Origin of the sequence: Rikenella microfusus DSM 15922, from assembly GCF_000427365.1 — a bacterium.
GTDB classification, from domain to species: Bacteria; Bacteroidota; Bacteroidia; order Bacteroidales; family Rikenellaceae; genus Rikenella; species Rikenella microfusus.
In genome coordinates this window covers 1,972,267-2,029,937 of the sequence record NZ_KE386488.1, presented here as the reverse complement: position 1 = coordinate 2,029,937, position 57,671 = coordinate 1,972,267, and the positions used below count along the sequence as shown (strand labels likewise).

General features: G+C 59.4%; 36 protein-coding genes and 2 tRNA genes (2 of these 38 only partly in view). 18 read left to right on the top strand and 20 right to left on the bottom strand.

Annotation, left to right across the window (positions count from 1 at the left end):
• The 4 genes from RIKMI_RS0109445 to RIKMI_RS13710 form a co-directional block, all read left to right on the top strand.
• Positions 1-239, top strand: the 3' portion of a protein-coding gene (locus RIKMI_RS0109445; RefSeq protein ID WP_027291407.1) for a methyltransferase domain-containing protein. 574 nt of this gene lie to the left of the window's left edge; the window shows 239 of its 813 coding nt (coding positions 575-813); its start codon lies off the left edge, out of view; it ends in the stop codon at positions 237-239.
• The gene (gene bioD, locus RIKMI_RS0109440) at positions 236-910 is read left to right on the top strand and encodes a dethiobiotin synthase (protein WP_027291406.1); all 675 of its coding nucleotides are present in this window, start codon (positions 236-238) and stop codon (positions 908-910) included. The genes RIKMI_RS0109445 and bioD overlap by 4 nt, the downstream gene beginning before the upstream one ends.
• A 102-nt stretch (positions 911-1,012) precedes the next feature.
• Complete coding sequence (locus tag RIKMI_RS0109435; protein ID WP_027291405.1) at positions 1,013-1,981, top strand: metallophosphoesterase family protein; 969 nt, start codon at positions 1,013-1,015, stop codon at positions 1,979-1,981.
• 169 nt (positions 1,982-2,150) lie between these two features.
• Positions 2,151-3,479: a serine hydrolase domain-containing protein gene (locus RIKMI_RS13710; protein WP_172465355.1), complete on the top strand. Its 1,329-nt coding sequence runs from the start codon at positions 2,151-2,153 to the stop codon at positions 3,477-3,479.
• 469 nt (positions 3,480-3,948) lie between these two features.
• Here the strand turns inward: RIKMI_RS13710 and RIKMI_RS0109425 are convergent, their stop codons facing one another.
• The 4 genes from RIKMI_RS0109425 to alaS form a co-directional block, all read right to left on the bottom strand.
• Positions 3,949-4,578: an NUDIX hydrolase N-terminal domain-containing protein gene (locus RIKMI_RS0109425; RefSeq protein ID WP_027291404.1), complete on the bottom strand. Its 630-nt coding sequence runs from the start codon at positions 4,576-4,578 to the stop codon at positions 3,949-3,951.
• A 246-nt stretch (positions 4,579-4,824) separates the two neighbouring features.
• Positions 4,825-6,342, bottom strand: coding sequence for a 2,3-bisphosphoglycerate-independent phosphoglycerate mutase (gene gpmI, locus RIKMI_RS0109420; RefSeq protein ID WP_027291403.1), 1,518 nt, complete (start codon positions 6,340-6,342; stop codon positions 4,825-4,827).
• Between the two features lie 696 nt (positions 6,343-7,038).
• Positions 7,039-7,971 (bottom strand): substrate-binding domain-containing protein, encoded by a 933-nt coding sequence (locus tag RIKMI_RS0109415; RefSeq protein WP_027291402.1) that lies wholly within the window; start codon positions 7,969-7,971, stop codon positions 7,039-7,041.
• Positions 7,972-7,975: 4 nt separating this feature from the next.
• On the bottom strand, positions 7,976-10,603 hold the full coding sequence (alaS, locus tag RIKMI_RS0109410; protein WP_027291401.1) for an alanine--tRNA ligase: 2,628 nt from the start codon (positions 10,601-10,603) through the stop codon (positions 7,976-7,978).
• A gap of 406 nt (positions 10,604-11,009) precedes the next feature.
• Here alaS and RIKMI_RS13705 point away from each other — a divergent pair, with 406 nt between their 5' ends.
• Both RIKMI_RS13705 and RIKMI_RS13700 read left to right on the top strand, forming a co-directional pair.
• A complete protein-coding gene (locus tag RIKMI_RS13705) occupies positions 11,010-11,984 on the top strand; it encodes a M23 family metallopeptidase (RefSeq protein WP_037291793.1) in 975 nt (324 codons plus the stop codon).
• Entirely contained in the window at positions 11,977-12,921 is a 945-nt protein-coding gene (locus RIKMI_RS13700; RefSeq protein ID WP_051214475.1) for a M23 family metallopeptidase, read from the top strand. Before RIKMI_RS13705 ends, RIKMI_RS13700 begins: the two co-directional genes overlap by 8 nt.
• Positions 12,922-13,382: 461 nt before the next feature.
• On the opposite strand, the gene RIKMI_RS0109395 is transcribed toward RIKMI_RS13700, so the two are convergent.
• Positions 13,383-16,547, bottom strand: coding sequence for a UvrD-helicase domain-containing protein (locus RIKMI_RS0109395; protein WP_027291400.1), 3,165 nt, complete (start codon positions 16,545-16,547; stop codon positions 13,383-13,385).
• Between the two features lie 295 nt (positions 16,548-16,842).
• Between RIKMI_RS0109395 and RIKMI_RS0109390 the strand changes: the two genes are divergently transcribed.
• Complete coding sequence (locus tag RIKMI_RS0109390; protein ID WP_027291399.1) at positions 16,843-19,338, top strand: TonB-dependent receptor; 2,496 nt, start codon at positions 16,843-16,845, stop codon at positions 19,336-19,338.
• Positions 19,339-19,998: 660 nt separating this feature from the next.
• Positions 19,999-22,152: a glycosyl hydrolase family 95 catalytic domain-containing protein gene (locus RIKMI_RS0109385; protein WP_027291398.1), complete on the top strand. Its 2,154-nt coding sequence runs from the start codon at positions 19,999-20,001 to the stop codon at positions 22,150-22,152.
• A gap of 347 nt (positions 22,153-22,499) precedes the next feature.
• Here the strand turns inward: RIKMI_RS0109385 and RIKMI_RS0109380 are convergent, their stop codons facing one another.
• The 12 genes from RIKMI_RS0109380 to RIKMI_RS0109320 form a co-directional block, all read right to left on the bottom strand.
• On the bottom strand, positions 22,500-24,116 hold the full coding sequence (locus RIKMI_RS0109380; RefSeq protein WP_169715516.1) for a S41 family peptidase: 1,617 nt from the start codon (positions 24,114-24,116) through the stop codon (positions 22,500-22,502).
• 385 nt (positions 24,117-24,501) lie between these two features.
• Positions 24,502-24,575 (bottom strand) — tRNA-Met (locus tag RIKMI_RS0109375).
• 118 nt (positions 24,576-24,693) lie between these two features.
• On the bottom strand, positions 24,694-25,638 hold the full coding sequence (locus RIKMI_RS0109370) for a M28 family metallopeptidase (RefSeq protein ID WP_084135250.1): 945 nt from the start codon (positions 25,636-25,638) through the stop codon (positions 24,694-24,696).
• A 194-nt stretch (positions 25,639-25,832) separates the two neighbouring features.
• Positions 25,833-28,139 (bottom strand): OstA-like protein, encoded by a 2,307-nt coding sequence (locus RIKMI_RS14375; RefSeq protein ID WP_051214473.1) that lies wholly within the window; start codon positions 28,137-28,139, stop codon positions 25,833-25,835.
• Positions 28,140-28,248: 109 nt separating this feature from the next.
• Complete coding sequence (locus RIKMI_RS13690; protein ID WP_051214472.1) at positions 28,249-29,682, bottom strand: peptidylprolyl isomerase; 1,434 nt, start codon at positions 29,680-29,682, stop codon at positions 28,249-28,251.
• 27 nt (positions 29,683-29,709) lie between these two features.
• The gene (locus tag RIKMI_RS0109355; RefSeq protein WP_147288484.1) at positions 29,710-30,582 is read right to left on the bottom strand and encodes a hypothetical protein; all 873 of its coding nucleotides are present in this window, start codon (positions 30,580-30,582) and stop codon (positions 29,710-29,712) included.
• A gap of 62 nt (positions 30,583-30,644) precedes the next feature.
• Positions 30,645-31,466: a CPBP family intramembrane glutamic endopeptidase gene (locus RIKMI_RS14370; protein ID WP_051214471.1), complete on the bottom strand. Its 822-nt coding sequence runs from the start codon at positions 31,464-31,466 to the stop codon at positions 30,645-30,647.
• Positions 31,467-32,223: 757 nt separating this feature from the next.
• Positions 32,224-35,661, bottom strand: coding sequence for an endo-alpha-N-acetylgalactosaminidase family protein (locus RIKMI_RS0109340; RefSeq protein WP_027291392.1), 3,438 nt, complete (start codon positions 35,659-35,661; stop codon positions 32,224-32,226).
• Positions 35,662-35,827: 166 nt separating this feature from the next.
• Positions 35,828-37,321, bottom strand: coding sequence for a Gfo/Idh/MocA family protein (locus tag RIKMI_RS13680; protein WP_051214470.1), 1,494 nt, complete (start codon positions 37,319-37,321; stop codon positions 35,828-35,830).
• A 46-nt stretch (positions 37,322-37,367) separates the two neighbouring features.
• A complete protein-coding gene (locus RIKMI_RS0109330) occupies positions 37,368-37,667 on the bottom strand; it encodes a hypothetical protein (RefSeq protein ID WP_027291391.1) in 300 nt (99 codons plus the stop codon).
• A gap of 443 nt (positions 37,668-38,110) precedes the next feature.
• Entirely contained in the window at positions 38,111-39,130 is a 1,020-nt protein-coding gene (locus RIKMI_RS13675) for an acyl-CoA reductase (protein WP_051214469.1), read from the bottom strand.
• A 126-nt stretch (positions 39,131-39,256) separates the two neighbouring features.
• The gene (locus RIKMI_RS0109320; protein ID WP_027291390.1) at positions 39,257-39,973 is read right to left on the bottom strand and encodes a TrmH family RNA methyltransferase; all 717 of its coding nucleotides are present in this window, start codon (positions 39,971-39,973) and stop codon (positions 39,257-39,259) included.
• Between the two features lie 114 nt (positions 39,974-40,087).
• Here RIKMI_RS0109320 and carA point away from each other — a divergent pair, with 114 nt between their 5' ends.
• From carA to RIKMI_RS0109285, 7 genes are all read left to right on the top strand, one after another.
• The gene (gene carA, locus RIKMI_RS0109315; RefSeq protein ID WP_027291389.1) at positions 40,088-41,197 is read left to right on the top strand and encodes a glutamine-hydrolyzing carbamoyl-phosphate synthase small subunit; all 1,110 of its coding nucleotides are present in this window, start codon (positions 40,088-40,090) and stop codon (positions 41,195-41,197) included.
• A gap of 1 nt (position 41,198) precedes the next feature.
• Positions 41,199-44,444 carry a carbamoyl-phosphate synthase (glutamine-hydrolyzing) large subunit gene (gene carB, locus RIKMI_RS0109310; protein ID WP_027291388.1) on the top strand — a complete coding sequence of 1,082 codons (3,246 nt, stop codon included), beginning with the start codon at positions 41,199-41,201 and terminating at the stop codon, positions 44,442-44,444.
• A 113-nt stretch (positions 44,445-44,557) separates the two neighbouring features.
• Entirely contained in the window at positions 44,558-45,019 is a 462-nt protein-coding gene (locus RIKMI_RS0109305; RefSeq protein ID WP_027291387.1) for a hypothetical protein, read from the top strand.
• Positions 45,020-45,130: 111 nt separating this feature from the next.
• On the top strand, positions 45,131-46,450 hold the full coding sequence (gene murA, locus RIKMI_RS0109300) for a UDP-N-acetylglucosamine 1-carboxyvinyltransferase (RefSeq protein WP_027291386.1): 1,320 nt from the start codon (positions 45,131-45,133) through the stop codon (positions 46,448-46,450).
• Between the two features lie 702 nt (positions 46,451-47,152).
• Positions 47,153-47,947, top strand: a complete 795-nt coding sequence (locus RIKMI_RS0109295) for a tRNA1(Val) (adenine(37)-N6)-methyltransferase (protein ID WP_027291385.1) — start codon at positions 47,153-47,155, stop codon at positions 47,945-47,947.
• A 138-nt stretch (positions 47,948-48,085) separates the two neighbouring features.
• Positions 48,086-49,156 (top strand): DUF4831 family protein, encoded by a 1,071-nt coding sequence (locus RIKMI_RS0109290; protein WP_051214468.1) that lies wholly within the window; start codon positions 48,086-48,088, stop codon positions 49,154-49,156.
• A gap of 121 nt (positions 49,157-49,277) precedes the next feature.
• Positions 49,278-49,547: a type B 50S ribosomal protein L31 gene (locus RIKMI_RS0109285; RefSeq protein WP_027291383.1), complete on the top strand. Its 270-nt coding sequence runs from the start codon at positions 49,278-49,280 to the stop codon at positions 49,545-49,547.
• Positions 49,548-49,784: 237 nt separating this feature from the next.
• Here RIKMI_RS0109285 and RIKMI_RS15115 read toward each other — a convergent pair whose 3' ends face one another.
• Positions 49,785-50,027 carry a hypothetical protein gene (locus tag RIKMI_RS15115; RefSeq protein WP_027291382.1) on the bottom strand — a complete coding sequence of 81 codons (243 nt, stop codon included), beginning with the start codon at positions 50,025-50,027 and terminating at the stop codon, positions 49,785-49,787.
• An 18-nt stretch (positions 50,028-50,045) separates the two neighbouring features.
• On the opposite strand from RIKMI_RS15115, the gene RIKMI_RS0109275 reads away from it, so the two are divergent.
• Positions 50,046-50,345 (top strand): hypothetical protein, encoded by a 300-nt coding sequence (locus tag RIKMI_RS0109275; protein ID WP_027291381.1) that lies wholly within the window; start codon positions 50,046-50,048, stop codon positions 50,343-50,345.
• A 70-nt stretch (positions 50,346-50,415) separates the two neighbouring features.
• Here the strand turns inward: RIKMI_RS0109275 and RIKMI_RS0109270 are convergent.
• Positions 50,416-50,489 (bottom strand) — tRNA-Arg (locus tag RIKMI_RS0109270).
• An 88-nt stretch (positions 50,490-50,577) separates the two neighbouring features.
• On the opposite strand from RIKMI_RS0109270, the gene bioB reads away from it, so the two are divergent.
• Positions 50,578-51,552 (top strand): biotin synthase BioB, encoded by a 975-nt coding sequence (gene bioB, locus RIKMI_RS0109265; protein ID WP_027291380.1) that lies wholly within the window; start codon positions 50,578-50,580, stop codon positions 51,550-51,552.
• A 42-nt stretch (positions 51,553-51,594) separates the two neighbouring features.
• On the opposite strand, the gene RIKMI_RS0109260 is transcribed toward bioB, so the two are convergent.
• Complete coding sequence (locus RIKMI_RS0109260; protein ID WP_027291379.1) at positions 51,595-52,206, bottom strand: DNA-3-methyladenine glycosylase family protein; 612 nt, start codon at positions 52,204-52,206, stop codon at positions 51,595-51,597.
• 665 nt (positions 52,207-52,871) lie between these two features.
• Here RIKMI_RS0109260 and RIKMI_RS13670 point away from each other — a divergent pair.
• Positions 52,872-57,671 carry the 5' portion of a translocation/assembly module TamB domain-containing protein gene (locus RIKMI_RS13670; RefSeq protein ID WP_051214467.1) on the top strand. 39 nt of this gene lie beyond the right edge of the window, so only the first 4,800 of its 4,839 coding nucleotides appear in the window; it begins with the start codon at positions 52,872-52,874; its stop codon lies beyond the right edge, outside the window.

Below are 57,671 nucleotides of genomic sequence, written 5' to 3'. Positions count from 1 at the left end.
AACCGCAGTATTATCCCGCTCCGACCGACGTCCTGCGCCACCTGCGGCTGACCGGCGTCAATGCCGTGACCGCGCAGCGGTGGACGCACAGCCGCCTCAGCCGGTTCGAGGCGGATTACCGTTCGGCCTACACCGTCGCCGTACCGGACGATTCCGGGTTGGAGCGGGAGCGGAAAAAAGGCGGAGAATGCGTAACTTTGACTTTCCATCCGATCATCATCGTCGCGCAGAAACCATGACCTTACTCCCACACGGCGTCTATTTCGTCAGCGGCATCGACACCGATGCCGGCAAAAGTTACGCCACCGGCATACTGGCCCGCATGCTCGCCGAGCAGGGCGAACGAGTCATTACCCAGAAATTTATCCAAACAGGAAATACCGACGCTTCGGAAGACATCGCCCTGCACCGGCGGCTGATGGGGATTCCCCTTCAACCGGCCGATCTCGACCGTACGACCTGCCCGGTCGTCTACCGATTTCCGGCTTCGCCGCACCTGGCCGCCGCGCTGGAGGAAACTCGGGTGGACACTTCGGTGATCGCGGCCGCCACGCAGAAACTGGCGGAACGATACGATATCGTACTGGTCGAAGGGGCAGGCGGACTGCTGGTTCCTCTCGCGCCGTTCGCCCCGGCCGGGGAACCGCACCAATACCTGACCGCCGATTATGTGGCGGAACACGACCTGCCGCTGCTGTTCGTCACTTCGGCCCGCCTGGGCAGCCTGAACCATACGTTGCTCAGTTTCGAAGCCTGCCGCGCCCGGAATATCCGGATCGCCGCCGTGCTCTGGAAGCTCTACCCGGAGGGCGATCCCGTCATTGCGGCGGACACGAGGGCCTACATTGCCGACTACCTGCGGGTCTATTATCCGCAGGCGCGGATCGTCGATATTCCGAAGGGGGCGTAGGGATGTCCGTTCCCTGAAGCCTCCTTTTGCCGGCCGGCGGCGGAAACGGCGACCTTCCCCTGCCGTGCGGCGATTTTACGAGACTTAACCCGAATCCATAATATGAAAAAGATACTTCTTGCTGTCGGTCTGCTGCTATCGACGCTGACCCTGCCGGCGCAAGCCGCCGAACGCGTGCGTTTCGTACTCTTCACCGACCTGCACCAGGATCTGATTCCCGGCCGGCCGGATGCCTTGCGAAAAATCGTCTCCGTCGCGGAAAAGAACGACGCCGATTTCCTGATCGACCTCGGCGACCTCGCCTTTCCGATACCGCAGAACCGCGTGATCCGCGACATCCTCGATTCGTCCTCCATGCCTGTCTACCATGTGCTGGGCAACCACGATATGGATCGTTCCGACAAGCGGACCTATATGGACTTTTTCGGTATCGAAGCGCCTTACTACCGCTTCGATCGCGGAAAATTCCGTTTTATCGTGCTGGATACCAACTTTTTTCTCGACAGCGAAGGGAACGAGCACCCCTATGCGAACGGGAACTATTACGGCGCCCCGGTACGCGAACACGTGGGCGACGGCCAGGCCGAATGGCTTCGGGAACAGCTAGCCGACCGGTCGAAAATCGTCGTCATCTTCACCCACGCTCCGCTCAACGATCGCTTCGATCGGGTAGAACAATATGCCCCGCTCCACCGGATCATTACCGAGGCGCGGGACAACGGCACGCGTATCGCAGCCGTCATAGGAGGACATAACCACAGCGACAGCCATTTCACGATCGACGGCATCCACTATTTACAGATGAACAGCGCGAGTTATATCTGGGGCGGGGAGGCGTTCGAAAACCGGGCGCATTACCCCGACTCCGTCTACCGGGCGTATCCCAGCCTGTCGTACTGCATTCCGTACGCGGTGCCGCTCTATGCGGTCTTTACGATTGACACGCGGGGCCGGCTGACCGTCGAAGGTGTCGAAGGGAGCTACCTGCCTCCGGCGCCCGATCCGCGGAAACTGGCGACGAAACCGTACCGCTGTTCGCCGTCGCAGCAGAGCCGCAAACTGAAATTCTGACCGACCGAAATAGACGACATTGGCGCCGATGACCGACCGCAGACCCGTATATACTCCTTATCCTCCCCGCGTGCCGCATATTCCGCACGGCGCCGTTCCCGTCAGGGAACCGGCGGGTCCCGGGGCGGGGCCTCGCCGTCCCCGCCCTCCGAAGCGGAAACGGCGGAGATTGAAGAAAAGCGTCAAACGTTTTTTCTGGATCGTCGGGACGTTGATTTTCCTGTCGGTCGCCCGGCCCTGGCACTGGTTCGCCGGTCCCTCCTGCCGGACGGCGGTCGCTGCGGGCGATACGCTGCCGGCTGCGCCGAAACCGCTGAACCAGATACTGAGCAATGCGGACAGCGAACTGCCCGAAGCCGTGAAGTTCGACCGGGCGGTGCTGGCTTTCATGCGGAAATGGGAGCTGACCGGCGCTTCGCTGGCCATTATGAAGGACGGCAACCTGATTTATGCCAAGGGCTACGGCTGGGCCGACCGGGAGGACGGCGAACCGATGGAGGTGCGCCATATCCTGCGGATCGCGTCGTTGTCGAAACTCATCACGGCCACGGCGGTGATGAAGCTGTGGGAGGAGGGTAAACTGAGGCTGGAAGACCGGGTATTCGGTCGAAAAGGTCTTCTCGGCGACGACCGTTTCTGCCGTTACACGGACAAGCGGCTGGAGCAGGTGACCGTCGAACAGCTCCTGCGGCATCGGGGCGGTTTCACCGTGCGGGCAGGCGATCCGATGTTCGACTGGCAGATCGTGGAACGGGTATTGCAACGGCAGCCGCCGTACAGTACGGACGATTACGTGGAATACGCCGTGCGCAGCGGGCTGGGATACCGGCCGGGGACGAGGACATACTATTCGAATCTGGGGTATGTGGTACTGTCGAAAGTGATCGAGAAGGTTTCCGGTCTGCCGTACGAGCGGTATGTGCAGGACAATATCCTGGCTCCGGCGGGATGTTTCGACATGCATATCGGACGGAGCCGCCATGCGGACAAGTTCCCGAACGAGGTGCGTTATTACGAGACGAAGGAGGCGGAGGCGGTTCCGGCCTGCGACGGTACGGGCGCAATGGTGCCCAAGAGCGACGGCGGCAACGATATTCAGGGGTTGAGCGGCGCGGGGGGCTGGGTGGCTTCACCGACGGAGCTTTTGAAGTTCGTGGCGGCGATCGACGGCGATCCGTCGCGGATGGATATCCTGCATCGTTCGACCGTGCGTCGGATGACGCAGGAGGTCAAGGGCGAACTGCCGATCGGCTGGATGCACGCTTATGCGGACGGGACGTGGTCGCGCACCGGGACGATGGCGGGCACGAACGCGTTGCTGCGCAAGCAGAGCAACGGCTATGTGTGGGTGTTCGTCACCAATACGAGCAGTTGGAAGGGTTCGCGCTTCCACACGCATATCGGCGCGATGCTGCGGCAGGCGTTCGGCAAGGTGACGGAGTGGCCGGAAAAGGACATGTTCGAAGCGGACAGCCTGATGGGAGAGGTCGGGAATTGATCGTCGGGTTGTTTGTCGAGGTAATTACGGCCCGTCATTCGGTAGGTTTCGGAGCGGTTACGGTCCCCCGTGAAGCGCCTGAGGTACCGCCCCTGCCCGGCATAAGGGCCGTTCGGTACTGTCTGCGAAGGGCTGGCTCTTACGATGATTTACCTCCCTTGCTCGGAGGAAATTGCACATGCGGCGATCTTCGTTTGTTCTGCGGCGAGCGTAGCGAGTTATGCGGGCCGGAGGTTTTCCCACGGGAAGCGCGGTGCCGCTCGGCACTCGATCCGGGCTGTAACTTTCCGAAGATTCCCGTGCGCCCGACTCGAATGAAATATTAACCGTACAATTAAACCTTACGACTTAAAATCTTTCCGGATACGCACCCCGCTACCACAGACAGCGCAAATTCCGGCAATAAACTGAAACTCCCGGACGAGCCGAAAACGAAAAGCCGCGTAAAGCCGCACAAGACTATGCGGATTCAGTCGAACAAAACCTGCCAATCGGGATCGGCAGCCGCCGCGAAACACATCTCGATCTGCGCCCTCGAAACTTTCTCTTCCGCCAACGGCGCGGGCAGTTCGTCCAGACCGAAATAGCCGCTCGCCACCGTCTCCGCATTGGGACGGAACCCGCCGTCCTTCGGTTCGCAAAAGACGAACACCTTGCACACGTTGTAGGCATAAGGCGGCCGGTTGTGCAGGTTCCGGTCCTGCACGGCGATGAGCCGCACAGCCTCGACCTCCAGTCCCGCCTCCTCCCTCACCTCCTTTTCGGTATTCGACCGGACGCTCTGGTCGATGTCCACCCATCCTCCGGGCAGTGCCCAGGTCCCGTTACGCTCCTGCACCAGCAAAATCCGGCCGTCCCGGAAAACAGCAGCCCGGCTGTCGAGTTTCGGAGTCTGGAAACCCTCCTCGTTGCAAAACAAGCCTTTCACTGTTTCCAAAGACAGGCCGCTCCGCAGGCTGAGTATTTCAGCCGCTATTTCCCGGATACGTCCGAAGCGTTCCCGGTCGAACGGATCCCGCGAATAGGTCAGCCCCGCCTGGGCGATGAATTGCAGTTCTTTGGCCCATGCGAGCCACTCCGGTTGGGTGTTTTTTTCCATAAGAATCGTTTACCGTCGTTCCGATTTTCGAAGATAAACATTTATCGGCACCCGGCCGCACCGGACAGCGGAAATCCGCTCCGCCCGGCGACCCATCGACCGCCGGCGGACAGACGATACGTCCCGAAGGGAATACCCCGGCGGCAATCGACGGCAATCCGCCGATTCGTTCAAATAAGACCGTCCCGGAATACAAGGGATAACGCTTGTATTCCGGGACGGCCCTAATAACCCTCGCAGGCGCCTTTAGACCAGCGCGTGTCCGGTCATCTCAGCGGGTTGTTCGATGCCCATGATCTTGAGCACCGTCGGCGCCAGGTCGGCCAGAACGCCGTTATGCACCTCCTTGATCGTGTCGGAAACAACGATCAACGGCACCGGATTCAGCGAGTGGGCCGTATTCGGCGTACCGTCGGGATTAATCGCATTGTCCGCATTCCCGTGGTCGGCACAGATCAGGATCGTATAGCCCGCTTCCCGTGCGGCGGTCACCACCTCCCTGACGCAGGCATCCACAGCCTTGACCGCTTTTTCGATCGCTTCGTACACCCCGGTATGCCCCACCATGTCGCCGTTGGCGAAATTCAGGCAGATGAAGTCCGGAGCCTCGGCCTTGATGTCTTTCACCAACGCTTCGGCCACCAGATAGGCGCTCATTTCGGGCTGCAAATCGTAGGTGGCTACCTTCGGCGAGTTGATCAGGATCCGTTTTTCGCCTTCGAAAGGCTGTTCGCGGCCACCGTTGAAAAAGAAGGTCACGTGGGCGAATTTTTCGGTTTCGGCAATGCGCAGCTGCGTGAGGCCCTGTTTCGAGATCCATTCGCCGAGCGTGTTCTCCACGTTTTCTTTGTCGAACAGGATATGAAGCCCTTTGAACGACGAGTCGTAGGGGGTCATGGTGCAATAATAGAGCGGAATGGTGTGCATTCCCTGGTCGGGCATGTCGCACTGCGTCAACACCTGCGTCAGCTCTTTGGCGCGGTCGTTGCGGTAGTTGAAGAAGATCACCATGTCGCCCTCCCGGATGAGACCGACCGGCTGCCCGGCCGCGTCGGTGATGGCGATCGGTTTGATGAATTCGTCGGTGACCCCTTCGGCATAGGATTCTTCGACGGCTTTGACAGCATCGGTCGCCTTTTTGCCCGTCCCTTCGACGATCAGGTCGTAAGCCTTCTTAACGCGCTCCCAGCGTTTGTCGCGGTCCATCGCATAATAACGGCCGATGACCGATGCGATTTTACCGGTCGATTGGGCCATATGCGCTTCGAGTTCGCGGAGGTAGCCCGCACCGCTCTTTGGGTCGGTGTCGCGGCCGTCCATAAAGGCGTGCACGTAGGTGTCGGCGATGCCGTAGTGTTTCGCGATGTCGCACAGGGTGAACAGGTGATCGAGCGAGCTGTGTACACCGCCGGCCGAAACGAGCCCCATGAAATGCACGGCTTTGCCGTTCTTTTGGGCATATTCGAATGCGGCCACGATCTCCGGATTTTTCATAATCGAGCCGTCTTTCGACGCACGGTTGATTTTTACCAGGTCCTGGTAGATGATCCGTCCGGCGCCGATATTCTGGTGCCCCACTTCGGAGTTGCCCATCTGTCCGTCCGGCAGTCCGACGTTCTCGCCGCTGGTCAGCAGTTCGGCGTTGGGGTATTTCGCCATCAGCGAATCGATAAATTCGGGATGGGCCGAATAGATCGCGTCTCGTTTGGTGTGGTCGCCTTTGCCCCACCCATCGAGAATCATCAGCAATACTTTGTTTTTCATGGTCTTATCGTGGTTAAAATAAAAATCGCTTGTCAGTTTGCGGTCTTTCGCCGTACAGACTCGCAAGGAGAGTTTATCTCTGCAAAAACCGTGCATCGTCTTCCGTTGTCAGGTACGGGGCTGTGTCGGGACCTGTAGGTTGTTCGGTAACGTTTCCTTCTCCGTCGGGCGGTTCCCGCCCCGCGTGGAGACGCGCCGCCGCCCGGCACTCGCACCGGGCTGTAGTTGTCCCGAATCGTTGCGTTTACACAGCCACAGCCTTTTCACATAAACTTACGGTTTATTTCGATATTTTCCCTTAGTCAGGCCGGAGCCACCCCCGGCGTAGGCCTGCAAGCAGTCCACGCTGGCTCCGGCCTTGAATCCGCAAATTAAAAGTAGGGTTAAAAATAAGTTTCCGCGTCAGTAGGCGGGCCGGACTTCGCTGCGAGAAGCTGCGACCTGCGCGACCTGAAGGTCGCAAATTATGTCCGGGCCATTTAACCGTACGGTTAATTTTTCATTCGGGTCGGACGCCTGGGAGCGGTCGCAACTTCCGACGCGTAGAGCGGCGAATTGCGGGTCTCCCGCAGCGGAGGCCCGGCGCCGCTCGGCACTCGAACCGGGCTGTAAGTACCCCAACCCCACAGCCTGCGTCCCTTTTTAATAACCGCACTTTTAACTCGCAAATAATCGCAGTAATAAGCCGGAGGGTGGTTACCTGACCGCTTCGACAGGCGTAAAGGTAATCGTCTCGCCGACCGGTTCATTCCGTATGGCTTTCAGCAGGCGGTCGATGCCGCCTGACACCATCGCTCCGAAATCCTGTCGGATCGCGGCGCAGTGGGGCATGCTTCCGACGAATTCCAACAGTTCGTCCGACGTATCGAAAAAGACCGCAGCCGCGGCAGCCCCTTCGTCGGCCGTCGGACGGCACAGGCTGTCGAGCCGCTGAACGGCCCCAGGCCCTTCGATCACCGCCGTGCTCGACAGGAACAGGACCCCATTGACCGGCAATTGCGCGTTTTCGGTCAGGAAATCCGTTACCTGAGTCCGTCCCGTCGAAGCGGCGTCGCCCGACCAGAGCAATGCGGCCGTGTCGGGTACCGCCGCGAGGAAGGCTTTCAGCCGCGCTCCCATCGCCGTATCCCCGGCCGCGCCGCCGAATACGCCGATTCCCGTCGCCGGTCGTCCCGCTTCGGCGCAAAGCGCTTGCAGGGTCGAGGCCGCCAGCGCCCCCGCCGCCGCATTATCCGAACCGATATGGAAACTGCGACTGCTTTCCGGGCAATCCGAGTCGAAAGTCCCCACTTTCACCCCCGCTTTCACGGCGTCGTCGATCGCCTCTTTGACCCCTTCCGCATCGATGCAGCTGATCAGGATACCGTCCACGCCGGCCTCTACCAGCTTGCCGATCAGTTCGGTCTGCGATTCGGCCGTCGGGCTGCGCGACACGTCCCAGCGTACCCGGATGTCGTAAAGATCCCTGGCGGCCAGGGCCGCCGCTTTCGCCGCGGCCACCGAAGCGTCGTCCACTTTCGGCACGACGGCGATGGTCGTCTTTCGCTCCGGGCTGCGGTCGCAGGAGACGATGCCGGCCAATACCCCGGCGAGGGCCAGACCGATGGACAAGAGGCGGAAATGCTTCATCGCGTCAGGCTTGCAGTTTAGCTTTGATGATCTCTACCGCCGCATTCATCGCCGCTTCGAGACCAGCGCTGTTCTTGCCGCCGGCCGTGGCGTAATGGGGCTGTCCGCCGCCGCCGCCCTGGATGTGGCGGGCCGCTTCGCGCACGATGACCCCCGCGTTGAGGCCCAAAGCGACGGCCGAATCGCTCAGCGCCACGGTCAGGGTCGGTTTCCCGCCGAAATTGCTGCCGAATACGATGGCCGTATTTTCGATGCGGCTCCGCAGGTCGAACGCAACGCTTTTGACCGAATCGGGAACGATGTCCAGCAGGCGCGAAATCAGGCGGTAGTCGCCGACGGGTTCGGCGAAATCCATCAGTTTTTCAGCCAGGAAACCGTCGCGGGCCTGGCGGATCTGGGCCATCTGTTTAGCCATTTCGGCATTCTCTTCCGTCATTTTGCGGATCGCCGTTATCACCTGTTTCGTCCCCAGGGTTTTGCCCAGCTCCCTGAAGGCGTCGTCCTGCATATAGCTGAGTTCTTCGGCCGCGCCGGCCGTTACGGCCTCGATCCGGCGGATGCCGGCCGCGCTCGATCCTTCGGAGGTGATACGGAACAGGCCGATATTTCCCGTAGCGGGGACATGCAGCCCTCCGCAAAGCTCCACGGAATTTCCGTATTTCACCACGCGCACCGTGTCGCCGTATTTTTCGCCGAAGAGCATCATGGCGCCCATCTCGCGGGCCTGATCCATCGTGCAGCGGCGGTTTTCCTCGAGCACGAAATTGGCCCGGATCGCCGCATTGACCTTGCGTTCTACCTGCCGAAGCTCCTCGTCGGTCACTTTCTGGAAATGCGAGAAGTCGAAGCGCAGGTAGTCCGGCGTCACGAGCGAACCTTTCTGTTCCACATGCGTGCCCAGCACTTCGCGCAGGGCATGGTGCATCAGGTGGGTCGCCGTGTGGTTGGCCGCCGACGCCATGCGCCGTTCGGTGTTCACCACGGCTTCGAATCCGGCCCGCACGTCCGACGGGAGCGAAGAGGCGATGTGTATCGTGAGATTGTTCTCCTTTTGGGTGTCGGTGATGACGGTTTTTTCGCCGTCCGGTGCGATCAGATAGCCGGTATCGCCGACCTGTCCGCCCATGTTTCCGTAGAAGGGGGTCTTGTCCAGCACGATCTGATAGTGCGTCTTCCCTTTCGAAGTCACACGGCGGTAGCGGGCGATGCGGACGTCCGGGTAGGAGGAGTGGTCGTACCCCACGAATTCCGACTGTTCGACGGGGAGCACTTCCACCCAGTCGTCGGTCTCTACGGCCGAGGCGTTGCGCGAGCGGTTTTTCTGCGCTTCCAGTTCTTTTTCGAAACCGGCGATATCGACTTCCACGCCCTGTTCCGAAGCGATCAGCTGCGTCAGGTCGATCGGGAAACCGAAGGTGTCGTACAGGGTGAAGGCGTCGCTTCCGCCGATGATTTTACGCCCTTCGGGGAGTTTCCGAATGATGCTGTCGAGCAGGTTGATCCCCGTAGCGAGCGTTCGCAGGAACGAACTTTCTTCTTCGGCGATCACTTTTTCGATGAGTTGCTGCTGGGCTTTGATCTCGGGGAACTGGCCGCCCATCTGTTCCACGAGCGTCGGCACCAGGCGGCAGATGAACGGTTCGATGAAGCCGAGGTAGGTATAGCCGTACCGAACGGCGCGGCGCAGAATACGGCGGATGACGTAGCCCGCTTTCACGTTGCCGGGCAGCTGGCCGTCGGCTATGGAGAAGGCGATGGCCCGCAGGTGGTCGGCGATGACGCGCATGGCGATATCCTTTTTCGGATCGGTTCCGTAAGCGACGGAGGCCATCCCCGCGATTTTCTGCAAAAGCGGCTGGAACACGTCGGTGTCGTAATTCGATTTTTTGCCCTGGATCACCATACAGAGGCGTTCGAAACCCATCCCGGTATCGACGTGCCGGGCGGGCAGCGGCTCTAACGAACCGTTGGCCCGGCGGTTGAACTGCATGAAGACGAGGTTCCAGATTTCGATCACCTGCGGGTGGTCTTTATTGACGAGGCTCGCGCCGTCCGTCGCAGCGCGTTCGGCGTCGTCGCGCAGGTCGAAATGGATCTCCGAGCAGGGACCGCAGGGGCCGGTGTCGCCCATCTCCCAAAAATTGTCTTTTTTATTGCCTTTCAGGATATGGCTCTCGGGCAGCCTCTCGGCCCAGAAATCGTATGCCTCCTGATCGAACGGCACCCCTTCGTCCGGCGCCCCTTCGAAGACGGTGGCGTAGAGGCGGTCGGTCGGCAGCTTGTACCGCTCGGTCAGCAGCTCCCACGCCCAGGCGATGGCCTCTTTTTTGAAATAATCTCCGAAGCTCCAGTTGCCGAGCATCTCGAACATCGTATGGTGGTAAGTGTCGTGCCCCACCTCTTCGAGGTCGTTGTGCTTGCCGCTCACGCGCAGGCATTTCTGCGTGTCGGCCGCCCGGGGCCACCGAGCGGGCTGATTGCCCAGGAAAATATCTTTGAACTGGTTCATCCCGGCGTTGGTGAACATCAGCGTGGGGTCGTTTTTGACGACCATCGGCGCCGAGGGGACGATCTGGTGCTGTTTCTCGCGGAAAAAATCGAGGAAAATCTGTCGGATTTCGTTGGAGTTCATATAGGGTTTTGCCTTTATTTACGTTCGTTATGTGAAGTTGCAAAATTACGATATTTTTCGGGTAAGTATATACGACTTTTGCCCAAAGCCGGACAATGAACTCCCCGAACGCCCCGCATCCGGGCGGCAGAGCCGCTCCGGGGAGTGAGGCCGGCCCGGAATAAACCGGAAATCAATCGCGTATGTAAAACCGCAATAGAGTGAAGACACATATGTTTTGTCTTTCCCGATTCGAATACATGGATATGCCGGATGTATTCAGACGCGCACCTTTCCCGGCCGGCTCCGCTGTGCCGCCGGACGCCCCGGTCGTCATTCTCTCTGGAACAGGGGGGCGAAGCGAGTCGAAAAAGAATCGCCGAAAATTGTTAATTTTGTCGGATTGAAACACCCTGCACCGACGCGTATGGATTCGCCGCAGTCATCGTCATACTACACGCTTTACCACTTCTTCCGGGAGCGGTTCGTGCTGCCCATGCGCCAGTGGCTTTTCCGGTTCGTGCGGATGGTGCTGGCGGTTTTCATCGCCGCGTCGGTAGTCAATTTCGTTTTTTCCTATTTTTTCTATACGCCCAAGATGCACCGCCTGCGGGAACAGAACGAGGCGATCGTGCGCGATTACCAGTTGCTCGAACAGCGTGTCGATGCGTCGCTCGCCCGGCTGGCCGAACTGCGCGAACGCGACCATGCGGTCTACCGGGCGATATTTTCGGCCGATACGCTCGACGTGCCGGGCGTTTACACGCCTTATTCGCCGGAGAAATACGCTTCGGTCGGGTACGGGCGTTATGCGCCGCTGATGACGCAGGTGTGGGAAAAAATGGACGCTTTCGCGCGGCAGCTTTACCTGCAGTCGCTCTCTTATGACGAAATCGAAAAACTGGCGGTGGACAAGGACCTGATGGCGGAAGTGGTTCCGGCGATCATGCCGCTCGACCGGAAAAAACTGCGCGGGAATATCGGGGCGTTCGGCATGCGGCTGCATCCGATCCTGAAACGGTATATCGGTCATGAGGGAATCGACCTCGGCGCCCCGACCGGCACGCCGGTATATGCGACGGGCACGGGGCTGGTGGCCGACCAGAAACCGCAGTCCGGATACGGAATACAGATCGTGATCGACCACGGCTTCGGCTACCGTACGCGGTATGCCCACCTGAGCAAAAGCCTGGTCAGGCCGGGACAGCTGGTCAAACGGGGCGAACTGATCGGCGAAGTGGGAAGCACGGGTCGTTCCACGGGGCCGCACCTGCATTACGAGGTGATTTACCGGGGCCGGCCGGTCAATCCGATCAATTATATCAGCCGCGATATGAGCGAAGAGGAATTCAGGGCCATTACCGAATCGGCGAAGGCCACTACATACGAAATGGATGAATAAGCGCGGGGAACATACGGACGGGGGCGTACGCCGTTATCCGAGGCTGGTGAAGTGGACGTTCCGCTTTTTCAGCGGGATAGCGGTGGCGGTGCTTTATTTCGCCGTTTTTTCGGTCTTTTTCGACACGCCGATCGAGTACGAGCTGAAAAAAAGCACCGACCGGATCGAGGCGGAATACCGCGAACTGGAACGTCGTTACGATACGTTGCAACAGGTGCTCGACAATGTGTCGGAACGCGACAGGAGCGTTTACAAAATGCTTTTCGAGGCGGAACCGGCGGTGGCGGGCGACGAAGACCGTCAGCGGCGGCTGGCGGTGCGGAGCCGTCTGGAGGAGATGACCAACCTGGAACTGGGTACCTGGTTCGACGAACATTTGGGGCTGTTGTACCAGCAGGTGTCGAACTATGGGGCGATGAGCGGGCGGATGCAGGAGCGCGTGGCGAAAGATGTCCGCGCAGTGCTGTCCATTCCGGCGATACAGCCGGTGGACAACCGGCAGCTGACGCTGCTGACGGCTTCGTTCGGGGAGCGGGTGCATCCGTTTTTCAAAACCATGACGCAACACGACGGGGTGGATTATTCGGTGCCGACGGGCACGGCGGTGTTCGCTACGGCGGACGGTACGGTGCGCAGTTTGCAGACGCGGGGCCAGACGTCGGGACTGAGTCTGGTGATCGATCATGGGAACGGTTATGAAACGGTCTATTCCCATCTGGATAAGGTGGTGGCGCAGCCGGGGCGGCGGGTGAGCCGGGGCGACATCATCGCCTTTTCTGGAAATTCGGGCCTTTCGTTCGCGCCGCATCTGCACTATGAGGTGCGTTACCGGGGCAAAGCGGTCGATCCGACCGGTTATTTCTTCATGGAGCTGGATATGCCGCGTATGAGGAAACTGAAGGAGATCTCGCGGATGGGAATGCAGTCGTTCGATTGACGGGATTCGTGGACGGAGCTTGCGGGAAGAGTAAGCAACGGTTCTTTGTTCAGGGTATCGCCTCCGTTGCCGGTAGTCGCTGGGGCAGAGGATTATTTTCAGGCGGGCGGCGGCGCGTCTCCATTGCGCAGAAACATACTGTGAACCGTACAGTTTATTGCGATATTCTCCCTCGGTCAGGCCGGAGCCACCCCCGGCGAAGGGCTGACATCGGGAGAACTTTACATAAAATCGTACGTTTCTTTGAATGGGGCGCAGCCTGCGGAAACCGTGAACGAGCTTTGCGAGCGAGCGGGCCTCCGCTGCGGGAGGCTGCGGCCCGCGCGACCTGAAGGTCGCAAGTAACCTTCTTGTTCTTGCCGGTTAATCATACGGTTAAATACCGTAATGATCGGCTTTGCACTTCCCGACGCGACACCTTGGAACGTTTTGCCGCTGCGGCCGTCCCGTTCGATCCGCCCCTACGGAAACGCCACCCGTTCCACCTCGCCCAGCTCTACGAACCAGAGATACCCCTCCACCCGCTCGTAGCCCATCTCCCGGAGCAACTCCATATATTCGCACACCTGCGCCTGATAGCCCGCCCGGCGCAAAGCCCCGAACTTGTAATCCACCACCACCGCCCGCTTCTTTCCGTCGGTCATCACCCGGTCGGGACGCCGCACCCCGCCGCCCGCGATAATGTCCCGTTCGCTGTGCACCACCTCCCATTCCGGCGAGAACCACCGGGCCACCACCGGATCGCTCCAGGCCTCCGCCGCCCGCCGCCTGAGCAGCGCCTCCTCCGCATCGGAGGTCACGTCCCCCGCCGCCCGCATCTTCGCCAGCGTGCCGTCCAGTTCGTCCGGCGACCCGGCCAATTCGAACAACCGGTGCATCAGCACCCCGTAACGGCGAGGCGAAACCGCCTCCCGGTCCTGACCGAAATACCGGTCGGACAACCAACGCGCCCGCACCCGCTGCGCAGCGTCGTGCGAAGGAAAGTTTTTCAATACGATCTGCCACTCCGTCCCCTCCGCCGCCCGCCGCGCTTCCCGCCCCGGAGCCTCGCTTTTCGCACCGAAAGCATAATATTTTCCCGTACCGCCGTCCGCCGACGCATATTCGTACTCCTCCAGCCCGCCGAAATCCGGCAGTACCGCGTCGATCAGTTTCGAGACCCGCACCCCGCTGCGCGTGGTGTCGTACATCACGTACAACTCCCGCTCGGCCCGCGTCAGCGCCACATAGAGCAGATTCAGGTTGTCCACATGGGCATAGACGCTCTCCCGGTAGTAATCCGCCGCGAAATGCGAATCCGCCATCAACTTCTTATACCCCACCGGCACCGGTCCCAGCTCCGGGAACCTTCCCGCCCCGTCGCCCCGCGCCTCGGCCCAGAGAGTCGTTCCCCCTCCGGTCGATTTGGGCAGCAGCTCCCAGTCGCAAAACGGGATCAGCACGCACGGGAACTCCAACCCTTTGGCCTTGTGTACCGTCATGATCGTGACGGCGTCCTGTTCCGACGGCAGATAGACGGTCTTCTTTCCGCCGTTTTCGCGCCACCATTCCAACAGCAGCGGAATGTCCGAAACCGCCTGCCTGCTGTACGAAATAATGACCTGATAAAGCGCCTGGAGATACGAGACCGCGTCCTGCCGCCCGTTCAGCCCGTAACGCGCCAGAATCCGTTCGAAACTCTCGGCCAGCGCGCTGCGCAGCAATCCGGCTATGAAGTCCCGTTCCGAAGCCGGCAACTCCCGACCGTAGGGACGCCCCAGAAAAGCATTGTACTGCGCCCGCGCCACCGAATCCTGCGGCGAATCGGCCAGCGAGAAAACCGCCATCACGAAGCCCACCACCGGCGAACCGGCGAGCAACAGGGCCTCCTGACTGACAATCGCGTATCCCGCCTCCAGCAAGGCGTCCGCCGCCCGCCGCGCTTCGCCGTTCGACCGTACCAGCACCGCTATGTCGCGCAAAGCGTACCCCCGCGCCAACAAATCCGCCACCCGCTGCGTCATGAGACCCTCGATCTGCTCCCGCAGAGCGGGAATCACCTCCACATACCCTTCGGCCTCGCGCTTCATCTTGCCCGGAGCGGCTTTCTGTTCGAATCCTTCGTAAGAGTGCCGCAGGATCTCCGCCAGCGGCCGCAGGGCCGCAGGAGCCGGTTCCAGAAAAACGGCCAGTTCGTCCGCATCGCGCTCCACCGCCCGCCGCATCAGGGCATTGTTGAAGTCGATGACATTCCGTTCGCTCCGCCAGTTGGTATCCATCGGCGCGGCCTCGGCCAACGCCCCGGCGAAATGCTCCTCCGCCTCGTAACCCAAGATACGCCAGTTCCCGCCCCGCCAGCGGTAGATCGACTGTTTCACGTCGCCGATCAGCATCACCGGCTCGCCGTCGTTCTCCGCCAGCGCATTGTCCAGCAGCGGCACGAAATTCTGCCATTGCTTTTCCGAAGTGTCCTGAAATTCATCGATCATATACCGCGAATAGGCATTCCCCACCTTCTCGTAAATGAACGGCGCGTCGTTGCCGGTCACCAGCCGGTGGATCAGGGCCGCCGTCTCGTGGATCATCACCAGATTTCGCTCCGCCGACACGGCTTTCACCTCCCTGTCCAACCAGGCCAGCAGCAGGCTCCGCCCCAGATTCTCACCGACCAGCCCACAGGAATTGTAATCCTTCACCAGCGCGTCGATGCCTTCCCGCACTTCGCGCAGCAGGGGCATCAACTCCGGTTCCAGGGCAAGGATACGGTCGCGCACCGGCGACTTCCCGGTCGTCCACGCCTCCGCGCTTTCGGTCGCCTGGAGGAACCGCGCCCCGTACGCTTTCGGGGCCTCCGCCTCCGCCAGACCAGCGAGGTATCCCGCGAAACTCTGTTTTTTATACGGAAAATCGTCGAGCGACAGCCCCGCCGCCGCAATCACCTCCATCCCCCGCTGTGCAGCCCGTTTCACTCCTGCGAACCGGGCCGAAAGGTCCCGTACGATCCCGTCGAAAATTTCCGATATCCGCTCCGCTCCGTTCGGGTTCGGCACATAGCTCTCCCTGAACAGCTCCCCGCCGATGCGGACGATGTCCGGACGTATATCCCAGCCCTTGCCCTGCCCGGCACGCTCCTCCAGCAAACGGTCCACCGCACCGCGCAGCGCCTGGTCCGACGCCGTCAGCTCCAGCAGCCGGTCCACGGCCGCCCCCAGCACCCAGTCGCGGTCGATCTCCACCGTATAATCGAAATCCAGCCCCAGTTCGCGGAAAAAGGCCCTCGCCACCCGCTGGAAAAATTTGTCGATCGTCGATACCGCGAACCGCGAATAGTCGTGCAGGATCAATGTCCGGGCCTGTCCCGCATGGCGCACGATCAGGCTCCGGGAAAGTCCCGTCTCGCGGATCAGGTCGTCCAGATAGGTTACGTTGTCGCCGCCTTCCGGTTCCGTCTCGGGAGCCGAGGCCAGGGCATGCAGGCTGCCGACGATGCGCCGTTTCATCTGTTCGGTCGCCTTGTTGGTGAAAGTGACCGCCAGCGTCTCCCGGTACAACGACGGGTCGCGCACCACCCCCTTGATGTATTCGTAAGCCAGCCGGTAAGTCTTTCCCGACCCGGCCGACGCCTTCAGTATCTTGACCCTGCCCATGTTTTTACGACTAATGCAGCCAAAGATAACAAAAAAGAGCAACCCTTAATAAAACTAAAAAAATAGTCCCTATATTTACTTACGTTATGTTCCACAAATCGGACGAATCGCGTCTTTTGCGGCAGACGCGCAGGGTACCGCAGAACCGGACACGGATACGATACCGGGCGAAACCGGATACAGTTGCCCGATCCTATGCGCCCGAACCGGCAACGTTTGCAAATCCGGAATAATGGTTTACATTTGCAGTGTAATAGTAATGTAATACACATAAAACCCAAACCCGAACCACCCTATGAAACAAGCAGTAACGATCGTAACGGCGCTATGGTTCCTGGCAGGCGTCCCGCAGACCGGTACGGCCCAGACCGTGCAGCCCCGGACGCAGACCGCCGCCTCGGAAACCGCCCGATACACCGTCAGCGGTACGGTCATCGACGCTTCGACCCGCAAACCGGTCTCTTTCGCCACCGCCTCGCTGACAGCCGACACCGCCGCTATGCCCGTAACGGCCGTCGTAACCGACGCGAAAGGGAGCTTCACCCTCGCCGTCAAGACCGCCGGCCGCTACACCCTGCACCTCAGTTTCACCGGTTACACGGCCGCCGACCGCGCCATCGTCCTGAGCGACAGCGTCCCGACATTGCAGCTGGGCGAGACGCTGCTCGAACCGGGCCTGACGGCCGAAGAGGTGACCGTCACGGCCCAGCGGCCGCTGGTGACAGCCGACATCGACAAAATCACCTACAACGCGACTTCAGACCCGGAAACACCGACCCTTACGGCTCTCGAAATGATGCGCAAAGTGCCGATGCTGACCGTGGACGGCGACGACAACCTGCAACTCAAAGGGCAGACCAATTTCAAGATACTGGTGAACGGCAAGACCTCGACCCTGATATCCCGGAACTACAAAGAGGTGCTCAAATCGATGCCCGCCGGTTCGATCAAAAGCATCGAAGTCATTACCGACCCGCCGGCGAAATACGACGCCGAGGGAATCGGAGGGATCATCAACATCGTCACCAACCGCAAAACGCTGGACGGCTTCAACGGCAGCCTCGGACTGGGCACAGACACCTGGGGCGGGATCAACGGCAACGCCTACATCGCGGCGGCGATGGGCAAATTCAGCCTGTCGGCCAACTATTTCGGGAACTATTTCCGTTCGCCGGAGGCCACGGCCTACGGGAGTACCGAAAATTTCAACATCGACCAGGCCCACTACCTCGACTACAATTCGTCTTCGAAGAGCAGCGGGCAGGGCAACGGGTTCTCGTTCGAAGCGGGCTACGAAATCGACACGTTCAACCTGATCTCGATGTCGCTGAACGGCTATCTGGGAGGTTACGAATCGAAAGGAGACCGTATGGACGAAACTTTCGACCGTTTCAGAACCCCGACGGAAAGTTACCGGACCCGTTCGACCTCGCACGGAGATTACGGATCGGTATCGGGCAACATCGATTACCAGCGCACGTTCCTCAAACCCGACCGGACTTTCACGGCTTCCTACAAATTCGACTACGCCCCCAACAACAGCCGGTACGACCGCTCGATCGAAGGGCTGCTGAACTACCCCACTTACGACCAGCGTTCGGAAAACCGCGCGACGGGTTACGAACACACCTTCCAGGCCGACTACTTCGACCCGATCACCTCCAAACACCAGATCGAAGCGGGGCTGAAGTACATCCTGCGCCCGAACTCCAGCGACCCGGAAACGTTCCGCCGCGATCCGGGCGGCGAATGGGTGAAAGAGGAAAACCGCCGCAATGCGCTCGACTATCGGCAGCACATCGCCGCGGCTTACGCCAGCTACCTGCTGAAACTGTCCAAGTTCAGCTTCAAACTGGGCGCGAGGGCCGAATACACCATCAACGACGGTACTTTCCGCCTTCAGGACGGCGACCACAAACTCGACAACCGGTATTTCGACCTGATTCCCTACGTGACCTTCGGTTGGCAGCCTACCCAGCAGCAAACGCTCCGACTGGGCTATACCCAGAGACTTTCACGGCCGGGGATCTGGTACCTGAACCCGTATGTCAATGACCTCGACCCGAACCACATTTCCACCGGGAATCCGAATCTGAAATCGGAAGTCGGCCATAGTTTCAACCTCAGTTACAGCAATTTCGGCAAGATATTCAACGTCAGTCTGAGTTTGAGCGCCAGCCTGACCGACAACGCCATCGAACAACTCACCACAACGTTGCCTTCGGGAGCCTTGTACAGCACTTACGACAATATCGGCAGCCGGCAGTATTACGGCGTCTCGTTCTACGGATCGCTGCGCCTGTTGGAAAACAAGCTGATTTTCAGCCTCAATGCCGGAAGCGGCTACAACAAATACGACGCAGGCAACGGCACGGGAATGGAAAACCACGGGTGGAACCACTACGGCATGCTGAACATCAACGCTCAGCCATGGAAAAACGGCAATGTCTACGTCAGCGGCGGCATCTGGAGCGGCTACACGGGGTTGCAGAGCCAGGGTTCGATGGGCGGTTACCACTCGATCGGTATTTCGCACGGTTTTCTGGATAAGAAGCTGCAATTGAGCCTCTCGGCCAGCAATCCGTTCCAAAGCCGCCATATCTATAAATATACAGGGTTCAGTCCGGAATATGCCCAATGGGGCCGGAGCGACAATCCGTACCGCAGTTTCCGCATCAATCTGACCTGGCGCTTCGGAAAGACTCAGGCACAGGTGAAAAAGGCCCGCCGGGGTATCCGGAACGATGACGTGAAGGCCGGCGGCTCCTCGCAACAGGGGGGCGGGCAATAACCGGAGGTACCTACCTCCCATTTTATCCCGCTTGTGTCCCCGGTTCGGTGTCGGACGGTTTTTCGCCGTCCGGCACCGAGCCGAAACAGACTCTCCAGGAACCGCTCTTTCCGGTTGTAGGGTGTAGCGGCCAGTCCGTCCCGGCGAAGAGCCTGAACCTGCAAGTTATAAAAGTAGGGTTAAAAATAAGTTTCCGCGTCAGCAGGCGGGCCGGACTCCGCTGCGGGAAGCTGTGACCTGCGCGACCTGAAGGTCGCAAATTATGTCTCGACCATTTAACCGTACTTTTAATTTGCGGATTCAAGGCCGGAGCCAGCGAGGACAAAACGAGCTTTGCGAGTTACAGCCGTTAACTTCGCTTCGCTCGTTTCCCTCCTTGTGCCTCGGCCATTCGTGCGAGCCCGATGACTCTCGGCTACTGCGTCGGTTCGCTGGGGGTGGCTCCGGCCTGACCGAGGGAAAATATCGAAATAAACCGTACAATTAACCGGCAGAGAGGAAAAAGGAGATCGCCCGTTTGGAATAAAACCGAATCATAGTTACCTTCGATTTATATGCTCTCCTGTCCTGGGCCGATCGGCGCCCCTTCGGTTTAGCGATGTCCTCAGGTAAGACAGGCCGCAGCATATGCATATGAATTTTCAATGCAACCGAAAACAGATGATGAAACTGAAATATCTGGGAGCCTTGCTCCTGCTGAGTACGGGAAGCGCGGCGGCCGGCGTGCTGCCCGCCCGTTACGAACAAGATCTGAAACGGTTCGCCGTATCGACCGATTCGGTAACCAACGATTATTACGGCAGCGGTATCGTCGGCAACGGCCTGCTGGGAGCATCCGTCTATAAACAGCCCGGCGATACGCTTTGCTGGGAACTGGGCCGTTCGGACGTTTACGACCACCGCTACGGGGAGCCTTACACCAATCTGTACAGCCGTTGCCGGCTGCCGATCGGCAAGTTCATGCTGCCGATGGAGGGCGGCAGCTCGTCGCTGACCATCGACCTTTACGGAGCGCGGGTCGAAGGGACGATCCGCCGGCCGGGCAAAAATCCCGTGAAATGGCGTACCTGGACACCGGCCGAACACAATGCCTATGTGATCGAGTGGGAAGGCGACTCGTTGCCGGCGATCACATTCGTGCCGGAGCTGTCGGCCAGCCCCCGTTTCACCTATCCGAAACCCTACTACGGCGACCCGGCGCTGGACAAATACGAACCGAACCCGGCCCCGAAAATCTATACCGAGGGGGAATATACGATTTGCAAACAGCCGATGACGGCAGGCGGCGAATACACGACGGTCTGGACCGTCTGCGACGCCGGGAAAAACAAAAAGGCGCTGATCGCCTCGGTGGCCTATTCGCAGGAGCGCACCGATACCGAAAAAGAGGCCGTGCGCGACATCGAGGCGGTGCGGAGCGCGTCGCTGAAGAAAGCGGAGCGGATGCACCGCGACTGGTGGCACCGCTTCTACTCCGAAAGTTATGTTTCGGTGGGCGAAGAGACGTACGACCGGTTTTTCTGGATGCAGCTCTACAAGCTGGGGTCGGCCACACGCAGCGACGGACGGCCGATCGACCTGATGGGACCCTGGTTCCATAAGATCACGCCGTGGCCGGCGATCTGGTGGAACCTGAACATCCAGCTGACCTATTCGCCGATGTGCGCGATCGGCCACAGCGAGTTGTCGGAACCGCTGCTCAAACTGCTGGACGACCATGTGGAGAATCTGATGAAGAACGTTCCCGAGGAGTGTCCCTACCCGGCGATCGCCATCGGGCGCACCAGCTCCTACGACTGTATCAGCCCGGTTACCAAAGAACACGGATTGCTGCTCTGGACGCTCTATTACTATTGGGAGTACTGCCGGTACACGCAGGACGACGCCCGGATGCGCGAAGGGTTGTTCCCGTTGCTCAAGCTGGCGGTCAATTATTACCGGTGGAAACTCTTCGAAGGCGAGGACGGCTACCTGCATCTGCCGAAAAGCCATTCGCCGGAATATGCGGACGCCGAAGACTGCAACTTCGAACTGGCCCTGCTGCGCTGGGGTTGCGACCGTCTGGTGGAGATCGACCGGCAATACGGTATCGGCGACAGTCTGTTGCCGGAATGGGAACGCATTCGGTCGCGGTTGGTACCGTACCCGCAGGATGCGGAGGAAGGGATGCTGATCGGCAAAGGGGTGCATTTGACCGGCGGCCACCGGCACTACTCGCACCTGCTGATGTTCTCGCCGTTACAGAACCTTTCGCTCGGCGATTCGGCCAACCGCGACCTGGCGAACCGTTCGATCAACCACTGGCTGGGTTTCAGGAACGGTTATTATGTCGGTTATACGTACAGCGGGGCGGCTTCGATGGTCACGCTGATGGGCGAGGGAGACCGGGCGTACGGCTACCTGAATACTTTTTTCCGCAAATTCGCGAAGTTCAATTCGCTGTATGCCGAGTCGGGGCCTTGTTTCGAAACGCCGCTGGCGGTGTTGAAGTCGTTTACGGAGATGTTGCTGCTGAGCCGCGGCACGGAGATCCGGGTGATGCCGGCCGTTCCCGCCGCATGGCCGGACATCCGTTACGAAAGACTCAGGACCCAGGGGGGCTGCGAGGTGAGCGCCAGCCGCGAGGGCGGTTTGCTGCGCGAAGTACGGATTACGAGCCTGTACGGAGGGCCGTGCGAGGTCTATGCGGATATTCCCTCCGATTCGCTTCGGGTGAAAGCTCCGAAAGGGGTCGGCGTGTCCGAAGGGGAGGACGGAGCGATTTGCCTGGATATGCCGAAAGGTGCGACAGCGGTATTGAGCCGGATCCAATAAATGTCGCGGCTTAGCGATGGAGCGGGCGTGGATTTACGGTATTCCGTAATCCGATTATATTTTGGTAACCTATTCGGGGGTAATTTCCCTCTATCGGCTCTGCGCCGGACGGGATGAGACGGTGCAAGTCCAGACAAAAGACCCGGCGGGTCCGGCGCGAGCCGAGAAACACTCCAATGAAAACTAAAGAGATATACCAAAGGATATAATCGGGGTCCGCAAATCCCCGCCCGCCTGCTCGGGCAGTGTGCGATGAGGCGTAAGATGCCGCCTGCTCATTCGCAAGAATCGAGGCGCATACAACCGAGGACGCATACAGAGGGAAACTCCTCCCGGCGAAATTCCGCTCATTCCTGCGGAGCCGGTTCCACCACGGGGAGCGTACCGCTGCGGAATTGCCCGATGAACCGATCCGACAAATTTTCCTCTCGCTTCCCGGCCAGCCAGTCGTCGCAGGTAAATTCTTCGCGGGGAATCAGAATATCCACGGAATCGTACTCGAACCGCGGAGCGCGGACATCGTTGCGCAGGCTGGCATAAGGTATGGAAAGGACAAAGCGACTGGCATAAGGCAATCCGACCGATTGACTATTCCCTCCGCTGATGCTCGCATACCCTCCGCAGGGTCTGCCCGCCGTAAGACCGATTCCCAACTCCCTGAAATACTGGGCGAACAGCTGGGCCGCCGAATAGGTAGCCTCGCTGGTCAGCAGGTAAACCTTGCCGCGATACCGGTGTTTCAGTTCGGGAGCCGGCCGGAAGCGTACATCGTACACCATATCGGTCGTGAAATACTCGCCCGACTCGATGCTGTCCACATACGACGCCATCCGTTCGTGCTGTTCGGGAGTCAGACCGAACAATTTTTCGTAAGGCGTATTTCGGATGACGGTTTTGATTTTTTCCCGGTTTCCGTCGTTTACCCGGTAAGCGCGGTTGGCATCGACGGTCTTTTTCGTAAAGTAGTTCAATGTCAGGTACACATTGTCGGTCATGCCCCCCGAATTGTTGCTGATGTCGAGAATCAGTGTATCGATTTTATGGCGGGATACCCAGGCCATCGCTTTTTTCAACTTACGCGGGTAACGTTTGTCCTTGTGGGCGAACAACATGGCGAGCATGTTCTCTCCCCAGAAATAGTCGATCGTCATCACGGCGCTGCGGTCTCTGATCTTCCGGGTCGTGATCGTCTTGCCGCCGAACAACAGGTTCCAGACATTATCGCCTTTTACTCGTTGTCTGTGTTTTTTATAAGCTTTATAGAGTTCCTGGCGGGTCATGCCGGCCAGAACGGCCGTATCGACCCGTTCGCTGCCCGGCAGGGTGTATTCCACCCGATACGGAGCCTTGAAACCTTCCATAAACAGAAAGTTCATCAGATTATACCAACTCTTGGGATCCGATTCATCCGGTCCATAATATACCTGTTCGTCTTTTTCCCAGCAGGGAATAGAACGCTGAATAAGAGTCATCTCCTGCGCCGACCGCCCGTTTACGCGGAGAATTTTCGCATTTTCGGGTATGCGGCCGGTATAGTCCCGATGCGCATAGACTGTGCCGTCTTTCCAGGCTTTGACCCATACCGGGAAAAGTGTGTCCGTTTTTTGAAAAATGCGCGTCCGGTTGTAGTATCCCCTATCAGGAAAAGTAAAGTGGCCATCCTCGATCAACATCCCGAAATAACGTAAGGCGTAGTAATATTCGTTCCAGTTTTCGGCGCTGTCTATCTTGCTTCGAATAATTCCGAGGCGTCTGTTCCACTCATCGTCGCCGATTCCCCGACGGCCGTAAACATATACCGAGTCGATTTGCCGGATGACGAAATCGATCTCTTCGGCCCGTTTTTCATGACTTAGAAACGACAAGTCGGACTCCTGCCCCGGAGCGGCAGGAACCATGAAACCGAACAGAAAAACGAAAAGTATTGTTGGGGTGTACCTGTGGGGTCGTCTGTATGATCTCATAACACAAGTCGTATATCGTTCTGTTTTCTCGCTTGTCCGGAAGATTCGGAGCGTATCGTCGGCGGAATTTCGGAGGGAATGGTTCCGTCCGGTTATAAAAATATGATTTTTTGCATTGATGCGATCTTTCATTCTGTCCGATATCCGGCACATATCGTTTTCCGCACGATGCGGTTTTTCCTCAAAACCGGTAACGATCTCCCCAAAGGCCTGCGCGGCGACGTCGGACATTTGTTTACCGAAAGGACTCAGGCCTGCACGCCTCGTTCGACAAGACCAGGAACCGGAACGAAACCGCGCGGAAACGGCGGTTCCTTTCCGGTAAGGTCATAGCCGGTTACAAAAAAACGCTTTAGAACCGACGTTCTAAAGCGTTTGAACCGTGTAGCGAGAGAGAGACTTGAACTCTCGACCTCATGATTATGAATCATGCGCTCTAACCAGCTGAGCTACCTCGCCATCTTATTATTCGCGGCCTTCCTTTCTTGAAGACGGTGCAAAGGTAAATGTTTCGTTCCGAATTTCCAAAACCGGATCGCGCTTTTTTCGCGATTTTCCCGGCCGACCGTCAAAACGGTCAGTAAGCCATCCGCCAGATCAGGTACCAGGCCGAACGGGCGATATCCAATAATTTGGGATAGTTGATCCGGTCGGCCGTATCGGTCGGTTTGTTGTAGTCCGGATGCCCGTCGGTGTGGTACCAGACGATCGGAATGCCCGCCCGGGCGAACGACATGTTGTCGCTGCCGCCGATGGTGCGGTCGCAGGGACGGTAGTCCGCCTCCAGGTGCTGCAACCTGCCCGCGGCGACCGATCGGTCGAACCATTCCCGGAAGCGAGGTTCGGACTCCGTATAAAAATACCGGAACAGGGCCGGACGGTTTTCGTCCGTATTGCGCCCGACCATATCGAAATTGATATAGCAGATGACGGATGCCGTATCGCACCCGAGTTCCGAAACGTAGTGGCGGGAACCGAGCAGGCCGCGCTCCTCGCCGTCCCAGAAAGCCAGCACCAGCGTATGGGCCGGCCGTACTCCGGCCGCTTTCGCGGCCCGGGCCAGTTCCAGCAGAACCGCCGTGCCGCTGGCGTTGTCGTCCGCCCCGTGGAAAACGGCTCCGTTTTTGGTTCCTTCATGATCGAAGTGCGCCCCGACGACCAGTCTCCGGGTCGTGTCCCGGCCCGGAAGAATGGCCAGTACGTTCCGCAGTTTTTCTCCTTTGCGGCCCGTAAAACGCTGCTCGGCGATCTGTCCGGCGTAACCGGCCTGTTCCAGCTCAGAAATGATGTATTGGGCCGTGATTTGCCCCTCCTGCGATCCGGCCAGCCGTCCCCGCATCGCGTCGGAGGCCAGAAAACGCAGCGAGGCTTCGGCGTTCTGCCGGGTAATGGCGTCGAATCCGCGCCGGAAAGCTTTGCCCGGCATGCGCGGTTCCGCCGCCCATGCCGTACCGGCGAAAGCGACGGTCGCCGCCAGCAGACACAAGATACGGCGACTGAAAAAAACAGTGGGTCGGGTCATGGAGACGTAAGTTTAATATAAGGTAAGTATATACGACATTATCCAAAATCGGGTAACGATCTCCCTAAACGGCCCTGCGGTGCCGCTCGGCACAGGGGATCGGGGCTTTTCTCTGCTTAAGGGAGTGGGCGCGGGCCGAAATATACTGAAAATCAAGTGTGCGTATGATATAGGGTAAAGTTATATATACTTACCTAATATAAAAGATCGTTTCCCTGGAGTTTCTCTACCCGGCTTTCGTCCAGCGGCTCGCTCCTGTCGCGCCATACTCCGTCTTGCAGCAGCCGGTCGTATACCGTCGCGAAGCGGTCTTCGATGGGGAAAAGGGGTTGCGCGTAACCGCTTGCCGTGGTTCTCAGCGAGGGGCGCACGGTGCGGCGCGTGATGTCGTAACGGCTGCGGGGCTTGCGTTCCGGTTCCCAACTGAAGTTGGGCAGCCGCTGCGACTCCCCGGCGGGGATTTTGTCGATCGGGTCTATGTGCCAGTCGCCCCGCCCGCCCCAGTTCATATGGACCGGTTCCTGATCTTCGAAGTCGATGGTCAGGCTGGCGCACGAAAGAACGGCGAATTTATCCGGCGGCAGGCTGTCGTCGCCCATGTAATAATAATTCAGCACGTTGCCGGTCATAATAGCCCGGTTCAGCGCGTTGTTCCGGAACCATGCCTGAAGGAACCTCCCTTCGGCCTGGTTGAAAAGGGTGTCGGCGTTTTCGACTTGCTGGGTAATGAACGGCGAGCCGATGAATTCGGCATAGTCCAACTCTTCGTTCCGGCTGTAAATATCGATCCGGTCGGCCGCGAGCTGGCTGGAGCCGTTCCAGATCAGGGGACGGCCGAAAAGGCTCGTCATCGAATCCACCGAATAGGCGGTCAGCGAATCGCAGATACCTTGTACGTCGGGCCGCCACATTTTCACGCGGTGCCGTGCTCGGATCACGCGTTCCAACGAATCTTTCCGCTGCCCGACGCTGTCCGGAGACACCGGGGCGGAGAGGCTGTCCTCCCCGGCGGTGACGAGAGAATCGGGAGCTTCCGGCGCCGGAGGTTCTTCGACGCCGATCGCCGGTTTTCCGGAAAAACCGCCGTTCTCTGCCGGCGGCAAAGTGTCTTTATTGAAAGATACTGCGACTGTGCTGTCCGCAGCCAGAGCATCCGCAAGGGGCATTGCAGCCGTGCTGTCCGCAGCCAGGGAATCCGCAGCAGGCAGAGCCGTACTATCGGCAGCGGCCGGAACGAAAGCGGAGGTGTCCGCGGCCGGCTGTTCCGGCTTCGGCGGCTTAGGTTTCGAACGTCCGGGAGGATAACTTTCGAACAGGATGGTGTCCGCCCGTGTGAAAGCGGAATCGGGTCTCGGCGGCGCGATGGGCTTTTTCGCCGTATCTGCCGGGACGGGCGACGGTTCGATCAGGGTCGTGTCCCGCTCCCTACCGGCCGCAACGGTGTCGGTTATCGCGATTTGCAGCGTATCGGCGAGGGGAAAGACCGGCTGCGGAAAGGTGTCCCGGCCGGCCGCGGAGTCGGCCGCCTGAGCTTCGTCGTAAAGGATCACGGCGGGCGAATCGGTCAGCAGGCCGTTTTTCAGCGAGTCGTTGTAGAACCCGAAGTCACCCAGCCCGATCGTCCGCTGCGCCGTATCGAGAATCTGGATATTCCGCCGCATGACGACTTTACGGATCGCGCTTTCGTAATTCATGGTGTCGGCCCAGAACTCCTGGTCGGCGGTCATGGCGTAGGCGTTCCGGGTGAAATGGTAAGTCTCCGTGGCACGCACGTAATTGCCCCGGTCGGCGGTCAGAAAATCGCGGTCTTTGTCCCAAATATAGGCTTTCGTCAGAAAAGTGACGATCTCGTTGTCGAAATCATAGCGGACCGAATCCGTGCGGATCTTGTAATTGTCGTTGCGCATGGCCACGTGCCCGACGAAGGTGATGGTGGACGAATCGCCGTTGAATATGCCGCGGTCGGATTCCATCCGGTTGTCGCGCTGGACGATGACGGCCCCTTCGTTGTATTCGCCGATGTTGGTCCGGGTATTGAATTCCATGTAGTCGAACACCCACATGGTGGCGTCGCCGTTCACGAGTTTGAGCAACGGGGAATAGACTTTGGCGAGGTCGGTATGTCCGTCGTAGCTGGCGCGGTCGCCGTAAATGTAGGTGGAGTCCTTGTTGATGACGACGTTACCGAAACACTCCATGTGGTATTCGTCGTAGCGTTTGGCGCTGTCGCACTGGATATAGGTTCCGTTGTGGTGGAAGATGACGTTGTCGATCAGGTAGAGCACGGTATCTCCGGCCCGTTGGGTCATCAGGTCGCCGTAATAATCCACGGTGGTGGTCTCCCCGGTATCGGGCGCCGGCGCGGGGGCAACGTTCCGGGGCCGGGTCTGCCCGGCGGTTACGTCGGCGGCTGCCGGCGGCTGCTGGGCATGCAGGCCGAACGGCAACAGGAACAGCAACAGCAATCCCCATCGGAAAATCGTATGGCGGCTTCGAGTCATAGAAATGGCGGTGTTGTACCGGGGCGGAAATCGGCTCGGGGTTCCGTCGTTTTCTCTGCCGTCCGCGCCCCTGAGGGGACGGCAGCATACCGGGCCGGAACGGTGTCCGTTATTTTTTGAGCCAGTTGTGGTCGAATTCGTAGTCGCGGTATTCGGGGGCTATCCACACGTACATTTTCCGGATCGTCTCTTTGATCCATTTCTCCAGCTCGCGGTTCTGTTTGTCCTGAAGGGCGAAATCGGCGATGATTTCGTAGTCTTCCTGGAGGCTGGCGTGGTGGCTGGGGATGACTTTGTTCAGGCGGACGATCTTATAAACGGTGCTGCCGGTGGCCATGTCGATCGCTTCGTACGGCTTCGAAACTTCGCCCTCCTTGAGTCCCGACAGGGGGATATAGTCCTGCGGTTCGAGGTTGTCTTTCATGTATTTCGGCGTGGCGTATTTCGTGTCGAAATAATGTTTGGCCGCGCGGCTGTTGAAGACGACCCCGCCGTTCTGGTTGGTCTCCTTGTCCATGGAATAGACTTTCACGGCCTCTTCGAAAGCCTGTTTGTCGGTGCCGATCTGCCGGGCGAGACTGTCCAGCAGCTTCATCTCCTTTTCGGTCTCTTCGAGGGTGAATTTCGGTTTGAGCAGGATCTGCCGGAAGTGCACGAGGTTGCCTTTCAGCGAGATCAGTTCCACGATGTGGTAGCCGTATTCGGTTTCGATGATTTCGGACACTTTGCCCGGCTGGAGTCCTTCGAGGGCTTCGACGACGGGATAGACGAGCTGGTTGATGTCGCCCGGCCCCCATTCGCCGCCGTTGCGTGCCGTTCCCGGGTCCATGGAGTAGAGACGGGCCAGGGCGCCGAGGCTTTCGCCGTTCAGGATACGTTCGCGGTATTCGAGCAGTTTCTCGCGTACTTCGAATTTGCGCTCTTCGGTCTCCGGCGGAAAGCGAACGATCTGGGCGTAAACGTATTGTTCGGGCACCATCTCCAGGGAGTCTGTCGGCAGGGTTTCGAAAAAGCGGGCCACGTCTTTATAGGTGATGCTTACTTTCTGCATCACGTTGCTCTGCATGATGTTGGCCAGCTGCATGTCTTCCGCGTCCTTTTTCAGGTCGTCCTTGATGGCGTATATCTCTTTGCGGTATTTCTTTTCGAGAGCTTTGACCGACCCGGCTTCCTTGACCATCTCCTGTATCTGGTGTTCCACCTGGTCATCGAGGCCTCCGCTCAGGTCTTTGTCCAGCGAGTCGGCGCGGGCCTGTTCGGCCAGCATTTTCTGGAGCAGGAGGGTCTCGAACGCTTCGTAACGGGCCGGACGTCCGGACAGGGTGCCCTGCTGCTGGCGGAGCTTGAGCACTTCGCCGGTGGTGCGTTCGATGTCGGAGAGCAGGATATGGCTGCCGCCCACGATGGCCGCCACTTCATCGGCGATGTACCGGGGCGTGGCCGGCGCCTGCCCCGCGAGCGTGTCCGCGCTCCGGACGGAGGCCGGGGCGGAGAATGTGCCTGTCATGCAAACGACCGTAAAAAGGGTAGGTATGAGTTTCATGGGGTTCTTGGATGGGTCTGAGGTGGGTTATCGCTTGATTTTGATTTCGAACGACCGGTTGTCCCGCGCCGAGGTGTAGAGGCTGTCTTCGAGCTGGCCGAGCAGAGCCTGGCGCCGCTTGTTGAGGATGATTTTGCGGATATTGCCCGTCTCGCGTTCCATCGGGGAGTAGTCGCCCGTGGGACGGTAGCTGTCGATGGCCATCATATATTTGTACTGGTCGTCTTCCACTTCGTAATATTTGCGGGTACGGAGGAAGTCGTCGAAATTGCTCTGCGGGAACGGGATCTGCCGGATCACGGTGCTGAAGTCGGTCCATTCGGCGCTGAAATCGTCGGTGCGGTATTGGTTTTTCTGGCAGATGTTCAGAAAGTCGCTCCGGTCCTCTTCGCGGTCGGAACGGAACATTTCTTCGAGTTTACGGCTCTGCCTCAGCCCGGCGGGGATGCGGGCGATACGGGCCTTGACGATCGGCCCGGCCAGACGGAAACCGTCCCGATTGGCGTCGTAATATTCGCGGATCTGGGTGGTGGTGACGGCGGTATCGAGCCGGTCCGCAAGCCATTCCTGCTCGTACCGGTAGGTGAGCAGCGCTCCCCGGTACTGGGCGACCATCTCTTCGATATCGTCTCCGTGGCCGGAAAGGGCGGCTTCGGCGGCGGCCGTTTTGATCTCTTTGCGCACCCAGGTATCCACGATGGATTGCAGGGCCGCGAGGCTGTCCTTTTCGGGCAGTCCGGGTTCGATCAGAGAGGCGATGTCGCTGGCGTACAACTCGTGTCCGCCGGCCGTGGCGATCGCTTCGCCTTTATCGACGGTATAGAGTTTCAGTTTGTTGCATCCGGTGGCCACGGCCAGCACGGCCATCAGGAGGGTTATGCTCGTTCGGGTGTGTTTCAAAGTCGGTCGTCTTGTATCGTAAGATGCTAACGAACAAAAGTAGCGAATCTTTTGCGAAACCCCTAATTTTCGGCGGAATCGGGCGTGCGGGGCGACGTTTGGCGTTCCCGGCGGCGGATGCGCGCGACGGTGTACCAGCCTGCGGCCAGCAGCAGAAGAAGGGAGATGCCGTAGGCCCAGTCCCAGAGGGGGCCTTCGCCGAGTATTCTGCGCTCCAGGGAGTCGGAGGTGCCGAAGAACATGTAAAGCAACGAAGTGAGGCCGTTATTGACGAAGTGCACGGCGATGGCGCTGTTCAGCGAACCGGTCAGGTAATAGACGGAACCGAGGATGAGGCCGAGGCAGCTGGCGTAAACGACTTGTTGGGGTACCAGATGTATGCCGCCGAAGATCAGCGATCCGAGGAGGATGCCCCACAGAGGGCCGAGGCGGAGTACGAGGTTTTTCTGGATAATGCCCCGGAAAAGGAATTCTTCGAGGATCGGCGCGGCGACGACGGCGGTGAACATGGGCCAGAATCCGCCCTGCATGTATTCGTCGAGCCGTTCGATATAGGTGTCGGGCAGCCGGTCGAGCACGGGGGTGAGGACGATGCCGGTGGCGAGCATCAGAATCACGCCGGCCACGATCAGGCGGGGGTTGGCTTTCCATTTTTCGGGGTGGAAAGAGGGTATCTCCAACCCCCAGCCGCCGCGCAGGGCTACGGCATAACCGATGGTGACGAAAAAGCTGCCGGCATAGGCGGCAAAGCTCCAGAAGGTGGGGTCGTACAGGGTGCCGAGGTTTCCGAGAATCAGGCCCAGCAGCATGCTGGCGGCGACATAGACGGCCAGGATGCTGAGGATCGGAAACCAGAGGCTGCGGGGAAAAAATGTATCAGGCATGGCGTTTTCTTATATTACAGGCTATGGACAGGGCTGCGGTTTTCGTGGGGCGTTTCCGTGAACCGCCGGGGTGTTCCGCGGGCGGCCGAAAGCGCAGCGGAGAATGCGTACGGAAACTGCGGGACGATCCTTACCCGGTGCGCGTATCGGACCGTAACCGCTTTGTCTCCCGCAGACTGCGACGGTGCTACCATAGTCGGTAAAATTATCTCGTTTCGACTCGGAGCGATCCCGGCGGAGGCTGGTGCCGCGAGGTAAAGCCGCGGCCTACCCGCTGACGCGGAAACCTAATTTAACCGTAGGTTTAAAAAGTACTTCCGGTTTCTTACATTGGTATCGAAGTACGGGTAAAAGTTACTGACCCGGGAATGTGCGATTTTCCGTTCCGACGGGAGTCGGGAGCGGGGAATCGCATTCCCGGCGACTTTTTTGTCTCCTTTTTTGGTCGCGCAAAAAAGGAGATGCCCCGCCGGCATGAGGCGTCCGGAGAAACCGATGCCCCGCGGCATGAGCGGGAAAGAAAGAACAAACGCCCGTCGGCGACAGACATGCGATTAAACCTACGGTTTCTTGCATAAGGCTGCCGTCTGCGGGGAATAAGGTACTACAGCCCGGCCCCTGCGCCGAGCGGCACCGGGCCTCCGCGGGGCGAGGCTGCGGCCCGCCCGCTGACACGGAAACTTATATTTTAACCGTATGGTTACAATATCCCCACAATGGGGCCTCCTCTCCCCCACCCCGCCGCGCACGGCAGATATTATTTTTCTGTTTTCCGCACGCCGAAATCGTCGATCACCAGCATCCCTTCCCCGGCCTTGACAACGGAAAAATAGTAATCGTCCGCCCCGTCGGTCACGAACTCCGCCGCGAAACGGCCCCTGCCGTCCAGCGGCTCCGACACCAGCGTGTGTCCCGTCTTCGCCGACCGCACTACCCCCCGGTAAACCCCAACCACAGGCGCATCATACTCGAATTCCACCGCATAGCCTGTATTCGGACTGAAACTCAGCAGCGAAGGCATTGTACGAAGAATCTCGCCGCCGCCTTCGTTCAGCGTCTTGAACGACCAGTCGCCGTTGATCACGTCCCCAGCCGTGTACGGATCGTGCCTTTCGCTCAGGTGCGACGTACAGTTCGACGGCCGCGAAAGCATGAACGGCCCCCAGCCGAACGGCACACGCTCGAAATCCTCGTAATAGAGATACCCCTCAGCCTGCGCCGCCAAAGAGCCGGACGTGGGTGCCGAAACCTCCATCAGCCGCACATCGTCGAAACGCACCGTCGTCGTGTCCGAAACCGACTTTCCGGCACACAGTACCAGCGAAAAAGCCTCCACGCCATGCAGCCGCATCTCCAGTCGCTGGTAACGCGTCCCCTTTTTGTCCGTATTCTCCACAAAGGTCGGAATATCCGTCCGCCGCACCGATACTGCCCGACCGCCGGACGGCGTTACCGCACGCATCGAAGCCTCCCGTTCGCCGTCCACCTGCACCCAGACTGAAAGGTGGTAATACTTCTCCGGATCCAGTCCCGCGATCTCCTGCGCCGCGCCGCACGCCTTCCGTCCCATGAGCTTCAGCACCGACTGGCCGTAAAGAGTCGTCTCGAACCCGACCCCCTTCCGAGCACCTATCGGTTTCCACCACCCGAAAGAGCGGCTGTCGAAACCCATGTCGCGCACCGCGCTGCCCCGGCTCCAGTCCGCCGGCAACAATTCCGGCGGAGTATCCCGGTACAATACATAGGGTACGCCTGCCTCCGCCGTCAGGCTCACCGCGCCGTCCTTCACCGCCACCCGGCCAGCAGCCACCCGTTCCCGGTCCGTCAGCCGATACAGGTAAGCCGTTCTGACATCCGCCCACGACTCCGGCACCTCCCAGCGGGTCATCCCGCCCGCCGGATTGTAATGGTAAATCTTCTCCTCCGTCAGCGGGTTCCACGGGATGAAAACCACCTCCCCGTCCATCACCTTGCGGCCGCCGCGGTACATCGTCGTCACCCCCGCCCTCCGGCGCGTCTCGACCCCGCCGCGGAACCGCGCCGCAACGCTGTCCGCATAGACCACCGGAAAATGCATCGTGTAGCGCAACGGCAGCTGTTTCGTGTAGAAATTCTTAACAGCCAGATTCATATCCCGGCCGCTCTGCCAGCCCTGGAAACCCACCTCAGCCCCGCGCCCGTAACCTCCCGGGAACAGCGAATCGGCCCCGAACGCATCCTTGCGGTGATTGTGCACGAAGCGCGAAATCAGGCTGTTCGACTCCGGATTGTAGTGAATCCACGTCCCGTAACGGTTGAACACCGACGGATCCTCCGTCCAGACCGTCCAACCCCGCTCGTTGAACATTTTCGCCGTGCGGTACGCCCAGTAACGGTGCTCACGGTAGGTGTCCAGATAGATGAACGACAACCCCGGCAGGTCGCGGTGCAGGTCGTCCAGCCGCTTCGCGAACGAGCCGTTCAGATGGTCCGCCTCCTTGTTGATGAGATACGCCTGGTCGAGCCATTTCCAGCCCGGAATACGGGTAACGATCGTATCGTCGAACGCCCGGGCCTCCGGATACGACTCGCTGTGGTTGATGTGGAACCCGATATGCGCGTTATATTTCTTCGCCTCGTCGATCAGCACACGCAAATCTTTCAGGCCCCCCGCCCGCTCATTATAGTGGCCCGCATAGTCCGGGTGGCCGCTGTCGTGCCCTTCGGACTGGTAGCCCTTCAGCTCCAGCATCTGCCCGAAACCGTCGGTCAGGTAATAGATTTTCTTGATATTGTCCAGCTGGCGGAGGAACGGATACTGCCCCTCGCTGGCGAAATTCATCGTGATCGTCACATTGGAATTGCGCACCATCTCCGCGCCGTAAGGGTCGGGGTAGACCTCCGCCAGCGCCACCGCCCCGTCCTGCCACGTCACCTTGCCGTCCCCATTAATATCGTCCGCAAAGATCACCTTCTGGTACGGCAGCTCCGTGACTTTGCCGTCCGGTCCCCGGTAAATCCACTCGTTCGAGCCGATCGACGTCCATTCCGAACGATTCCGAATCAGGAACTGTTTGCTTTCGTACTGGGAGTTATTGTCCGACGCCACCGCCACCTTGTCGTTATTCAGAATCGCGATGGCCGCCGGTACAGGTACCGTGTCGGTTTTCGTCCGTTCGCTCAGTTTCCAGAATCCGTCGCCGCCCTCGTTCCACGCCACCGACAACCGTGCAGTTGTATCTGCATTCGGCATGGCAATCAACATATTATCGCCTAAACCGATCGTGCGCACCTTGAACTCCCCCTTCTCCCGGATATCCGTCACCCGCCATTCATACACATGGCCTCTCACCCCATTTTGAACATCGACTTCCACGTCAATCTCCGGGAACACGCAAGTGGTTGCCATCGTGCTGTCGTCCAACTGTCTCGCCGGATTCCGCTCGTCCATTCGATACCGTTTCCCGTTGATTATCCATCCTGAATACCCGCCGAGACTGCCGGTTCTGACCCAACTCTCATCTTTCCAGAGATAGATTTCGGGCAAACCCTTACATACGTCGGCTTTCAACACCGTCCCGTTCAAATCCCTCTTGGGATTATCATTGAAACGCCCCACTTCGACCAAAAGATCTTCTCCGCGATCCGTTATCGCCACATCGTAAATCTCAGCCGCTCCGCCGTCCCAGACCCGGAACCCGGCCCGTCCCGGCCGGTCGTATCCCCGCCACGGCAAGGCGAAATGGGCGACCTTCTCGCCGTCCACCCGCAGCAGAATCGCCTCATTCTCGCAATCCACCCGTATGCGCCGCGGATAATCCTTATAGAGTTTGGCGATATCGGTCGCGACCTGCTGGCGTCCCTGCGGCGTCTCGACATACCAATGGCAGTAGCCGAAAATATCGGTCGTCAGGTCGCACCCGACGTAAACCCAATCCTGGGGCGACACGTACCGCACCACCGCGCCGATATGCGACCGCTCGTTCTCCGGCGCTACTGTGAACTCCAAAGAGATATTCTTGCAGGCACGCACACTCGTATCGACGACCGTCAGGTCGCCTGCGGCCCACAACTGCAACGTATCGCCGCGCATCAGAAAAGAGGTCTGTTTTTCGCTGCGGACGACCGTCCAGGCACCGGAAGAAAACGCCGCCGCACCGAACGGTGCGACAGACAATGCCGCGACGGCGGCGATACGGGAAAAATAACGGATCATAAAAAGTTCGGCGTTAGCAGTCGATAAAGATAACGTCCGACAAAGATAAAACGAACGGACCGAAGTTCGGGACCGCGTTCCAAAAATATAGGGCGGACACCCTAAAAAAACCGGGCTTTGCATTTACTGCAAAGCCCGGTGGAATATCGCGTAAAAGGCCGGAGGATCACTCCCCTGCCGCAGCAGCCACACCCAGCGCCTGAGCATCGGCCGGCGTAAAGGCATAAGACTGCCCTTTCAATTTGTTCCATGCGCCGCGCGTGAAATCCGGAACGGCCACCGGAGCGCTCCCGTTTTCGATCGAAAGTTCCGAAAGACCCGTCAGACAGGACATTTCGGCGGCATCATACACGTCCATATCCAGCGGCAGGCCGTTGCGCAGGCAATAGATCAGACGGTAGTCCATCACGAAGTCCATACCGCCGTGGCCGCCCACCTCCTGGGCCATCGACCCGACCTGTCGGATGACCGGGTGTTCGTAATCCGTCATCAGTTTGTCGAACGTCTCCTTCGGTACATAGCTGTGGCCGCTCAGGTTCTGGTAATCCAGCCCCTGTACCGCCTCGTTGTCGGCTTCGACGGAGATGCCCATGACCGGGTATTTCTGGGCGAAGCCCTTCGTGCCGCTCACCTGGTGGATACGGCTGTACGGGCGCGGGCTGGTCACGTCGTGCTGCACCATCATCGTCTTACCGTTCTCGGTACGGATCAGCGTCGTGGTGTGGTCGCCCATCTTATACGGCGTTTTGGCATAGGCCGAAGTGTCGCCGAACTTCTTTTTGGCATATTCGGTCATCCCGAATTCATCGGTATTCATCGACACCAGCGTGTTCATCCGGTCGCCGCGGTGAATGCCCAGAATCTGCGCGATCGGGCCCAGTCCGTGGGTCGGATAGATGTCGCCCGTGCGTTTGGTGTTCTGCTTCAGGCGCCACATGTCGGCATAATGGCCCGGTTCGCCCTCTTCGGCGAAGTTCATCGAACGCAGGTCGTGCAGATAGGCGCCTTCGACGTGGATCACTTCGCCGAACAGCCCTTTCTGAGCCATGTTCAGGGTCGCCATTTCGAAGTTGTCATAAACGCAGTTTTCGAGCATCATGCAGTGTTTGCGGGTTTTCTCAGCCGTATTGACCAGATCCCAGCATTCGTCGACGGTCATGGCCGCGGGCACTTCGATGGCCACGTGTTTGCCGTCTTTCATGGCCTGCACGGCGATCGGCGTATGCCAGTCCCAACCGGTACAGATATATACGAGGTCGATGTCGGGGCTGGCCACCATCTTGCGCCAGGCGGCCGTATCGCCGAAGTATTCCTGAGCGGCGGGCAGCCCTTTGTCCTGGAGCATCTTGTTCGAAGCCTTCACGCGGTCTTCATAGACATCGCACAGGGCCACGATCTTGACACCGGGAATGTAGGTATAGCGGCGCACGGCATCCGAACCGCGCATGCCGAGGCCCACGAAAGCCACGCGTACCGTGTCGATCGGGTCGGTCACGAGGTTCAGCACGTCAGTCTGCCCCGGTTCGCGCGGCGGAACCGGCAGCTCGATCACGTTCGAGGTTTTCTGTGCGTCGGCGGAGGCTGACGGCGAACCGCAGCTCTGGAAGGTCGCGGCGGTCATAAAGGCCAGCAGCGAACACAGTACCAATTTGATTTTCATCCGTTCGGTAAGTTTAGTGGGTTGAGTTTATCGGGTTAGTTCGGTTTTACTTCGCCTGCGACGCCTTGCATACATCGCTCAGCTCGCCGAACAGGTTTTCGACGCCTTCGTTCAGTTCGCGGCGGATCTGGGCATAGTGTTTGCGTACCAGCGAGGGGTTGTGCTTTTCGGCCGGATGGTTGATGCGGTCCAGCAACGCATTGTTGAGTTCGGCGGCCTTATTGACGATGCCGAAAATCGCGTCGCGCTGCGAGGCGGGCTGGAAATAGAGGGCTACGTATGCGTCCGAAATCACTTCGTTCACCAGGTAGGTCAGGTCTTTTTTAATGTTGCGAATGCTTGCCATAATCGGAATGGATATTGATTTTACTAAATAGCAAAGTTAAACATTATAGCCGAAAATCCCAATCCGGTTCGATACCCTTCGAAGAATCCGCCCGGTATCCGCCGTCGGCCGGATTTCACGACGTACCGGTCGATGTCGCGTGGTGCACATTGGCTTATGGCAACAAAATTTCGGATTTAAATATCATTTATATTTGGAAATGCCCATACATTTTCCGTACTTCGTTTATGATTTAGAACTTATACAAGAACTTATGCAATGAAAAAATCAAGGTAACTTATACGACTTTATACAAACACCCCGACAACCTCGTTTCGGCTCGCGCCGAGTACGATGTACCGGAATCATGTCGCATCAATGACGAAATCACCCGTAACGCCTCGCAAAAGCGCACGGGCGAAGACGTTTTGCGAAGCACAAAACGCCCCCATTCTCCAAAAACGCTATAATCGCAGCAAAAATTCCACGGTGTCTGTCCCGTCGGCATAATCGTTCCATCCGGGACGCTGGGTCATGCCCAGCGCTACCCGGCGCGGGAATCCCTCCGGCACCGCTCCGGCGGCGCATTGCAGTTTTTTTTCATACCCGGCCAGCCACTGCGCGACTTCGTCTGCCGACCGGTATTCCGACCACCACGCTTCGGCCAGTTTCGGTACCGCGGGCGGAGCGTCCGGCTCCACCTGCCGCAAGACGAAAAAGCCGCCGTCGGCCCATCGCCCGCCGCTCATGGCGGCCATAGCCCGGGCGTACCGGTAACACTCGGCGTACCGCCTGCCCTCGTCGGTTTCAAGGGGGGACAGGGTGGACAATTTCTCCGCCAGGCGCCGCACGTCGTACCCTTCGGGGACGAAGAGCCTTGTCACGCTCCGGCAGCCCAGCCCCCAATAGAGGAACATATCTTCGGCCAATCCTTTCAACGCTTCGTCGTCCTCGTTCCCGGCGAGAACGGCCACGCTCTGCCGGCTGCCCCGAAGCAGGGCGGGCACGCCGGCGAATCGCCGGGCGAAGTGCTCCCGCGCGGCATCGCCTCCGGTGGCGATCACTCCGTCCAATCCCTCCGGACGCAGTTCATCGGTCATGCGCACGGAACAGCCTCCTCGCTGAAGCTGCCGCACGACATATCCGGTCAATGCCCTATCTTTCGACGAAGGTTTGACGACGGCTTCGTGACCGACGGCCACAACGGCGGCCAAATCGGCAAAACCGACGAGCGGCAGGTTCCCGGCCATGACGATCCCTACTCTGCCGGGCTGCCAGCCTGCCGGCTTCCGGTAGGCGGACAACCACTCTCCCAACTGCTGCGGGGCGAGCATCTCTTCCCGCAGGGCGGCAACGGCCCGGGCCACCTGACGAGGAGTGAACCATTCGTTTTCCTGCCGGGCGGCCGCTACGGCGCTCTCCCACTCCGGACCGCTGAACGCTCCTCTTAACCGCTCCAAAACTCCCGTACTCCATTCTCCCATCTTTTCCTACTTTTTTCCGTTCGATTATCCATATATTAGGTTTGAGGCAACTGTTCTTTTTCTGAACAAACAAAAGGAACAGTCCCCTACAAACTCAATGTACGGATAATCGAACAGATATATGTATCAGCGTCGGCGGAATTCCGAGAGCGCAACAGCCGTCGCCATCGCCACGTTGAGCGACTCCGACGTCGGACCCGCAGCAGGCGGGTAAGGCGGGATATACAGCTTATGCGAAACACATGCCGCCACCTCCGCCGAAATACCCCTGCCCTCGTTGCCCATAACGACAATCCCCCTGTCCGGAGCCAGATCGCACCGATAGATATTATCGCCCTCCAGAAAAGTGCCGTACACCGGCATCCCCGCCGCCACGGCCCTTCCGAGCAGCGGGGCCAGCGGCGCATAATGCACCCTCACGCGCAGGACAGCCCCCATCGTCGCCTGCACCACCTTCGGACTCCAGCAGTCCGCCGTCGCCGGCGAACAATAGACATCCCGTACCCCGAACCAGTCCGCCAGGCGGATGATCGTCCCCACATTACCCGGATCCTGTACGTCGTCCAGCGCCAGGCACAGCCCCCCGTCCCCCGGCTCCGCCGCCGGAAAAGAGGGTATCTCCGCCACCGCCAGCACCGGCGTCGGCGTCTTGAGGAAAGAGATGCGCCCCATTTCCGCCGCCGTGACATTTTCCCCCGTACGGTACACCCCGCGCACCACCAGGCCCGACGCCAGCAACTCCCCCACCAGCTTTTCCCCCTCGGCCGCGAACAGGCCCTCCGCCTGCCGTCCCGCCTTGTCGCCCAGCGACCGTATCCGTTTGATTTCCGCTTTGGTAAGCATTGGCAACGATGATTCAAATCCCGATAACAAAAATAGACAAATTCACGCGAAAAGCCCGCGCTTTTCCGGAAAAAGCGTTACCTTTGTGTTTCAGAAACTAATTCTGAAATTGACATGCTGAAAAGTAAGACCGCCCGCTTGATTTTAGAGGATGGTACGCAGTTCGACGGCTTCTCGTTCGGTGCAGAACAGTCTGTATCGGGGGAAGTCGTTTTTTCTACTGCCATGACAGGCTATCCGGAGAGCCTGACCGACCCGTCCTATTCCGGACAGATCCTGGTGATCACCTATCCCCTGATCGGCAATTACGGCGTGCCCGACACCGCGGCGACCGATCCGGCTACCGGACTGCCGAAATTCTTCGAGTCCGACCGCGTGCACATCAAAGGGCTGGTCATCAGCGACTACTCTTTTCAGTACAGCCATTGGAACGCCGTGCGGAGCCTTTCGGACTGGCTCGCGGAAAACGGCGTGCCGGGCATCTTCGGGGTCGATACCCGCCAGATCACCAAAATCATCCGCGAACGCGGGGTGATGCTCGGCAAACTCAACGTCGAAGGGCAGCCCGAAGCGGCCGAATTCCACAATCCCAACAAAGAGAACCTCGTCGAGAAAGTCTCCTGCACCGACATCATCACCTATGCGAACCCGGACGCCCGGCGGACCATCGTCCTGGTGGACTGCGGCTGCAAATACAACATCATCCGGTGCCTGTACAACCGGAACGCGACGGTAGTGCGCGTGCCCTGGGACTACGACTTCAGCACGCTGGACTACGACGGAGTGATGCTCAGCAACGGGCCGGGCGACCCCGCGCTGTGCGGCAAGACCATCGAAAACATCAAAAAAGCGATGGCCGCCAAACCGGACAAGCCCCTCTTCGGCATCTGCCTGGGCAACCAGCTGCTGAGCTGGGCCGCCGGAGCCACCACCTACAAACTCAAATACGGACACCGCAGCCACAACCAGCCCGCGCTGGAGGTAGGCACCGACCGCGCCGTCATCACCAGCCAGAACCACGGTTACGCCGTCGATCCGGCAGGCTTAGGCGAAGGATGGGAACCCTACTTCATCAACCTGAACGACAACACGATCGAAGGGATCAAACACCGCACGCTGCCCTTCTTCAGCGTACAGTTCCACCCCGAAGCCACCAGCGGCCCCGTGGATACCGAATACCTTTTCGACCAGTTCATTGACCTCATCGACCAATACAAGAAATAGCATGTCAACCACCAGAGACAACAGCATAAAGAAAGTGGTGCTGCTCGGTTCGGGCGCACTGAAAATCGGCGAAGCGGGCGAATTCGACTACTCGGGTTCCCAGGCCCTCAAGGCCCTCAAGGAAGAGGGGATATACACCGTCCTGATCAACCCGAATATCGCCACCGTGCAGACCAGCGAAGGAATCGCCGACAAGGTTTACTTCCTGCCCGTAACGCCGGACTTCGTCGAAGACGTCATCGCCCGGGAACGTCCGGACGGCATTCTGCTCGCGTTCGGCGGCCAAACCGCCCTGAACTGCGGCGTGCAGCTCTACAAACGCGGCGTGCTCGAAAAATACGGCGTGCGCGTGCTCGGCACCCCCGTGCAGGCCATTATGGACACCGAAGACCGCGACCTGTTCGTACACAAACTGGACGAAATCGACGTCAAGACCATCAAAAGCGAAGCCGTCACCACCGTCGCCGAAGCCAAACGCGTGGCCAACTCCCTGGGCTATCCGGTCATTATCCGGGCGGCCTATACGCTGGGAGGACTCGGTTCCGGCTTCTGCGACAACGACGACGAACTGGACGCGCTGGCCTCCAAGGCCTTCACCTACTCGCCGCAGATCCTGGTCGAAAAATCGCTCAAAGGATGGAAAGAGGTCGAGTACGAAGTGGTGCGCGACAAATACGACAACTGCATCACGGTCTGCAACATGGAAAACTTCGACCCGCTGGGCATCCATACCGGCGAATCGATCGTCGTGGCCCCGTCGCAGACCCTCACCAACGCCGAATACCACAAACTGCGGAAAATCGCGATCAAGATCATCCGCCACGTCGGGATCGTCGGGGAGTGCAACGTGCAGTACGCTCTGGACCCGAACTCGGAAGACTACCGCGTGATCGAAGTGAACGCCCGCCTGTCGCGTTCGTCCGCCCTCGCCTCGAAAGCGACCGGCTATCCGCTGGCCTTCGTGGCGGCCAAACTGGGGCTGGGTTACGGCCTGCACGAACTGAAAAACTCCGTGACCAAATCCACTACCGCCTGCTTCGAACCGGCGCTGGACTACATCGTCTGCAAGATTCCCCGCTGGGACCTCAGCAAATTCAAGGGCGTAAGCCGCGAACTGGGTTCCTCCATGAAATCCGTCGGCGAGGTGATGGCCATCGGCCGCAACTTCGAGGAAGCCATCCAGAAAGGGCTGCGCATGATCGGGCAGGGAATGCACGGTTTCGTGGCCAACAAGGAGATGGCGGTGGACGACATCGACCGCGAACTCCGCAAACCGACCGACAAACGTATCTTCGTCATCGCGCAGGCGTTCAAACACGGTTACAGCGTGGAACGCATCCATGAATTGACCAAGATCGACAACTGGTTCCTGCGCAAACTCGAAGGCATCATCGCCCTCGAAGGCGAAATGGGGGCATATCACCGGATCGAGGAGATGCCGGACCGGATGCTGTGGGAAGCCAAGAAAAAAGGGTTCTCCGACTTCCAGATCGCCCGTACCGTGCTGCACAGCGAAGACCTCAAAATGGAGGAAGGACTGCTGAAAGTGCGTGCATGGCGCAAAGAGCGCGGTATCGTGCCCGTGGTCAAGCAGATCGACACGCTGGCCGCCGAATACCCGGCCCAGACCAACTACCTGTACCTGACTTACAACGGCACGAAGCACGACATCGGTTTCGCGCACGACGACCAATCCGTGATCGTGCTCGGTTCCGGAGCCTACCGCATCGGTTCGTCGGTCGAATTCGACTGGTGCTCCGTCAGCGCGATCAACACGATCCGCGAGAACGGCCTGCGGTCGATCATGATCAACTACAACCCCGAGACCGTCTCCACTGACTACGACATGTGCGACCGGCTCTACTTCGACGAACTCACCCTCGAACGCGTGCTCGACATCACCGACCTCGAAGCCCCCAGAGGGGTCATCGTATCGGTGGGGGGACAGATCCCGAACAACCTCGCCATGCGGCTCCATCAGGAGAATGTGCCGATCCTGGGCACATCGGCCGTGAACATCGACCGTGCCGAAGACCGCCACAAATTCAGCGAAATGTGCGACGAGCTGGGCATCGACCAGCCCCGGTGGAAAGAGCTGACCTCGATGGACGAAATCTACCGTTTCGCCGACGAAGTGGGCTTCCCGCTCCTGATCCGTCCTTCGTATGTGCTTTCCGGCGCGGCGATGAACGTCGTCTCCAACAAGGAAGAGCTGGAGCACTACCTGACCCTGGCTACGAACGTGTCGAAGCAGTATCCGGTGGTAGTGACCGAATTCGTGAACAACGCCAAGGAGATCGAGATCGACGCCGTGGCCAAGGACGGCGAAGTGCTGATTTACGCCATTTCGGAACATGTCGAATTCGCCGGCGTGCACTCCGGCGACGCCACCATCGTCTTCCCGGCCCAGAAGCTCTATATCGAGACCGTGCGGCGCATCAAGAAGATCGCCCGGCAGATCGCCCGGGCGCTCGAAATCAGCGGTCCGTTCAACATGCAGCTGCTGGCCAAGAACAACGACATCAAGGTGATCGAATGCAACCTGCGGGCGTCGCGGTCGTTCCCGTTCGTGTCGAAAGTGCTCAAAGTCAATTTTATCGACATCGCTACGCGCGTCATGCTCGGCCTCGACCCGAAAGTGCCGCACAAATCGGCTTTCGAACTGGATTACGTGGGAATCAAAGCCCCGCAGTTCTCGTTCAGCCGGTTGCAGAAAGCCGACCCGGTGCTGGGCGTCGAGATGGCTTCGACCGGCGAAGTAGGCTGCATCGGCGAAGACTATTACGAAGCGATCCTCAAGTCGATGCTCTCGGTGGGCTATGCGATACCGAAGAGCAGCGTGCTGCTCTCCACGGGCGACGCCAAGTCCAAGACGCTGACCCTCGATGCGGCCAAGGCGTTGCAGGCCAAAGGATATGAAATCTACGCCACCAAAGGAACGGCGAACTTCCTGGCCGACAACGGCGTGCAGGCCACCGTGGTGGGCTGGCCCGATCAGGATCCGAAGGTGAGCGGCCTGCCGAACGTGCTCGACTTCATCAAGGAACGCAAGATCGACTTCGTGGTGAACATCCCGAAAAACTTCACCAAAGACGAGCTGAACAACGACTATACGATCCGCCGTTCGGCCATCGACTTCAACATCCCGCTGATTACCAACGCGCGACTGGCCAACGACTTTATCGTCGCCTTCTGCCGTATGGGCCGCGAAGACCTGAAGATCAAGGCCTGGAACGAGTACAAGTAACCGTTTCGCAGAGCCGCCCGCGAGGGATGGTCCGGCGGAAGTCCCTGCGCCCCCTTTTCGTAATTCGTGTACGGAAAGGGGGCTTTTTTAAACTTTTTCGACCTTACGCACTTATGTTCAGAGAACCCGAAGAACCGGAAGAAAACCCGTTCCGCAATTACCGCCACACCGCATCGGTCGTCGGCCTGCCGGCATTCGTTTCCGTCCTGCTCCTGATGCTCGCCTCGGTCCAGCCCGTCATGCCGGGCCGAATCGGGATATGGGTCTGGTGCGCCGCCGGACTCGCCGTCCTGTTCGCGCTGCTCTATATCGTCGGGCGCACCGTCGTCCGCAACCAGACGCGCAAAGGAAATCCCCACTGCGCCACGCCCGTCGGACGCAATTATATGCTGCTGGTGTTCGTCTGCGCCATAGCCGGCGTGGTCGGCGTGGCCGGGCTGGTCTTCTGCGTGCTGACCGGCCGGATCCGGCTGCATATCGGGCTGCTGTTACCGGCTATGATGGCTGCACTGACCGTTGCCCTGATCGTCGCAGGATTCATCTGGCGCCTGCTGGGCAAACCCCGCGCGAAATGATCGGGGACGGCCGGACCGCTCCGCGGAAAGGCCGGTTCTTCCGGCCGGGAAAACCGTCGCATTTGCAGGTTCGGCGCCTAATCGTTATCTTTAGGCAAACAAATCCGGATTATGGCTACATTCGAAGTGACGGGAGGCTGCCGCCTCAGCGGCGAAATCACCCCCCAGGGGGCCAAGAACGAGGCGTTGGAGGTCATCTGCGCCGTACTGCTCACCCCCGAAAAGGTGACCATCCACAATATCCCCGAAATCCTCGACGTCATGCAGCTCATCGGCCTTTTGGAAGCCATGGGGGTCGTCGTCGAGCGGCTCGGCACAGGGAGTTACTCATTCCAGGCCAAAGATGTCGATCTGTGCTACCTCCAGACCGACGAATTCCGCAAAGCCGCATCGCGCCTGCGCGGGTCGGTGATGATTACCGGGCCTCTGCTGGCCCGCTACGGAAGGGCTTATATGCCCAAGCCCGGCGGCGATAAAATCGGCCGCCGGAGATTGGACACCCATTTTATCGGTTTCCAGAACCTCGGCGCGGAGTTCGATTTCGACACCGACCGCAAATTCTACACCGTCACCGCGCCGGGTCCCGACCGCCGGCTGCACGGCGCTTACATGCTGCTGGACGAGGCTTCCGTTACCGGTACGGCGAATATCGTGATGGCCGCGGTACTGGCCGAAGGCGAAACCACCATTTACAACGCCGCCTGCGAACCGTACCTGCAACAGCTCTGCCGGATGCTCGTGCGCATGGGAGCCAACATCAGCGGTATCGCTTCGAACCGGCTGACCATACAAGGAGTGGACTCGCTCGGCGGTACCGAACACACCATGCTGCCCGACATGATCGAAGTGGGAAGTTTTATCGGCATGGCGGCCATGACCCACTCCGAAATCACCATCCGGAACGTTTCGTACGGCGACCTCGGCATCATTCCCCAGCAATTCGCCCGCATGGGCATCCGTTTCGAGCAGCGGGGCGACGATATTTATATTCCGCAGCAGGATCATTACGAGATAGAGAGCTTTATCGACGGTTCGATCATGACCATCGCCGACGCCCCGTGGCCGGGGCTGACGCCCGACCTGCTGTCCGTGTTCCTCGTGGTGGCGACCCAGGCGAAAGGCTCCGTGCTGATCCACCAGAAGATGTTCGAGAGCCGTCTGTTCTTCGTGGACAAACTGATCGACATGGGGGCGCAGATCATCCTCTGCGACCCGCACCGGGCGACGGTCATCGGCCACGACCACGCGATCCGGCTGCGGGGAACCACCATGACCTCGCCCGATATCCGGGCCGGGGTGGCGCTGCTGATCGCCGCGATGAGCGCCCACGGCAAAAGCGTGATCCAGAACATCGACCAGATCGACCGGGGATACCAGAATATCGACGGACGGCTCAACGCTCTGGGTGCGCAGATCCGGCGGATCGACTGATATTTTCTGCCGTCCGGGCGAGGGGGCGGGCGACGACCGTCTTCCCCGGCGGACACCTGACCAAAGGCCTTGAGTCAAATGACATATAACCGTACGGTTTAAATTAAGTTTCCGCGTTAGCGGGCGGGCCGGACGCCTCCCCCCTCGGGAGGCCCGCAATTCGCCGCTCTACGCGTCGGAAGTTGCGACCGCTCCCGGGCGCCCGACCCGAATAAAAATAACCCTACGTTTAATGTAGGTCAGGCCCGGAGCCAGCGAGGGTGCGACCGCAGGTTGCAGCCGTTAACTTCGCTTCGCTCGTTTTGCCTGGCGGCTTCCTCACGCTGCCTCGCCAAAGTCCGCAAGCGGTTTTTAGGTCTCGGTACGCTGCTCGGTTCCTCCTTGTGCCTCGGCCATTCGTGCAACCGACGCTGCCGGTGAGAGCAGTGCAAGCCGGCTTAAGCACTGCCGAACGGCGAGGAGGAAGGCGAAGCCGACCCCGATGGCTCTCGGCTACCGCGTCGGTTCGCAGGAGGGGGCTTCGGGCTGACTACAGGAGAACATGGATATATATTAACCCTAAGATTAATTACAAAGTTTCCATTCATTCCGGCATTGTCGGGCGTTACAGCCGGGCCGTAACTGTCCTAACGCTTCCGGCCGCCCGATCAGAGCTTCAAATAGAACCGTACAGACTTGCCCAAACAAAAAAGCCCCCTATCCATGTCCCTCCCGAGAACCAACGCATTTCGATTCAAACAGTTTGCCGTCATTCAGGAACAGTCGGCCATGAAAGTGGGCACCGACGGAGTCCTGCTTGGGGCATGGGTCTCGTTGTCCGACGCGGAACCGCCGGGCCGGATCCTCGACATCGGCACAGGAACAGGCGTGATCGCCCTGATGATGGCCCAGCGGACGGAGACGCTGTCCGGCACTGCGGTCGTGGATGCCGTCGAAGCGGATATCCCCGCCGGCGAGGAAGCCGCCCGTAATTTCGCATCTTCGCCGTGGGCCGGCCGCCTGCGGGTGTACGTTATGCCGGTTCAGCAATATGCAGCCGCTTACGGCGAGGCGGAAAAATACAGCCTGATCGTCTCGAATCCCCCTTATTTTATGGCCGGTACCGACTTCCGGCGGGGATTCGACACCTCGGCGGCAGCCTCGCAGCCCGGTCCGGCACGGGTAGCCGCCCGGCATGCCGAGATGCTGCCTTACGACGACCTGATCGGAGCCGTGCTCGCCCTGTTGCGTCCGGACGGGCGGTTCGCCGCGATTTTTCCCTACCGGGAGGCCGGCATCTTCATCGCCAAAGCCGCGGCACGCGGTTTGTTCGTCCGACGATTGTTAGAGGTGCGCGGGGCGCCCCACAAGCCCGTCAAACGCGTGGCCGTCGAATTGTCTCTGCACCGTCCTGCACGCGAAGAGGTCGTCCGCGAGACGCTGTGCATCGAAGACGGGCAGGGAAACTTTACGGAAGCATACCGCGGGCTTACCCGCGATTTTTACCTGAAATTTTGAATGTCTGCCGTTCGTCCGCCGGTAGCCCGCGCAAGGCGTGCCCGACCGTTGAAGGGGACTTACCGAAAAACGCGGCGGTGCGGCGAGCGCATATCCCGAAAAAAACGTACTTTTGAGGATGCCTAAACAGGACAGATTATGGAAAAAACGACTTTTTACAGGACGCTGTGCACCGTCGGCCTGACCGCCGCCGCTGCCGTTTGCGGGGGGAACGCCTCCGCCCAGGTGAGCGCATACCCGCAGGGAACCGGTTCCGGAACCGTCGCAGGCTATACCCTGCCCCGTACCGTCGTGAACGTGACGCTGGTCGTCGAACGGGAAGTGATCCTGCGCGGGCCGTACGCCAAATTCGCATCGCAGTACCTCGGCATTTCCGGAGCAGCGATGAGCGACAAGCAGAATTACCGCATTATCGACGCGTCGTTGGGCTATTGCGAAGAGCCGGATCCGACGCAGACCTACCATCTGGACCAGCCGGTCGATGCGCAGAGCAAAGTGTTCCACTGGCTGTCGGCGACGCCGCCGCGGAAACCCCTGCTGGCCGACGCTGAATACCGGGACGCCGCGATCGGCAACCACAACCCGTTCACCGACGTGAGCCTCGACCCGCTGTACGGCACGACCGTCGAACGGAGCGCCCTGGCCGACAGCGCGGGCTTCGGCATGCTCCCCGTAAACCGGGTATCGACGGTGGAAAAGAGTACCGAACAGATGGCCTCCGACGCGGCGAACGCGATCTTCACGCTGCGGAAACGACGTTTCGACCTGGTGACGGGCGAGATGGGCGAAAACGTGTTCGGGGCGGGGCTGGGCGCCGCGCTCAAGGAGATGGACCGGCTCGAATCGGAATACCTCGCGCTGTTCGTCGGCAAACGTTATACCCAACGGATCGCCCGCACCTTCTCGGTATTGCCTCCGGCCAAAGGGACAGGCATCGTCTGCCGCTTTTCGCCGACCAAGGGAGTGGTACCGGAGAGCGATCTGTCCGGCAGACCGATCGTGATCGAAATGACAGCCGAAGCCGGCGCTTCGACCGGAGGTGCGTCGGGCGCCCTGGCAGGAACTTCGAAAAAAGGCGTCGTCAGCGTCCGCTACCGGGTACCGGCCGTGCAGACCGTCCGATTGGTGGACGGGAACGACGAACTGGCACGCGAACGCATCCCGGTGTTCCAGCTGGGCGGTACGACCTACGCGCCGGTGGTGTTCTGAACCATAGCGTCAGCCCTTTGCGACGCTAAACGAAATAAATCGTTGTCCGGATTTTGCCGTTCGGGATTTTAACCCTATCTTTGCGACGCTAAAGAAAACAACGTTTAACAACAAAGCACAAATGAAAGCAGGAATTCATCCCGAAGGATATCGTGTCGTGGCATTCAAGGACATGTCCAACGATCAGGTCTTTCTGTGCCGGTCCGCCGTCAATACGAAAGAAACCATTGAGATAGACGGCGAAACCTATCCCGTCTACAAGATGGAAATCTCGAGCGCCTCGCACCCGTTCTACACCGGTAAGCAGACGCTGGTAGATACCGCCGGACGCGTCGATAAGTTCATGAGCCGGTATCAAAAACACTACGATAAACGCAACCAGAACAAGTAAAAAAGACATGTTCTGCAACAGAATCCGCCGGGCTTCTTTACGAAGTCCGGCTTTTTTATGGACGGTTAGACACAGATTGCCCGTGTTCCCATTCCGACGGAGAGATCTTGTCGGAAATTACGGCCCGATCCCAAGCGTATCGTTACGCTGATCCGGAGAAGAAGTATTTGCCGGATTTTGGGAAAAATTGTATATGGTTATCTTTGTACGGTCATTCTAAACAGACACACGAATCTATCATGAAAAAATTATATCTGGTCTTCGCCCTTCCTTCCTTCCTTCCTTCCTTCCTTCCTTCCTTCCTTCCTTCCTTCCTTCCTTCCTTCCTTCCTTCCTTCCTTCCTTCCTTCCTTCCTTCCTTCCTTCCTTCCTTCCGGTACCCAGGAGGCAGGATGTATAGAGCGTGAGATCATTTATTATACTCCGAAACAGAAAACCAGGAATCTTAACGTCTGGGTCGATGATATTCAATTCGGCCATAATCACACCGTCGTAACATTGCACTATCTCAGTGCGGGCGGGGGAGCCAATTTGCTACCCAGCACCAAACTGGTTTGCCATTTACGGGGCGGCGAGACGAAAGTACTGGATTTGCGGAGCGTGCAGGGAACCGGTATGCAGAAAGACCGGTACACGCATTTGGGGAAAGGAGAGATATTCCGGGCCTATTTTCCCCCGTTGTCCCCGGCTGACGTAGCCAGAATCAAATGTGTCGATTTTATAGAAAGTATGGTCGGCCATGGCGTTTTTCACGTAACGGACATCAAGATCGACGAAAAACACCAGGTGATCCGTTGAACCGACCCGACATGTGCCGATGAAAAAGGCCTCTTTTCCCGTTTCCGGAAAAAGAGGCCTTTTCACGAAGTGACACCGACAGGACTCAAACCTGTAACCTTCTGATCCGTAGTCAGATGCTCTATTCAATTAAGCTACGGTGCCATTGGTTGAGCACGACAAAAGTAGGTATTTCCCGGATAATTCCAAAATTTATAATCTCTATCTTTGCGAAAATTCATCCGGAAACCTCATGAAATCCCTTCAGGAACTCGAAGCCGCCATTTCGGACGGCTACCCGATATCTTACGAAGAAGCGCTCGACCTGCTCCGTCGGGCCGATACCGGCGCCCTGTGCTCGGCGGCGGATCGCATACGGCACCGTTTTATGGGCGACACGCTCGACACCTGTTCGATCATGAACGCCCGCAGCGGCCGTTGCAGCGAAGACTGCAAATGGTGTTCGCAGTCGGTGCGCCACCGGACGAAAATCGAAGTCTATCCGCTGACGGATACCGCCGAGGCGTTGCGCCACGCGCGGGACAACCACGACAAGGGAGTCGGCCGTTTCTCGCTGGTGACCAGCGGCCGGACGATGACGGACGCCCAGGTGGACCGATGCGCGGAGATATACCGTGCGATCGCCGCCGAATGTCCCGGTTTCCGCGGCGGCCGGCTGTGCGCGTCGATGGGACTGCTGACCCGGGAACAGTTGCTGAAACTGAAAGCGGCGGGAGTCGGCAGCTACCATTGCAATATCGAGACGGCTCCGTCTTATTTTCCGAAACTCTGCACCACGCACACGATGGAGGAAAAAAAGCGGACGATCGGTTGGGCACGCGAAGCGGGATTGAAAATCTGCAGCGGGGGGATTATCGGGATGGGCGAAACGCCGGAACAACGTCTCGAAATGGCCTTCGCGCTGCGGGAAATGGGCGTGGACTCGATACCGGTCAATGTCCTGAATCCGATTCCGGGAACTCCGCTGGAAAGTACCCCGCCGCTTTCGGACGACGAGATACTGCGTACCTTCGCTCTTTTCCGCCTCATCAACCCGGCGGTCTATATCCGTTTCGCCGGCGGCCGCACGTTGCTGAAACCGGAGGTGCAGGAACAGGCCCTGCGCAGCGGCGTGAACGCGGCGATCGTGGGCGACCTGCTGACGACGATCGGTTCGGGCATCGCGGATGATAAACGGATGTTCGCTCGTTGCGGATTTACATTCTGAAACCTATTCCAGCTCCTACCCGTGTCGTTTTCGCCCGGGCGGTTACCATTCTTTCCGGTGCGCCACCGCCCACAGGTAAAACGAAGCGACCGACCCGTGGGGCGACCACCGGGAGCGGTAAACGTCGAATTCCGTCCGGCCGAGCGTTTGCAGACCGTACAGCCGCATGATGCCGCGCCGGATCGCCGCATCGCCGAAACTGACCACGTCGGGCCGTTGCATCGAAAAGATCATCAGCATCTCCGCCGTCCATACGCCTACGCCCGGCAGCGCCGTGAGCCTGCGGATCACTTCGTCGTCGGGCAAGCCGGCGAACTCTTCCGCCGATAACCGTCCCTCGGATGCCGCGCGGGCCGCGCATTGCAGATAGCCGGCTTTGCGCAGGCTCATGCCGCAACCGTGCAAATCTTCCGGTTCCAGCCTGGCCACCGTCGCCGGAGTCACCTCCCCGATCCGTGTTTCCAGCCGCCCCCAAATCGTCCGGGCCGCTTTATCCGAAATCTGTTGATTGACAATACTGCGGGCCAGAGCCTCGAACAGGTCGGGTATCACCTCCCGCCGCAAAGGGCCGATCTTTGCGATCGCCTTTCCCAGCACCGGGTCCCGGGCGGCCAGCCACCGCGTTTCTTTCTCCGAATACCTGAATATTTCCATACTCGTACAAAGATACTTTTTTAAAAACCGAGAGGAAATACTACCTTAGGAACAAATTTTGCAGTAAAATCGTCCGACTTTACTCCGAAGCGGTCGGCGTTGTCCCCGAACGGCCCTGAATTACCGTCTGACACGCAGATCGGGACACGGCACGGACCGAAGGGCACAGGAAACGAACTGCTGAAAATAAACCGTAGGTTTAAAAAGTACTCCCGGCTTCTTAATTTGGTGTCGAAATACGGGTAGAGGCTGCTGACCCGGGAATGTGCGATTTTCCGTTCCGACGGGAGTCTGGAACGGGGAATCGCATTTCCGGCGACTTTTTTGCTTACTTTTTTAGTCGCGCAAAAAAGTAAGTGCCCCGCCGGCATGAGGCGTGCGGCACAGCCGCTGTCCCCGCGGCACGAGCGGACGAAGAAGAACAAACGCCCGTAGGCAACAGACAGTACATTCAAACCTAGGGTTAAAAATAAATTTCCGCGTTAGCGGTCAGCCCGGAGCCACCCCCGGCGAAGGGCTGCAACCTGCGGTTTTGCCCTCGCTGGCTCCGGGCTTTAACCTGCAAATTAAAAGTACATTAAACTAAATAAAGTCAGATATAATTACCTTACGGCAAGCGGCGGCAAACCTTGCCCGTTACCTTTCGTCATTCCTCTGCTCGGTTCATGATCCGAAAGATCGTCAAATATACCTTGCGTGCACTGGCCGTCCTGCTGGGACTGGCCGTGCTCGCCATCGTGGCGTTATATCTTCCCCCGGTACAGGATTTCATCAAGAAAAAGGCGGTCGCCTATGTCTCCGATCATTTCGACATGCGGCTCAGCGTCGAGCAGCTGCGGCTAAAATTCCCGCTGCGGCTGGCCATCGACGATGCCGAAGCGATTACCGGCGCGGGCGATACGCTTTTCACCTGCGGCTCGTTGCGGGCCGATGTCGCATTGCTGCCGCTCGTGCGCGGCGAAGCCGTCGTGCGGCAGCTCGCCTTCGGCGACGCTTCGTTCCACCTGACCGATACGGCGGGGGCCTTGGACTTGCAAGTCCGGGTACGGGAGTTCACCCTCGAAGCCGATCCGGTCGATCTGGGGGCACAGGTGGCGCACATATCCTCAGTCCGGCTCGGCGGAGGCGATGTGCGGCTGGTGCTGGGTCAGGCTGAGCCGGATACTGCGACTGTGGCGGACACCGCCTCCGCCCCTGTATTGTGGAAAATCATAGCCGATCAATTGACGCTCGACGACATCGCTTTTTCGATGCAAACCGATCCGGTTACCGCCCTGACGGCGCGGATCGCATCGGGGCGTATCGACTCCTGCGCGGTCGATCTGGGGGCACAGCTGATCGCAGCGGCCGACGTGCTGATCGAAAAAGGCGATTATGCCTATCGGACCGATACGGCGGCAGCCTCTCCGCCCACCGTTTCGGAGGTACCGGAACCGGCGGATACCGCCGTCGCACAGCCGTGGACGGTGCGTGTCGCAAAAGTACGGCTGGCGGAAAACGCCGCCCGTTACGGACTGCCCTACGGCACTCCCGCCGAGGGATTCGACCCGAACCATATCGAAGTGAACGGACTGAACCTGTCGCTCGATTCGGTATTCAACCGGGGCACGGAGATACGGGCCATACTGGCCGACCTGACCTTCACGGAACGCAGCGGCCTGACGGTAACGGGGGCGGAAGGACACGTAGCGATGGACAGCGCCGGATACGCCTTGCGCAACTTCCGATTGCAGACCTCCGCGTCGGCGATCCGTATCGGCGCCACGGTCGGCGCAGGCATCGCTTCGATGGAAGAGGCGACCCCGATGGAAGCGACCCTGGCGGCGACGCTCGGCACGGATGACCTGTTCCGGCTGATCGAGGTCGGCGACACCCTGCGGCGCGAACTGGCGGGCCGCGAACTGACGATCGACACCCGTTTGTCCGGAACGTTGGGCGACCTGAGACTCAACAAACTGGTGCTGGCGATGCCGCAAATCGCGGATTTCGTCGCCGAAGGGCGCGTAAGGTCGGTCGCGGCACCGGACAGACTGGAAGGCAAGGCCTCGTTCGGCGGAGCTTTGCACGCTCCGCGGCTCGCGGCGCCTTTCCTGCCGGAAGGCGTCGCTCTGACCCCGGTGCGTTTCGGGGGCGAAGCGCAGGCCGTCTCCGGACTCTATCGGGGCCGGGCGAATGTGCGGGCCGCGGAAGGGAAAATCGCCCTGAGCGGCTCTTTCAATCCGAAAAAGGAGCGGTACGAAGCCGACATCGAGATAGACAGCCTGCCGTTGTTCCGTTTCCTGCCCGCCGATTCGTTAGGGTATGCGACCCTGACGTTCAGGGCGGCGGGGAACGGTTTCGATTTTTTCTCGCCGAAAACCTCGGCACAGGCCGAACTGCGGATCGCACAGGCGGAATACGACCGGTTCGATTATAAAAACATGGGGCTGACGGTACAACTGGCCGACAACCGGCTGGAAGGACGTCTGACGAGCGATAACGACGCTCTGGCCGCCGACCTGCGTCTCGGCGGGGTGCTGACGGACCGGCGGCAGGAGGCGGCCATCGACGGTACCGTCTCCCGGCTCGACTTCGAACGGATGCGTTTCACGGCGGAGCCGGCCTCGGCCGCAATGCGCCTCGACGTACAGGCCTCGGCCACGGACGCAGGAGCTTATGCGGCCCGTATCACGTTCGATTCCTTGAAAATCAAGTACGGCACGTTCGAGAACACCGTTCCCCGCACCTTGCTTTCCGCCGCGACGGACACCGCCGGCGTACAGGCAGGGATAACCTCCGGCGACCTGAAACTGGATTTCCGCTCGGCAGCGGGGATCGACTCCCTCGCCTCCGCATTCGCGCGTACGGCGGCCGAAGTTCAGCGTCAGGTCATGGCCGGAAAGATCGATACCGATACGCTCGAACGGTTGCTGCCTCCTTTCCGGTTCGGGTTTACAGCGGGCCGCGGCAATGTGCTGAGCGAATACCTCCGTGCCCAGGGAGCAGGATTCGGGCAGGTCTCTCTGACAGCCTCCGCAGCGGACGGGGAACCGTTCGGATTCCGGGCCGAAATCGACCAGTTCTCGACGCAGGGAATCGTGCTCGACACGCTGACGGCAGGCATCGGCGGCCGCAACGGACAGTTGCAATATTTCGTGCGGCTGGCCAACCGACCGGGCAACATGAACCGCATGGGTCTGATCGCTCTGTACGGCCACGCCGAAGGGAACGCCGGGCAGGTTACGCTTTCGCAGCGCGACCGCGAGGGACGCAAAGGGCTGGACTTGGGCGTGCGGGCAACGCTGGAAGACAGCACGGTGACGGCGACCCTGATTCCGCAGCATCCGATTCTCGGTTTTTCGGAATGGACGGTGAACGACGGCAACTACGTGCGCTACGGATTCGACCGGACGCTGGCCGCCGACCTGCGCGTGACGCGTGCCGGACAATCTTTCTCCTTGCAGTCGGCGACCGGGGAGGATATGCCTTCCGGCAGCGTCCGGCTGGGGTTGCAGGGAATCGACATCGCGGGAGCGCTCCGGCTGCTGCCGACGGCTCCGCCCGTGGGCGGCCGCCTGGGTACCGACCTGGTCTTCGGCATGGCCGACAGCACCGTCGCAGCGCGGGGACGGGTGACGATCGACACGCTGATGTACGATAACCGCCGGGTGGGCGACATCGGCCTGAACCTCGCCTATCGCACCGATACGCTGGCCGGGCAGCAGGGAATGCTGGCCCTGACGATCGACCGCCGAACAGCCCTGACCGTGGACGGCCGCTACAACCCGGCCGATTCGGCGGCGGCCGTGCGCCTGACGGCCGATATTCCGGGCATTCCGCTGGCAGCGGCCAACCCGTTCCTGCCCGAAGGGTCGGGCAGCCTGTCGGGATGGCTCAGGGGACATGTCGAGGCGGACGGACGACCGGAATCCCTGCGGCTCGGCGGATCGCTGGCGTTCGACAGCACGGCGGTGGACGTGGCCGCCATCGGCACCCGGTTCGGCATTACGGATACTCCGATCGTGCTGGACGGGGAAAAAGTACTGTTCGAAGACTTCGGGCTGATCGCCCCGAACAAACACCGCCTGACAGTGAACGGAAACATCGACCTGGGCGATTTTTCGCGGATGACGGCCGATTTGCGCGTCCGCGCCTCGGACTTCCAGCTGGTCGATGTGCCGAGAAGCAAAGGATCGATGGTTTTCGGGCAGGCCAGCGCCGACCTTTCGGCACGGGTACGGGGGCCGTTGGACGCGCTGGACATCCGGGGCGACGTGAACCTGCTGACGGGAACCGAAGTGACTTACGTGATGCAGGATTCTCCGGCGGGCATCGAAGACAAGTCGCAGAACGTAGTGACTTTCACTGCGTTCAACGACACCACGACCGTCTATGCCGTCCGTCCGCCGTCGATGCTGCGGCTCGGCGGGATCGATATGCTGATGAACGTGGCGATCGATCCGGACGTGCAGGTATCGGTCTATCTGTCGGAAGACGGGCAAAACCGGATCAACCTGCAAGGAGGCGGCAACCTGACCTATTCGATGAACCGGCTGGGCGACACGCGTTTCGCGGGCAAGTACGAACTTTCGGGCGGACGGGTGCGCTACAGTCCTCCGGTAATCTCGACCAAGGATTTCACGATTACGCCGGGCGGTTACGTGAGCTGGACGGGCGACATCGCCGACCCTTCGTTCGCCATCCGGGCGGTCGAGACGGTACGCACGACGGTGACGATGGAAGACCAGACCTCCCGTCAGGTCAATTTCCAGATCAGCATCAATATCAGCGGTTCGCTGGAGAACCTCGACATCCGATTCGACCTGGCCGCTCCCGAAGACCTGACGCTCCAGAACCAGCTGGCCTCGCTGACGGCCGAGCAGCGGCAGAACCAGGCGATGAGCCTCCTGATCTACAACACCTATTCCGGGCCGGGGACGTCGGCCAAAGTGAATACGGGCAACCCGCTCAATTCGTTTATCGCCAAAGAGCTGAACCAATGGGCGCAAAACAGCCTGAAGGGAGTGGACCTCTCGTTCGGGGTCGATTCCTACGACGATCCGTCGGCGGGGCCGGAGGGAACGCGTACCGATTACTCCTATAAACTTTCGAAAAAGTTCTTCGACAACCGCGTGCGGGTCACGGTGGGAGGCAAGGTGAGCACGGGCGGCGACCCGAACGAGAACGCTGCGGAGAATCTGGTGGACGACATTTCGCTGGAATACCAGCTCACCCGGCGCGACAACATGTACCTGAAACTGTTCCGCGAAACCAATTTCGAAAGCATTCTCGAAGGCGAGGTGACCGAAACGGGCGTCGGTTTCGGGGTGAGGAAAAAGGTGCTGAAACTGGGCGACCTGTTCAAACCGACCAAAAGCGCGGCCCAGAGAACGGGAAAAACCGAAATGAGCCGGAAAGAACGTAAAGCGGAACGGAAAACCCGGCGCGAGGAGAAGCGCAGGAAGCGGCAGGCGAATAAAGAGGCG

Excerpts from the sequence above, each read along its gene's own strand:
- RIKMI_RS14370 (WP_051214471.1), bottom strand. The coding sequence starts at position 31,466 with ATGCCTGATACATTTTTTCCCCGCAGCCTCTGGTTTCCGATCCTCAGC.
- RIKMI_RS15115 (WP_027291382.1), bottom strand. The coding sequence starts at position 50,027 with ATGGCCGAATTGAATATCATCGACCCAGACGTTAAGATTCCTGGTTTT.
- bioD (WP_027291406.1), top strand. The coding sequence starts at position 236 with ATGACCTTACTCCCACACGGCGTCTATTTCGTCAGCGGCATCGACACC.
- RIKMI_RS13680 (WP_051214470.1), bottom strand. The coding sequence starts at position 37,321 with ATGAAAATCAAATTGGTACTGTGTTCGCTGCTGGCCTTTATGACCGCC.
- murA (WP_027291386.1), top strand. The coding sequence starts at position 45,131 with ATGGCTACATTCGAAGTGACGGGAGGCTGCCGCCTCAGCGGCGAAATC.
- RIKMI_RS13675 (WP_051214469.1), bottom strand. The coding sequence starts at position 39,130 with ATGGGAGAATGGAGTACGGGAGTTTTGGAGCGGTTAAGAGGAGCGTTC.
- RIKMI_RS0109320 (WP_027291390.1), bottom strand. The coding sequence starts at position 39,973 with ATGCTTACCAAAGCGGAAATCAAACGGATACGGTCGCTGGGCGACAAG.
- RIKMI_RS13690 (WP_051214472.1), bottom strand. The coding sequence starts at position 29,682 with ATGAAACTCATACCTACCCTTTTTACGGTCGTTTGCATGACAGGCACA.
- RIKMI_RS0109290 (WP_051214468.1), top strand. The coding sequence starts at position 48,086 with ATGGAAAAAACGACTTTTTACAGGACGCTGTGCACCGTCGGCCTGACC.
- carA (WP_027291389.1), top strand. The coding sequence starts at position 40,088 with ATGCTGAAAAGTAAGACCGCCCGCTTGATTTTAGAGGATGGTACGCAG.
- RIKMI_RS0109435 (WP_027291405.1), top strand. The coding sequence starts at position 1,013 with ATGAAAAAGATACTTCTTGCTGTCGGTCTGCTGCTATCGACGCTGACC.
- carB (WP_027291388.1), top strand. The coding sequence starts at position 41,199 with ATGTCAACCACCAGAGACAACAGCATAAAGAAAGTGGTGCTGCTCGGT.
- RIKMI_RS0109415 (WP_027291402.1), bottom strand. The coding sequence starts at position 7,971 with ATGAAGCATTTCCGCCTCTTGTCCATCGGTCTGGCCCTCGCCGGGGTA.
- RIKMI_RS0109260 (WP_027291379.1), bottom strand. The coding sequence starts at position 52,206 with ATGGAAATATTCAGGTATTCGGAGAAAGAAACGCGGTGGCTGGCCGCC.
- RIKMI_RS0109295 (WP_027291385.1), top strand. The coding sequence starts at position 47,153 with ATGTCCCTCCCGAGAACCAACGCATTTCGATTCAAACAGTTTGCCGTC.
- RIKMI_RS14375 (WP_051214473.1), bottom strand. The coding sequence starts at position 28,139 with ATGACTCGAAGCCGCCATACGATTTTCCGATGGGGATTGCTGTTGCTG.
- RIKMI_RS0109385 (WP_027291398.1), top strand. The coding sequence starts at position 19,999 with ATGATGAAACTGAAATATCTGGGAGCCTTGCTCCTGCTGAGTACGGGA.
- RIKMI_RS0109330 (WP_027291391.1), bottom strand. The coding sequence starts at position 37,667 with ATGGCAAGCATTCGCAACATTAAAAAAGACCTGACCTACCTGGTGAAC.
- RIKMI_RS0109425 (WP_027291404.1), bottom strand. The coding sequence starts at position 4,578 with ATGGAAAAAAACACCCAACCGGAGTGGCTCGCATGGGCCAAAGAACTG.
- RIKMI_RS0109305 (WP_027291387.1), top strand. The coding sequence starts at position 44,558 with ATGTTCAGAGAACCCGAAGAACCGGAAGAAAACCCGTTCCGCAATTAC.
- RIKMI_RS0109395 (WP_027291400.1), bottom strand. The coding sequence starts at position 16,547 with ATGGGCAGGGTCAAGATACTGAAGGCGTCGGCCGGGTCGGGAAAGACT.
- bioB (WP_027291380.1), top strand. The coding sequence starts at position 50,578 with ATGAAATCCCTTCAGGAACTCGAAGCCGCCATTTCGGACGGCTACCCG.
- RIKMI_RS13700 (WP_051214475.1), top strand. The coding sequence starts at position 11,977 with ATGAATAAGCGCGGGGAACATACGGACGGGGGCGTACGCCGTTATCCG.
- RIKMI_RS0109390 (WP_027291399.1), top strand. The coding sequence starts at position 16,843 with ATGAAACAAGCAGTAACGATCGTAACGGCGCTATGGTTCCTGGCAGGC.
- RIKMI_RS0109340 (WP_027291392.1), bottom strand. The coding sequence starts at position 35,661 with ATGATCCGTTATTTTTCCCGTATCGCCGCCGTCGCGGCATTGTCTGTC.
- RIKMI_RS0109370 (WP_084135250.1), bottom strand. The coding sequence starts at position 25,638 with ATGACCCGACCCACTGTTTTTTTCAGTCGCCGTATCTTGTGTCTGCTG.
- RIKMI_RS0109380 (WP_169715516.1), bottom strand. The coding sequence starts at position 24,116 with ATGAGATCATACAGACGACCCCACAGGTACACCCCAACAATACTTTTC.
- RIKMI_RS13705 (WP_037291793.1), top strand. The coding sequence starts at position 11,010 with ATGGATTCGCCGCAGTCATCGTCATACTACACGCTTTACCACTTCTTC.
- gpmI (WP_027291403.1), bottom strand. The coding sequence starts at position 6,342 with ATGAAAAACAAAGTATTGCTGATGATTCTCGATGGGTGGGGCAAAGGC.
- alaS (WP_027291401.1), bottom strand. The coding sequence starts at position 10,603 with ATGAACTCCAACGAAATCCGACAGATTTTCCTCGATTTTTTCCGCGAG.
- RIKMI_RS0109285 (WP_027291383.1), top strand. The coding sequence starts at position 49,278 with ATGAAAGCAGGAATTCATCCCGAAGGATATCGTGTCGTGGCATTCAAG.